General features: G+C 59.4%; 54 protein-coding genes, 4 tRNA genes and 1 riboswitch. Of the genes, 17 read left to right on the top strand and 41 right to left on the bottom strand.

Translation table 11 applies throughout. From position 1 onward, the window contains the following. The 6 genes from CKW38_RS24560 to CKW38_RS24585 all read right to left on the bottom strand — a co-directional run. Positions 1-1,618, bottom strand: a 1,618-nt coding sequence (locus CKW38_RS24560) for a DUF6531 domain-containing protein (protein WP_256588446.1), incomplete at its 3' end; no start/stop codon positions are given. Between the two features lie 238 nt (positions 1,619-1,856). Beyond that, entirely contained in the window at positions 1,857-2,264 is a 408-nt protein-coding gene (locus CKW38_RS24565; RefSeq protein WP_095114095.1) for an SEL1-like repeat protein, read from the bottom strand. Further along, positions 2,265-2,636, bottom strand: coding sequence for a hypothetical protein (locus tag CKW38_RS24570; protein ID WP_003223109.1), 372 nt, complete (start codon positions 2,634-2,636; stop codon positions 2,265-2,267). Then, positions 2,633-2,974 carry a helix-turn-helix transcriptional regulator gene (locus CKW38_RS24575; RefSeq protein ID WP_007919748.1) on the bottom strand — a complete coding sequence of 114 codons (342 nt, stop codon included), beginning with the start codon at positions 2,972-2,974 and terminating at the stop codon, positions 2,633-2,635. The genes CKW38_RS24570 and CKW38_RS24575 overlap by 4 nt, the downstream gene beginning before the upstream one ends. Positions 2,975-3,087: 113 nt before the next feature. Beyond that, positions 3,088-3,543, bottom strand: a complete 456-nt coding sequence (locus tag CKW38_RS24580; protein ID WP_007919749.1) for a YkvA family protein — start codon at positions 3,541-3,543, stop codon at positions 3,088-3,090. Positions 3,544-3,837: 294 nt separating this feature from the next. Then, complete coding sequence (locus CKW38_RS24585) at positions 3,838-4,554, bottom strand: FKBP-type peptidyl-prolyl cis-trans isomerase (RefSeq protein WP_007919751.1); 717 nt, start codon at positions 4,552-4,554, stop codon at positions 3,838-3,840. A gap of 270 nt (positions 4,555-4,824) precedes the next feature. On the opposite strand from CKW38_RS24585, the gene CKW38_RS24590 reads away from it, so the two are divergent. Further along, complete coding sequence (locus CKW38_RS24590) at positions 4,825-6,633, top strand: di-heme-cytochrome C peroxidase (protein ID WP_095114096.1); 1,809 nt, start codon at positions 4,825-4,827, stop codon at positions 6,631-6,633. Continuing rightward, entirely contained in the window at positions 6,630-7,796 is a 1,167-nt protein-coding gene (locus CKW38_RS24595; RefSeq protein WP_095114097.1) for a catalase family protein, read from the top strand. The genes CKW38_RS24590 and CKW38_RS24595 overlap by 4 nt, the downstream gene beginning before the upstream one ends. Positions 7,797-7,909: 113 nt before the next feature. On the opposite strand, the gene CKW38_RS24600 is transcribed toward CKW38_RS24595, so the two are convergent. From CKW38_RS24600 to CKW38_RS24615, 4 genes are all read right to left on the bottom strand, one after another. Further along, positions 7,910-7,986, bottom strand: a tRNA-Asp gene (locus CKW38_RS24600). Between the two features lie 19 nt (positions 7,987-8,005). Next, a tRNA-Val gene (locus tag CKW38_RS24605) sits at positions 8,006-8,081 on the bottom strand. A 191-nt stretch (positions 8,082-8,272) separates the two neighbouring features. Further along, positions 8,273-8,349, bottom strand: a tRNA-Asp gene (locus CKW38_RS24610). Between the two features lie 19 nt (positions 8,350-8,368). Beyond that, positions 8,369-8,444: transfer RNA gene (locus CKW38_RS24615), tRNA-Val, on the bottom strand. Positions 8,445-8,603: 159 nt separating this feature from the next. Here CKW38_RS24615 and rdgC point away from each other — a divergent pair. From rdgC to sugE, 3 genes are all read left to right on the top strand, one after another. Beyond that, on the top strand, positions 8,604-9,524 hold the full coding sequence (gene rdgC, locus CKW38_RS24620; protein ID WP_007919763.1) for a recombination-associated protein RdgC: 921 nt from the start codon (positions 8,604-8,606) through the stop codon (positions 9,522-9,524). 151 nt (positions 9,525-9,675) lie between these two features. Next, entirely contained in the window at positions 9,676-10,641 is a 966-nt protein-coding gene (locus CKW38_RS24625) for a bile acid:sodium symporter family protein (protein ID WP_095114098.1), read from the top strand. Positions 10,642-10,760: 119 nt separating this feature from the next. Next, positions 10,761-11,075: a quaternary ammonium compound efflux SMR transporter SugE gene (gene sugE, locus CKW38_RS24630; protein ID WP_003223093.1), complete on the top strand. Its 315-nt coding sequence runs from the start codon at positions 10,761-10,763 to the stop codon at positions 11,073-11,075. Between the two features lie 112 nt (positions 11,076-11,187). Here the strand turns inward: sugE and CKW38_RS24635 are convergent, their stop codons facing one another. The 4 genes from CKW38_RS24635 to CKW38_RS24650 form a co-directional block, all read right to left on the bottom strand. Then, on the bottom strand, positions 11,188-13,062 hold the full coding sequence (locus CKW38_RS24635) for an MFS transporter (RefSeq protein WP_095114099.1): 1,875 nt from the start codon (positions 13,060-13,062) through the stop codon (positions 11,188-11,190). A 99-nt stretch (positions 13,063-13,161) separates the two neighbouring features. Continuing rightward, complete coding sequence (locus CKW38_RS24640; protein WP_095114100.1) at positions 13,162-14,313, bottom strand: TDT family transporter; 1,152 nt, start codon at positions 14,311-14,313, stop codon at positions 13,162-13,164. Positions 14,314-14,418: 105 nt separating this feature from the next. Then, on the bottom strand, positions 14,419-14,730 hold the full coding sequence (locus CKW38_RS24645; protein ID WP_095114101.1) for a cupin domain-containing protein: 312 nt from the start codon (positions 14,728-14,730) through the stop codon (positions 14,419-14,421). Between the two features lie 51 nt (positions 14,731-14,781). Beyond that, positions 14,782-15,969, bottom strand: a complete 1,188-nt coding sequence (locus CKW38_RS24650; RefSeq protein WP_095114102.1) for an MFS transporter — start codon at positions 15,967-15,969, stop codon at positions 14,782-14,784. A gap of 91 nt (positions 15,970-16,060) precedes the next feature. Between CKW38_RS24650 and CKW38_RS24655 the strand changes: the two genes are divergently transcribed. Then, positions 16,061-16,603 (top strand): TetR/AcrR family transcriptional regulator, encoded by a 543-nt coding sequence (locus CKW38_RS24655; protein ID WP_095114103.1) that lies wholly within the window; start codon positions 16,061-16,063, stop codon positions 16,601-16,603. Between the two features lie 258 nt (positions 16,604-16,861). Further along, positions 16,862-20,332, top strand: a complete 3,471-nt coding sequence (locus CKW38_RS24660; RefSeq protein WP_007919776.1) for a PAS domain-containing hybrid sensor histidine kinase/response regulator — start codon at positions 16,862-16,864, stop codon at positions 20,330-20,332. 88 nt (positions 20,333-20,420) lie between these two features. On the opposite strand, the gene rmuC is transcribed toward CKW38_RS24660, so the two are convergent. Together rmuC and CKW38_RS24670 are read right to left on the bottom strand one after the other, a co-directional pair. Beyond that, on the bottom strand, positions 20,421-21,785 hold the full coding sequence (gene rmuC / locus CKW38_RS24665; RefSeq protein WP_176472368.1) for a DNA recombination protein RmuC: 1,365 nt from the start codon (positions 21,783-21,785) through the stop codon (positions 20,421-20,423). 175 nt (positions 21,786-21,960) lie between these two features. Beyond that, positions 21,961-22,284: a hypothetical protein gene (locus CKW38_RS24670; protein ID WP_095114105.1), complete on the bottom strand. Its 324-nt coding sequence runs from the start codon at positions 22,282-22,284 to the stop codon at positions 21,961-21,963. Between the two features lie 962 nt (positions 22,285-23,246). Here CKW38_RS24670 and CKW38_RS24680 point away from each other — a divergent pair. The 3 genes from CKW38_RS24680 to CKW38_RS24690 all read left to right on the top strand — a co-directional run bounded on the left by CKW38_RS24680 (position 23,247) and on the right by CKW38_RS24690 (position 25,645). Beyond that, on the top strand, positions 23,247-23,471 hold the full coding sequence (locus CKW38_RS24680) for a hypothetical protein (protein ID WP_003214941.1): 225 nt from the start codon (positions 23,247-23,249) through the stop codon (positions 23,469-23,471). Between the two features lie 273 nt (positions 23,472-23,744). Next, positions 23,745-24,227 (top strand): hypothetical protein, encoded by a 483-nt coding sequence (locus CKW38_RS24685; RefSeq protein ID WP_095114106.1) that lies wholly within the window; start codon positions 23,745-23,747, stop codon positions 24,225-24,227. A 146-nt stretch (positions 24,228-24,373) separates the two neighbouring features. Next, positions 24,374-25,645 carry an OmpP1/FadL family transporter gene (locus CKW38_RS24690; RefSeq protein WP_095114107.1) on the top strand — a complete coding sequence of 424 codons (1,272 nt, stop codon included), beginning with the start codon at positions 24,374-24,376 and terminating at the stop codon, positions 25,643-25,645. Between the two features lie 180 nt (positions 25,646-25,825). Here the strand turns inward: CKW38_RS24690 and CKW38_RS24695 are convergent, their stop codons facing one another. The 14 genes from CKW38_RS24695 to cobO all read right to left on the bottom strand — a co-directional run bounded on the left by CKW38_RS24695 (position 25,826) and on the right by cobO (position 37,426). Continuing rightward, positions 25,826-26,386, bottom strand: a complete 561-nt coding sequence (locus CKW38_RS24695; protein ID WP_007919788.1) for a glutathione peroxidase — start codon at positions 26,384-26,386, stop codon at positions 25,826-25,828. A gap of 54 nt (positions 26,387-26,440) precedes the next feature. Next, positions 26,441-26,563 (bottom strand): hypothetical protein, encoded by a 123-nt coding sequence (locus CKW38_RS30465; RefSeq protein ID WP_256588447.1) that lies wholly within the window; start codon positions 26,561-26,563, stop codon positions 26,441-26,443. Next, positions 26,560-27,768, bottom strand: coding sequence for an MFS transporter (locus CKW38_RS24700; protein WP_095114108.1), 1,209 nt, complete (start codon positions 27,766-27,768; stop codon positions 26,560-26,562). Before CKW38_RS24700 ends, CKW38_RS30465 begins: the two co-directional genes overlap by 4 nt. Positions 27,769-27,821: 53 nt before the next feature. Next, positions 27,822-28,226 carry a MarR family winged helix-turn-helix transcriptional regulator gene (locus tag CKW38_RS24705; protein WP_007919794.1) on the bottom strand — a complete coding sequence of 135 codons (405 nt, stop codon included), beginning with the start codon at positions 28,224-28,226 and terminating at the stop codon, positions 27,822-27,824. Positions 28,227-28,402: 176 nt separating this feature from the next. Continuing rightward, positions 28,403-29,134 carry an adenosylcobinamide-GDP ribazoletransferase gene (locus tag CKW38_RS24710; RefSeq protein ID WP_095114109.1) on the bottom strand — a complete coding sequence of 244 codons (732 nt, stop codon included), beginning with the start codon at positions 29,132-29,134 and terminating at the stop codon, positions 28,403-28,405. Position 29,135: 1 nt separating this feature from the next. Beyond that, positions 29,136-29,711 carry an alpha-ribazole phosphatase family protein gene (gene cobC / locus CKW38_RS24715; RefSeq protein WP_095114110.1) on the bottom strand — a complete coding sequence of 192 codons (576 nt, stop codon included), beginning with the start codon at positions 29,709-29,711 and terminating at the stop codon, positions 29,136-29,138. Continuing rightward, positions 29,708-30,763 (bottom strand): nicotinate-nucleotide--dimethylbenzimidazole phosphoribosyltransferase, encoded by a 1,056-nt coding sequence (gene cobT / locus CKW38_RS24720; protein WP_095114111.1) that lies wholly within the window; start codon positions 30,761-30,763, stop codon positions 29,708-29,710. The genes cobC and cobT overlap by 4 nt, the downstream gene beginning before the upstream one ends. Then, complete coding sequence (gene cobU, locus CKW38_RS24725; protein WP_007919802.1) at positions 30,760-31,281, bottom strand: bifunctional adenosylcobinamide kinase/adenosylcobinamide-phosphate guanylyltransferase; 522 nt, start codon at positions 31,279-31,281, stop codon at positions 30,760-30,762. The genes cobT and cobU overlap by 4 nt, the downstream gene beginning before the upstream one ends. Before the next feature lie 151 nt (positions 31,282-31,432). Continuing rightward, a complete protein-coding gene (locus tag CKW38_RS24730) occupies positions 31,433-32,884 on the bottom strand; it encodes a cobyric acid synthase (protein WP_095114112.1) in 1,452 nt (483 codons plus the stop codon). Further along, the gene (cobD, locus tag CKW38_RS24735; RefSeq protein WP_007919813.1) at positions 32,881-33,873 is read right to left on the bottom strand and encodes a threonine-phosphate decarboxylase CobD; all 993 of its coding nucleotides are present in this window, start codon (positions 33,871-33,873) and stop codon (positions 32,881-32,883) included. The genes CKW38_RS24730 and cobD overlap by 4 nt, the downstream gene beginning before the upstream one ends. After that, positions 33,866-34,774, bottom strand: coding sequence for an adenosylcobinamide-phosphate synthase CbiB (gene cbiB / locus CKW38_RS24740; protein WP_095114113.1), 909 nt, complete (start codon positions 34,772-34,774; stop codon positions 33,866-33,868). Before cbiB ends, cobD begins: the two co-directional genes overlap by 8 nt. Then, positions 34,771-35,421, bottom strand: a complete 651-nt coding sequence (gene bluB, locus CKW38_RS24745) for a 5,6-dimethylbenzimidazole synthase (RefSeq protein WP_095114114.1) — start codon at positions 35,419-35,421, stop codon at positions 34,771-34,773. The genes cbiB and bluB overlap by 4 nt, the downstream gene beginning before the upstream one ends. Continuing rightward, on the bottom strand, positions 35,418-36,818 hold the full coding sequence (locus tag CKW38_RS24750) for a cobyrinate a,c-diamide synthase (protein ID WP_095114115.1): 1,401 nt from the start codon (positions 36,816-36,818) through the stop codon (positions 35,418-35,420). The genes bluB and CKW38_RS24750 overlap by 4 nt, the downstream gene beginning before the upstream one ends. Continuing rightward, on the bottom strand, positions 36,815-37,426 hold the full coding sequence (cobO, locus tag CKW38_RS24755) for a cob(I)yrinic acid a,c-diamide adenosyltransferase (RefSeq protein WP_003223053.1): 612 nt from the start codon (positions 37,424-37,426) through the stop codon (positions 36,815-36,817). The genes CKW38_RS24750 and cobO overlap by 4 nt, the downstream gene beginning before the upstream one ends. A gap of 81 nt (positions 37,427-37,507) precedes the next feature. Next, a riboswitch (cobalamin riboswitch) is annotated at positions 37,508-37,739 on the bottom strand. A gap of 163 nt (positions 37,740-37,902) precedes the next feature. On the opposite strand from cobO, the gene CKW38_RS24760 reads away from it, so the two are divergent. Together CKW38_RS24760 and CKW38_RS24765 are read left to right on the top strand one after the other, a co-directional pair. Next, positions 37,903-38,487 carry a hypothetical protein gene (locus tag CKW38_RS24760; protein ID WP_095114116.1) on the top strand — a complete coding sequence of 195 codons (585 nt, stop codon included), beginning with the start codon at positions 37,903-37,905 and terminating at the stop codon, positions 38,485-38,487. 66 nt (positions 38,488-38,553) lie between these two features. Next, positions 38,554-39,867, top strand: coding sequence for a sorbosone dehydrogenase family protein (locus tag CKW38_RS24765; RefSeq protein WP_007919824.1), 1,314 nt, complete (start codon positions 38,554-38,556; stop codon positions 39,865-39,867). A gap of 131 nt (positions 39,868-39,998) precedes the next feature. On the opposite strand, the gene CKW38_RS24770 is transcribed toward CKW38_RS24765, so the two are convergent. The 5 genes from CKW38_RS24770 to CKW38_RS24790 all read right to left on the bottom strand — a co-directional run bounded on the left by CKW38_RS24770 (position 39,999) and on the right by CKW38_RS24790 (position 44,665). Further along, positions 39,999-40,535 carry a C40 family peptidase gene (locus CKW38_RS24770; protein ID WP_007919825.1) on the bottom strand — a complete coding sequence of 179 codons (537 nt, stop codon included), beginning with the start codon at positions 40,533-40,535 and terminating at the stop codon, positions 39,999-40,001. A gap of 219 nt (positions 40,536-40,754) precedes the next feature. Continuing rightward, positions 40,755-41,372, bottom strand: a complete 618-nt coding sequence (locus CKW38_RS24775) for a C40 family peptidase (RefSeq protein ID WP_007919826.1) — start codon at positions 41,370-41,372, stop codon at positions 40,755-40,757. Between the two features lie 214 nt (positions 41,373-41,586). After that, positions 41,587-42,291, bottom strand: a complete 705-nt coding sequence (gene hda, locus CKW38_RS24780) for a DnaA regulatory inactivator Hda (protein WP_007919828.1) — start codon at positions 42,289-42,291, stop codon at positions 41,587-41,589. Positions 42,292-42,498: 207 nt separating this feature from the next. Further along, entirely contained in the window at positions 42,499-43,572 is a 1,074-nt protein-coding gene (locus CKW38_RS24785) for an AI-2E family transporter (RefSeq protein WP_007919830.1), read from the bottom strand. 34 nt (positions 43,573-43,606) lie between these two features. After that, positions 43,607-44,665 carry a DUF2066 domain-containing protein gene (locus CKW38_RS24790; protein ID WP_007919832.1) on the bottom strand — a complete coding sequence of 353 codons (1,059 nt, stop codon included), beginning with the start codon at positions 44,663-44,665 and terminating at the stop codon, positions 43,607-43,609. A gap of 373 nt (positions 44,666-45,038) precedes the next feature. Here CKW38_RS24790 and purM point away from each other — a divergent pair, with 373 nt between their 5' ends. The 3 genes from purM to CKW38_RS24805 are packed head-to-tail and all read left to right on the top strand — an operon-like array spanning position 45,039 to position 47,469. Next, positions 45,039-46,097 carry a phosphoribosylformylglycinamidine cyclo-ligase gene (gene purM, locus CKW38_RS24795; RefSeq protein ID WP_095114117.1) on the top strand — a complete coding sequence of 353 codons (1,059 nt, stop codon included), beginning with the start codon at positions 45,039-45,041 and terminating at the stop codon, positions 46,095-46,097. After that, positions 46,097-46,747 carry a phosphoribosylglycinamide formyltransferase gene (gene purN, locus CKW38_RS24800; protein WP_007919841.1) on the top strand — a complete coding sequence of 217 codons (651 nt, stop codon included), beginning with the start codon at positions 46,097-46,099 and terminating at the stop codon, positions 46,745-46,747. Before purM ends, purN begins: the two co-directional genes overlap by 1 nt. Positions 46,748-46,755: 8 nt before the next feature. Then, positions 46,756-47,469 (top strand): DUF3108 domain-containing protein, encoded by a 714-nt coding sequence (locus CKW38_RS24805; RefSeq protein ID WP_095114118.1) that lies wholly within the window; start codon positions 46,756-46,758, stop codon positions 47,467-47,469. Positions 47,470-47,755: 286 nt separating this feature from the next. Here CKW38_RS24805 and CKW38_RS24810 read toward each other — a convergent pair whose 3' ends face one another. Together CKW38_RS24810 and CKW38_RS24815 are read right to left on the bottom strand one after the other, a co-directional pair. Then, complete coding sequence (locus CKW38_RS24810; RefSeq protein WP_095114119.1) at positions 47,756-49,381, bottom strand: methyl-accepting chemotaxis protein; 1,626 nt, start codon at positions 49,379-49,381, stop codon at positions 47,756-47,758. A 130-nt stretch (positions 49,382-49,511) separates the two neighbouring features. Then, positions 49,512-50,567 carry an amidohydrolase family protein gene (locus CKW38_RS24815; RefSeq protein ID WP_095114120.1) on the bottom strand — a complete coding sequence of 352 codons (1,056 nt, stop codon included), beginning with the start codon at positions 50,565-50,567 and terminating at the stop codon, positions 49,512-49,514. Between the two features lie 128 nt (positions 50,568-50,695). Here CKW38_RS24815 and CKW38_RS24820 point away from each other — a divergent pair, with 128 nt between their 5' ends. After that, positions 50,696-51,112 carry an OsmC family protein gene (locus CKW38_RS24820; RefSeq protein WP_007919858.1) on the top strand — a complete coding sequence of 139 codons (417 nt, stop codon included), beginning with the start codon at positions 50,696-50,698 and terminating at the stop codon, positions 51,110-51,112. A 61-nt stretch (positions 51,113-51,173) separates the two neighbouring features. Then, the gene (locus CKW38_RS24825; protein ID WP_095114121.1) at positions 51,174-52,040 is read left to right on the top strand and encodes a pirin family protein; all 867 of its coding nucleotides are present in this window, start codon (positions 51,174-51,176) and stop codon (positions 52,038-52,040) included. 246 nt (positions 52,041-52,286) lie between these two features. Here CKW38_RS24825 and CKW38_RS24830 read toward each other — a convergent pair whose 3' ends face one another. The 4 genes from CKW38_RS24830 to CKW38_RS24845 all read right to left on the bottom strand — a co-directional run bounded on the left by CKW38_RS24830 (position 52,287) and on the right by CKW38_RS24845 (position 55,995). Then, complete coding sequence (locus CKW38_RS24830) at positions 52,287-53,015, bottom strand: dienelactone hydrolase family protein (RefSeq protein WP_095114122.1); 729 nt, start codon at positions 53,013-53,015, stop codon at positions 52,287-52,289. A gap of 67 nt (positions 53,016-53,082) precedes the next feature. Continuing rightward, positions 53,083-54,987 (bottom strand): molecular chaperone HtpG, encoded by a 1,905-nt coding sequence (gene htpG, locus CKW38_RS24835; protein ID WP_095114169.1) that lies wholly within the window; start codon positions 54,985-54,987, stop codon positions 53,083-53,085. Between the two features lie 82 nt (positions 54,988-55,069). Further along, positions 55,070-55,522 carry a PaaI family thioesterase gene (locus CKW38_RS24840; protein WP_095114123.1) on the bottom strand — a complete coding sequence of 151 codons (453 nt, stop codon included), beginning with the start codon at positions 55,520-55,522 and terminating at the stop codon, positions 55,070-55,072. Beyond that, positions 55,519-55,995 (bottom strand): PaaI family thioesterase, encoded by a 477-nt coding sequence (locus CKW38_RS24845; RefSeq protein ID WP_007919865.1) that lies wholly within the window; start codon positions 55,993-55,995, stop codon positions 55,519-55,521. The genes CKW38_RS24840 and CKW38_RS24845 overlap by 4 nt, the downstream gene beginning before the upstream one ends. Positions 55,996-56,130: the final 135 nt, after the last annotated feature.

The raw sequence follows: 56,130 nt of genomic DNA on the forward strand, positions 1-56,130 counted from the left end.
GGTCAGAGCGATCGCGCTGCACCGTCAGACGGTTGCCATAGCCATCGCTGATCGCCGTCAGCCGTCCTGCACGAAAGTGATAAAAGCGCGCTGTTTCCCCGGCCAGCGCGAGGATCAGCTCCTCCGGTTCATCCCCCAGAAAGATCGCCGCCCGCGACAGACTGTTGTGAATCGCCGGTCTTTCAACGCTCGGCAACGGAAACCGCGTACGACGGTTTTCGTGATCGACCCAAACAACCTCATCAGCGAAAAACTCCAGCCGATGCGCCAGCGAATGACTCCAGCCAAACCCCAACCCGACATCGATTTCGGCGGCACTGCTGCGATACAACCGCGTGAACTCAAACGGCAACACGCCATCGAGCACCGCATCGCTCAGGGTCAGCAGTTCTTCACCGGTGACCATCGACACCGGGCAGCCGTTGGTGCAGGTGCGCGGCACGCAATCGGCGCTGTCGCCGTTGGGGTTTTTCGCCTGATCCGGCGAGTCGTCGTGAGGCTCGTCTTTCTTCAACAAGGTGTTGCGCTGCGCATTCCAGCGCAATTGCATCCGGCCCTTTTTCACCCCGGTGGCGATGCCTCGGGCGGCAACGCTTTTGTATTGATCGACGTATTTGATGAACCCTTCGACGATGCCGAACATCGCCTTCACCAAACGCTTCACCGCCGACAGCAATTGCACGGCGCGATCCGCCAGACGCAGCGTCAGATAAGCGATGCCTGCGCCACCACTGACAAACGTCAAGACAACGCTGATCAGCACATCGATGAGCATCTGCACCATCATCATCGACGCCGCTTCCGCCGTTTTGCCGGCAACTTCACTGGGCGGCAGCATCTCCAGCCAAAGGCTGGCAGTGCGCAGCAATAAGCACAGTGCAGCTTCGTCACTGACCAGCAGTTGCAGCTTCTCCATGACCTCGGGCGCAGTTTTCGCCAGCTCGATCAGATCTGCCGCGCCACTGCCCAAGCGCTCAGCAAACTGGCCGGGATCCTTGAGAATGTCCGAGAGCAAACCAATGCTGTCCCACACCCCCTCGATGGCCGCCCAGCTCCCGGCGAGCATGCCGTTGCCTGCCGCCGTCGCCACCGACTGCGACCACTGCGGCTTGAAACTCTTCCATTCACTGCGTAGCCAGCCATCCAGCTCAGCGGTCAGGCCGTCATAAGCTTTGAAAAGGTCCTCGACCTGATCCGGAGTGACATCGCTGTGCACCTGCACCCGGTAGAACCTGCCAGGTATTCCTTTGAAAGAGCCCTTGCCTTGCTCATCAAGGGTGATAGGGGTGGTTACGCCACCGTCCATGGCGATCACATCGACCACGATGTTGCCCAGCGGAATGTCGTAGACCGACTCGAACTTGCTCTCGATTTGCATCAACCCGCCCTTCGGGCACTGGACGACACCTGAGAAAAATTCGTTGTCGGTGCTGCTGACGGCAGTGCTATCGGAGCCGAAGCGAATGATCCGCTCCATGCCCATCAGCGACGGCAGATCCGCAGCGTGGCTGACCTTGTCCGCCGCGTGACTGGCCCAATGCTTGAGCTGTTCGCGGTAAATACTGAGGGTGGCGGGAAAGCTGTCGAGTGCTTGCTCGATGCGGGTGACGGCGTCCATCAGCGCACGCGGGTGTGCGAAGTGGACTGAATAAGCGGATCAAACATGAGCGTTCCCTCGCGCAAAAATTAGGCGCGGGAACTGTGCGGGGGATCAATCAGGAAAGAAGTCAGGCAAGTAGGCGATGACTGTAGGACTTATCTGTAAAGCATCACCAGCAGCTAAACAGGTGCACAGAAACGCAAACGCGGCGTGAGGAAAACCTCACGCCGCGTTTATCGTGCGGACACAAATGGATTTACTGCGTTGAATCCCGAGCGCTCAGCTCTTTCAATTTGAGCTCAGCCAACGGATGCCCGGCTTTGGCAGCCATCCCCCACCAGCGTGCGGCTTCGACAGGGTCCGGGAGTTTACCCAGCGTCCCGGCCAGACTGATCACACCGACCTGATAAGCCGCTTTGCCATCGCCTGCGAGCGCCGCCAAGCGCAACAGGCGCACACCTTCTTCACGCGCGCCCCAGCCGACACCGCGAAAGGTCAGGATGTGCCCATAGAAGCTCTGCGCACCGACATCGCCAAGGTTGGCCATGCGCGCAAACTGCCCTTCGAGCCAGCGCCAGCCACGCGGTTGTCGAACGAACCATGACCAGTGAAACAGCCGACGGGCCAGCCAGTAACTGGCCCGCGCCTTGAGTCGTAAAAACACTCAGGCCTCCGCCGATTCCGGGTACTCGTATTCAAAAACACGGACAACTTCCGAAGCATGCCAAGAGGCCGCAGCAACACCATCGGACGGCCCGGAAAAACGCCCCAGACGTTCAACACACTCAAAGAAACCGGTACGCGGCAGGCGACTGGCACCTTGGCTGATCACCAGTGAACTGCGCAACGGTTGTTCGGCCTTGGCATCCAGCGCGGCCAGATGCTCAAGCGCGGCGGTCAAGGTTTGCATGGCCGGTGTCGGCAATTGCAAACGCTCGAGCAAGGCCCGATAAGTCAGTAGATGGCGCTGACGGCGCGCTTGATCCAGTTCTCCGAGCAATCCGTCCCAATGTTGACGACTGATGCGTACGCTCACGATTCATCCCTCCACCCTGGCACCGTCAATTCCCAGGCCAGGCTGCGGCGAATCGCGGCGTCGGGCTGACGCTCGCCACTTTCGATCATGGCCAGATAAGACGGGCTGATGCCTACCGTGCGGGCCAACGCCTCAATGGCGATGCCCTTCCCTTCGCGCAAACTGCGTAGTTGATCCAGACCTGGAAGAATCGTGTCTGGTGAGGCCGCGAGCGGCGTAGGTGCCGGACGCGACGGTGTTTCATTAATGCCTGCTGCTTTTAGTAGAGCCTGATACTGAGCCCACGGCAGAACCGCGTATTCGGGTTCGCCATCGCGTGCAATTATCTGAATATCCATGACTACCCCGTAGGACAACAACACTTAGCGAGTCGGCACTTTTCCCTAGAAGTGTAATCCTAACAGCGGCCAAGGTCGCGGGGGGTATCTATCTGTAGGCGGGTGTTGAGGAATCAGGTTTTTTTCGGCCCCTGAAGTTGCAGTTGCTCGGGGGTATCCGGCAGGCGTTCGACGACTGCGAGCTTTTCCGGTTGCTGACGATTGCGCCACAGGCGAAAGGCATTGAGCTCATCGTCGAGGGTTTTCATCAGCCAGGCGAGGACGGCGATGTCGTCGAGCATGCCGAATACGGGAATGAAATCCGGAATCGCATCCACCGGACTGAGGAAATACATCAAACCCGCCACCACCGACACCAGCGCTTTGCCACTGATGGCCCGGTACTCGCCGCGCCAATAGGCCAGGCACAAAGCCTGGAGTAAACGTAAATCGTCCTTGAGTTTACCGAGGCGATTGCCCTGCGCAGCGCCTTTGCTGGCAACCGCAAACAATAAGGTCGGCAAACGGCCGCGTGCGAGCAGGCGGCCGGCCAAGGGCAGGAATCGAGCAAAATTCCACGGAGCTTTCATCTATTCCTCCCGTTGAAATGTTATCCACACAAATTGTGGATAACCTTGTGAACAGAGCTGCATTTCAGCGCTGAAAGCCCCGTTTCATAAGGGCTGCGCTCAGATCGGGCGTTTTTTACTCACATAAAAAACCCCAATATTTCATTGACTTGGCTGCTCAGGGCGGCTAGCGATGGCAGTCTCATTGGCTATGACTCTCCCGACCGCCATCGGTTCGCTCTGTTTACCCTTGCCAGGGTCCAGATGCAACAACGCCCCGCATAAGCGAGGCGTTGTTGTTGAAGCCTTTACCAATTACTTGGCAGCAGCGGCTTCTTTGGCTGGATCCTTGATGGCCAGCAGTTCCAGGTCGAAGACCAGAACCGAGTTGGCCGGGATTGCCGGGCTTGGCGACTGAGCGCCATAAGCCAGATCGCTAGGGATGTACAGTTTGTACTTCTCGCCAACGTGCATCAGTTGCAGACCTTCAACCCAACCCGGAATCACGCCGCTTACCGGCAGATCGATCGGGCTGCCGCGCTCGACGGAGCTGTCGAATACGGTGCCGTTGGTCAGCTTGCCGGTGTAGTGAACAGTCACTACGTCAGTCGGCTTGGGCTGTGGGCCGTCGGCTTTCTTGACCACTTCGTATTGCAGGCCGGAAGCAGTGGTGGTTACACCCGCCTTCTTGCCGTTTTCTTCGAGGAACTTCTTGCCAGCCGCAGCCGACTCTTCGCTCATTTTGGCCATACGCTCTTCAGCACGCTTTTGCAGCGCGGCGAAGGCTTCGACCAGTTCTTCATCTTTCAGCTTCTGTTCTTTCTTGCCGACGGCATCTTCGATGCCCTGGGCTACCGCTTTGGAGTCCAGATCATCCATGCCTTCCTGAGCCAGGCTCTTGCCCATGTTCAGGCCGATACCGTAGGAAGCTTTTTGCGCCGGGGTTTTCAGCTCTACGCTGGTCTGCGAATCACAACCCGCGAGGACCAGGCTAACCAGGGCAACCGCCGCCGCCAACCGATGCTGTTTCATGCTATTTCCTTGTTCATGCGCCGAAAGGGCAATCGAGTAAAGCCGCGAGCTTATCAGGCCGCCACGACCAATGGCTACCGGCATGAGAGCAGGAAACTTCCGATAAGTTCAGGGATTAAAACGCATCGAGGCGAAGCGACGATGAAGCTTCTGTAATCTTGTCCCGACAATCAGCGTCGTTCCTTCTTGCATCATCTGGCGTAATGGCCACTTGCCGCATGGGGGCGTGCTCAGGCATAACAGCGGAACAAATCGACAAGGATGTTTATCTTGCGCCTCTTATTCCGTGTGCTGACCCTGATCGTCGTGCTGCTGGGACTGGTTCTTGCTGTGGTCCTGTATTACGTCGCCAACCCGAAATTGCCCTTCTACACCCCCGCCGAGCAGGTGCATTACCTCGATCAGTGGAGTGACGAAGACCGGCAAACCTACTATTTCACGCCTCAGGGTACGCAGGTCAAAGGCCTTCGCTACGAGTGGTTCCAGGCCTTGGAGCTGCCTTTTTCTGAACAGCGTTTCGCGTCCTCCGATTACCTCGCGCGCTTCGGTTTTCTGATTGATCCGCAGCACAAAGCCACGGCGAACAACCCCGGCAACCTCCCCGTCGGTTTTGCCCGCCATCAGAATCCCGGCAGCTCTGAGCAATATCTGGACATTACTTGCGCCGCTTGCCACACCGGCGAATTGCGCATCAACGGCCAGGCCGTGCGAATTGACGGGGGTACCGCGCAACATGTGTTGCCTTCCAGTGTTCCTACTTTGCGTGGTGGCAGTTTCGGACAGGCATTGGTGGCAAGTCTGACCGCGACTTACTACAACCCATGGAAATTCGAACGTTTTGCCAGAACCGTGCTGGGCGACGAATACGACACGCGTCACGAGCAATTGCGCAAAGACTTCAAAACCTCACTGAATACTTTCCTCAAAGTCGCCTGGAACGATACCCATCGCGGCCTCTACCCGACCGAAGAAGGTCCCGGCCGCGCCGATGCTTTCGGACGCATTGCCAATGCGACGTTTGGCGATGCGATTTCCCCCGTCAACTACCGCGTGGCCAATGCTCCGGTGGATTACCCGCAGCTCTGGGACATGTGGACGTTCGATTGGGTGCAGTGGAACGGCTCGGCGCAGCAACCAATGGCGCGCAATATCGGTGAAGCGTTAGGCGTCGGCGCCACCCTGAATTTTTTCGATGCCAACGGCCAGCCGCTGCAAGGCGAAGCACGCTATGCCTCCAGCGTGCGCGTGCGTGATCTGCACAAAATCGAAGAAACCCTGCAAAGACTCAAGCCGCCAGCCTGGCCAGAGGATCTGTTTGGCGCCATCGACAAACCCTTGGCAGCCAAGGGCCGCACGCTATTTGTCGAGAACTGCGCCGGTTGTCACGTACCGCGCCAGACTCAGGAAGGTGAGCGCTGGGTGCAGCATTTGCACATGCTGCCGGTCAATGTCATCGGCACCGACCCGACCGCTGCCGACAATATCGCCAACCACCGTTTCGACCTGACAGCCCTGCAGTGGGATCTGAAAGAACTGGAAAAAATGGACGTCAAACTGCATCCGACACCCAAGGAGCCACTGGATTTGAGCCAGTTATCGGTGGCCAAGGGCTTGGCTTACGTCACCGCTTTCGTCGAAGACCGCGGCTATCGCGAAGCCAACGTCACGCCACAGGAAAAACCACGCATGGACGGCTTTGGCCTGCCGATCGGCGTTCGCGAAAAAGTCGCTTACAAGGCCCGCCCGCTGGCCGGTATCTGGGCCACCGCTCCGTTCCTGCACAACGGTTCGGTACCGAACATCTATCAGTTGCTGTCGCCGCAGGATGAGCGCGCCACAACCTTCTTCAAAGGCACCTTTGAATACGATCCGCGACATCTGGGGTATCGCACCGAAGCGTTTACCAATGGCTTCCTGTTCGATACGCGGATCACCGGCAACCACAACAGCGGCCATGAGTTCCGCGCCGGCGAACGTGGCAACGGCGTGATTGGCCGGCTATTGCAGCCCGAAGAACGCTGGGCGCTTCTTGAGTACCTGAAAGTCCTCGGCGGCCCACTGGAGGCGCAACTGCCATGATCTCAACCTTCAAGAAAGAACAGTCGCTGCTGGCCAGAATCTGGTTGTGGCTGGGTCGTTTGCTGGGCAAGGTTCTGTTGATAGCGCTTGTCATCGGCTTGCTCGGCTGGGCCATCGCTACGGTCTGGTTTGCCTGGCAACACCGTGGCCCGGTGTCGGCGCAGGAGCAGATTCCCACCGGCGAAGCGGCGATGACCCAGGACGTGATCCAGACCGCCGTACGCATCGTCGATCAACACCGAGAAAGCACACGGTATCTGCGCGACGCCCATGCCAAGGCTCATGGTTGTGTAAAAGCTCAGGTGCAGGTGTTGCCGCAACTGGCGCAGTCGCTGCGACAAGGCGTATTCAGTGAGCCCGGCAAAACCTGGCAAGCGATGATTCGCCTGTCCAATGGCAATGCCTACCCACAGTTCGACAGCCTTCGCGACGCGCGGGGCATGGCGATCAAACTGCTGGACGTATCGGGAAAACAGCTGCTTGGCAATCGCCAGTCACAGCCTGAGCAGGATTTCGTGATGTTCAGCCACCCGAACTTTTTTGTCAGCGATGTCGCCGAGTACCGTCAGAATGTGGCGGCGCAGGCTGACGGCAAAAAGGTCATGGCGTTTTTCCCCGGCTGGGATCCGCGCAGCTGGCAGATCCGCCATTTGTTTATTGCCTTGGCAACGCTATCGCCGCCACCGGACAGCCCGACAGCGACGACATACTTTTCGGTTTCGCCCTACAAGTTCGGGGAAGCCAATGCAAAGTTTCGTGTTGCACCCGATCCGGACAGTTGCCCTGCCTATACACTGCCCAAACAGAACCACGACCTGCCGAATTTCCTGCGCAGCGCTTTGACTCAGCAGTTGTCGACGGACCGGATACCAGCCTGTTTCGTACTGCAGATCCAGCGCCAGGATGCCAACAAGTACATGCCGATCGAAGACACCAGCATCGAATGGCGCGAGCAGGACTCACCCTTTGAAACGGTCGCGCGAATTACCCTGCCGCCGCAGGATTTCGATACCCCGGCGCTAAATCTGGCGTGTGACAACCTTTCGTTTAATCCGTGGTTCGGGCTTGAGGCGCATCGGCCGATTGGCGGGATCAACCGCTTGCGTAAAGCGGTATATGAGGCAGTGAGCAACTATCGACACAGCCAAAATGCTGCGCAGTAGCACGGTGTCATGACACCGTGGAAACTTGAAATCAACAAATCCGGGACAGCAAAAAGCCCGCACTAGGCGGGCTTTCTGTGGAATCTGGCGTTCAGTGTTCCAGATTCCGAATATGGCGCAGCGGACGGGACTCGAACCCGCGACCCCCGGCGTGACAGGCCGGTATTCTAACCGACTGAACTACCGCTGCGCGAAACGCTTGAAACGAATGGTGGGTGATGACGGGATCGAACCGCCGACATTCTGCTTGTAAGGCAGACGCTCTCCCAGCTGAGCTAATCACCCTTCGCTTCGTTACGGGACGCATTATGCCACAAGTTTTCGTAAAGTGTTGATTTAATTGAAGTTTTTTTCAAATAAATCCGAAAACCGGTAAAACGACACATCCCGCGGGTACAACCTTGGAGCAGAAAAAAACCCGCCTTGGCGGGTTTTTCCGTGGTGACCTGGCGTTCAGTGGTCCAGGTTACCGAATATGGCGCAGCGGACGGGACTCGAACCCGCGACCCCCGGCGTGACAGGCCGGTATTCTAACCGACTGAACTACCGCTGCGCTAAACACTTGAAACGAATGGTGGGTGATGACGGGATCGAACCGCCGACATTCTGCTTGTAAGGCAGACGCTCTCCCAGCTGAGCTAATCACCCTTCGCTTCGGTGTGGCGCGCATTCTACGGAGCGACCCAACCTCTGGCAAGCACTTTTTTAAATAATTTTCTCAGGCCTTCCAAAGGCTTAGAGAAGGGTTGGCCTATGAGACGGCGAAGACAATAATGCCCCCCTTTGTATAAAGGAGAGACTCACCCCATGTGGTTCAAAAACCTGCTTATCTATCGCCTGACCCAAGACCTGCCTGTCGATGCCGAGGCGCTGGAAACTGCACTGGCCACCAAACTGGCGCGTCCATGTGCAAGCCAGGAGTTGACCACCTACGGTTTCGTCGCGCCGTTCGGCAAAGGCGAAGATGCTCCATTGGTGCACGTCAGCGGTGACTTCCTGCTGATTTCCGCGCGTAAAGAAGAACGCATTCTGCCGGGCAGCGTCGTGCGTGACGCGGTCAAGGAAAAGGTCGAAGAGATCGAAGCCGAGCAGATGCGCAAGGTCTATAAGAAGGAACGCGATCAGATCAAGGATGAAATCATCCAGGCGTTCCTGCCGCGCGCCTTTATTCGTCGCTCGTCGACCTTCGCCGCCATCGCGCCGAAACAGGGCCTGATTCTGGTCAACTCGGCCAGCCCGAAACGCGCTGAAGACCTGCTGTCGACCCTGCGTGAAGTGATCGGCACCCTGCCCGTCCGTCCGCTGACGGTAAAAATGTCGCCTACCGCGACCATGACCGAATGGGTCACCACGCAGAAAGCTGCCGACGACTTCTATGTGCTGGACGAATGCGAGCTGCGCGACACCCACGAAGACGGCGGCATCGTCCGTTGCAAGCGTCAGGACCTGACCAGCGAAGAAATCCAGCTGCACCTGAGCACTGGCAAAGTGGTTACGCAACTGTCGCTGGCCTGGCAGGACAAGCTGTCGTTCATGCTCGATGACAAGATGACTGTTAAACGTCTGAAGTTCGAAGATCTGTTGCAGGATCAGGCGGAGCAGGACGGTGGCGATGAAGCGCTGGGGCAACTGGATGCCAGCTTCACGCTGATGATGCTGACCTTTGGCGATTTCCTGCCGGCGCTGGTGGAAGCGTTGGGTGGGGAAGAGACTCCGCAGGGGATCTGATCGGTTTTTTGTGTGAACGCTTAAAAGATCGCAGCCTTCGGCAGCTCCTACAAAGGACGTGTTTTTCTGTAGGAGCTGCCGGAGGCTGCGATCTTTTTGCTGGCGACGTATGCTTAGCTTCCTAACGCTTTCACATAATAAGGATCAAGCCATGCGCGCACTGGCTGCACTCAGCCGCTTTGTCGGCAATACCTTCGCTTACTGGGTTCTGATTTTCGCGGTGATTGCGTTCCTGCAACCGGCGTGGTTCCTCGGCCTCAAAGGCGCGATCGTACCGTTGCTGGGCCTGGTGATGTTCGGCATGGGCCTGACCCTCAAACTTGACGACTTCGCTGCCGTCGCCCGCCATCCGTGGCGCGTGGCGCTGGGCGTAGTCGCGCATTTCGTGATCATGCCCGGTGTGGCGTGGTTGCTCTGCCAAGTGTTCCACCTGCCGCCGGAAATTGCCGTCGGAGTAATTCTGGTCGGTTGCTGCCCGAGCGGCACTTCGTCCAACGTCATGACTTGGCTGGCTCGCGGCGATCTGGCGTTATCGGTGGCCATTGCCGCCGTCACCACCCTCCTCGCCCCACTGCTGACCCCGGCGCTGATCTGGCTGCTGGCTTCGGCGTGGTTGCCGGTGTCGTTCATGGAGCTGTTCTGGTCGATCCTGCAAGTGGTGTTGCTACCGATCATTCTTGGCGTGGTTGCCCAGCGTTTGCTTGGCGACAAGGTTCGTCACGCCGTCGATGTGTTGCCGCTGGTGTCGGTGGTCAGCATCGTCATTATCGTGACCGCCGTGGTGGCGGCCAGTCAGGCAAAGATCGCCGAGTCCGGCCTGTTGATCATGGCCGTGGTCATGCTGCACAACAGCTTCGGTTATTTGCTGGGCTACTTCACCGGGCGCCTGTTCAAGCTGCCGCTGGCCCAACGCAAGTCGCTGGCACTGGAGGTGGGTATGCAGAATTCGGGATTGGGCGCTGCATTGGCCAGTGCGCATTTTTCGCCATTGGCGGCGGTGCCGAGCGCGTTGTTCAGCGTTTGGCACAATATTTCCGGCGCGCTGCTGTCGACTTACTTCCGGCGCATGAGTGAAAAGGAAGATCGCGAGACCCTGGCGCAGCAAGCGGCTGACTGACCTCGAAACTTGATCCCCGGGTTAATGCTGGTCAAACTAGCGCGCAACGCGGGGACGACCCTGCGGCTCGATCGAGTTATTAATCTGGGGACGACCCCGTCTATCGATGGAGGTCTTGCATGTCCTGGATCATTCTGTTTTTCGCCGGCCTGTTCGAAGTCGGCTGGGCCGTCGGCCTGAAATACACCGACGGCTTCACCCGCCCGCTGCCCACCGTTCTGACCGTTGCGGCCATGGCCATCAGCCTTGGCCTGCTTGGCCTTGCGATGAAGGAATTGCCGCTGGGCACGGCCTATGCGATCTGGACCGGTGTCGGTGCCGTGGGCACGGTGATTGCCGGGATCATTCTGTTTGGCGAGTCGATGGCGTTGATTCGGCTGGCCAGCGTAGCGTTGATCATTACCGGGTTGATTGGCCTCAAGGTCAGCGCTTAAGCCACTAGCGCTTTCGAGCAGGCTCGCTCCCACACTCAACCGCGTTCCGTCAGAGGAATACGATCAACTGTGGGAGCGAGCCTGCTCGCGAAGAGGCCCTTAAAATCGCCGACTATCTGACGGCCCCGCGCAACTCCCCCACCAACACTTGCAACTGCGCCGGCTCAGCAGCATCCACGCCCACCGGCGCACCCGCCACCAACGTCACCCGCGACCACAACCGCCGAAACACACCTTTATTCGGATCGCGACTGAAGAAACTCCCCCACAACCCCTGCAACGCCAACGGAATCACCGGCACCGGCGTCTCCTCGATAATCCGCGTCAGCCCACCGCGGAATTCGTTCATCTCGCCATCGGCAGTCAACTTGCCTTCCGGGAAGATGCACACCAACTCACCCTCCTTCAGATATTGAGCAATGCGCGTGAAGGCCTTTTCGTAAATCTGGATGTCTTCATTACGTCCGGCAATCGGAATTGTTCCCGCTGTGCGGAAGATAAAGTTCAGCACCGGCAAGTTGTAGATCTTGTAGTACATGACAAAGCGAATCGGCCGACGCACCGCGCCGCCAATCAGCAACGCATCAACGAACGAAACGTGGTTGCACACCAGCAATGCCGCGCCTTCATCGGGAATTGCTTCAAGGTTGCGGTGCTCGACGCGGTACATGGAATGGCTGAGTAGCCAGATCATGAAACGCATGCTGAACTCGGGGACGATCTTGAAGATGTAGGCGTTGACGCCGATATTCAGCAGCGACACCACGAGGAACAACTGCGGGATCGACAGCTTGGCCACGCTCAGCAGCACGATCGAGACGATGGCTGATACCACCATAAACAACGCGTTGAGAATGTTGTTGGCGGCAATCACCCGCGCCCGCTCATTCTCGGCAGTGCGCGACTGGATCAAGGCATACAGCGGCACGATGTAGAAACCACCGAAGATGCCGAGGCCGAGAATATCGACCAACACCGCCCAGGTGTGCACGAAGCCCAGCACCTCAATCCAGCTATGGCCAGTGACACTGTCGGGAATTCCGCCGGAGTGCCACCAGAGCAGCAGGCCGAACACAGTCAGACCAAATGAGCCGAACGGCACCAGACCGATCTCGACCTTGCGCCCGGACAGCTTCTCGCAAAGCATCGAACCCAGCGCAATACCGACCGAGAACACCGTGAGAATCAGCGTTACAACGGTTTCATCGCCGTGCATCCATTCCTTGGCGTAAGCCGGAATCTGCGTCAGATAAATCGCCCCGACAAACCAGAACCACGAGTTGCCGACAATCGAGCGTGACACCGCCGGAGTCTGGCCCAGGCCGAGTTTCAACGTCGCCCACGACTGGCTGAAGATGTTCCAGTTCAGGCGCATTTCCGGGGAGGACGCCGCTGCACGGGGAATGCTGCGGCTGGCCAGATAGCCCAGCACGGCAATCCCGACGATCGCGCAGGACACCAACGGCGCATAGTGACTCGAAGACATGATGACCCCGGCGCCAATCGTCCCGGCGAGAATCGCCAGAAACGTGCCCATCTCCACCAGGCCGTTGCCGCCCACCAGTTCATCCTCGCGCAGCGCTTGCGGCAGGATCGAATATTTCACCGGCCCGAACAGCGCCGAATGCGTGCCCATGGCGAATAGCGCCACCAGCATCAGCGACAAATGATCGAAGAGGAAACCGACCGATCCTACGGCCATGATCGCGATTTCCGCGAGTTTGATCAGACGAATCAGCGCGTCCTTGGCGAACTTTTCGCCAAACTGCCCGGCCAGTGCCGAGAACAGGAAAAACGGCAGGATAAACAGCAACGCACACAGGTTGACCCAGATCGAACGGTCACCCTCGATGGTCAGCCGATAGAGAATGGCGAGGATCAGCGACTGTTTGAACACGTTGTCGTTGAAGGCGCCGAGCGACTGCGTGATGAAGAACGGCAAGAAGCGCCGGGTGCGCAGCAGGTTGAACTGTGAGGGGTGACTCATCTTCCGTGTTTCCCTGATGTTTAAGGTAGAGAGGCCTGGGTACTGCTTATTGGATTCTCGAAGCGCGATCCAGGCCACACCTTACCTAAACTTTTCAGGTTATTTCTTCAAACCTGCAATGCACGGCGAGACAAACAGCTCGCCACGCCAGGCGCCCTGCACGGTGCGTTTACCGACGATCAGCCACATCACCGCCAGCAACATCACCAACAGCGTGCCGACGACGCTGAAAAACGTCAGGTTCAAGGTGCTCGCCAGTTTCAGGGTTGCCAGCGAATACACGCCCAACGGAAAGGTGAATCCCCACCAGCCAAGGTTGAACGGGATGCCGTCACGCAAATACCGCACGGTGATCAGCAGCGCCATCAGCATCCACCACAGCCCAAAGCCCCACAGGGTAATGCCGGCAATGAGTCCCAGACCCGAGGCGATCTCGCCGATGCCCGGCAGACCGTTGGCCGCGAAGATCGCTGGCGCATCACCGCCGAGCAGCAACATGCCCAGCGCACCGGTACCGATCGGACCGAGGGCCAACCAGCTCGAAGCGGCCATGTTTTCGTGGGGCAGTTTATGCAGGGCCATGCGCAGCAGCAGGATCGTCAGAATGCTGAACGCTACCGGCAGGGAAAAAGCCCAGAGCACGTAGCTTGTCGTCAGTACCACCAGTTGCGAGTGGGCATCGTTGAGATGCGGCGCGAGCAAACCACCGCTGGCCGCTGCCACTTCGGCTGCGACGACCGGCAACAGCCAAACGGCGGTCATCTGGTCGATGCTGTGTTCCTGACGGGTAAACATCATGTACGGAATCAACACGCCGCAAGCCAGTGACATGGCCACATCAATCCACCACAGCACTTCGGCAAGATGAATCACACCGTCGCCCCAGCGCGGCAGGCCGAACAGCAGAAATCCGTTGATGATCGTCGCGAGACCCATGGGAATCGTGCCGAAGAACATCGACACGGTGGAGTGGCCGAAAATCCGCCGCGCTTCATCGAAGAACAAGATCCAGCGTGCGGCATAGGCAGCGGCAAACACGCTGAACAACAGAATGTTGAACAACCACAAACCTTCAGCGATGGCGTGCAGGCCTGAAATGGCCAAAGGCAATTGCGCCAGCGCCAACGCCAGCACACCGGTGCCCATGGTGGCAGCGAACCAGTTCGGGGTGAACTGACGGATGACTTCGCGTGGATGCTGAAGCTGGCTGAACGGCTTGATGCCGGGTTTGGCGCTATTGGGGCAAATCATCATGAACTCCTGTCCTCTGGTGAGGTTGAGTCCATGGTAGAACCGAATCGAATATCTATATAACGGGTAATATCTCTAACTGTTATCTGTTTTACCAATAAGCATTCAGACGCTACCCTCGCTCTCGATCACCAGAATCCGCGCAGAGCCTTGCGGATGGGCGACGTGCTCGGTGCCGACGCTCGCATAGAAGATGTCACCGACATCCAGCTGCACCTGTTTTTCTTCGCCCAGTTCGCGGTAATGCATCAGCACTTGCCCATCCAGCACCACAAACACTTCCTCGCCGTCGTTGATGTGCCATTTGTACGGCTGATCGGTCCAGTGCAGGCGCGTGGTGATGCCGTTCATGTTGGCGATGTCCAGCGCACCCCAGGCGCGCTCGGCGGTGAAGGTTTTGCTGCGAATAATCTTCATGAGTCGATCCGTGAGAAGAAGGCGCGCCAAGGCTAACCGAAACCGCAGTGATTATGGAGCGCGGCACACTTTGGCTGGCGCAGGACGCAGGCTGAGCAACAACGCGGCGACAGCCAACACGATCAAAATCGCCCCGTAACCATCGGTGGTCGCCAGCAATCCGTAGCTGCGCGACAAGTGCCCGGCGAGCAACGCCGGCAGGCAGAACGCCAGATAACTGAGCACGTAATACGCGGCCATCAACCCCGCGCGCTTATGGGCCAAGGCCAGCGGCACGAGGCTGCGCACCGCACCGAGAAATCCTGCACCGAAGCCCCAACCGGCCACCAGCGTGCCAAGGAAAAACAGCGACAGACTGGCGCTGTGCACACCCAGCAGAATCAACACCAGACCAATCGGCAGCAGGCTCGCGCCTAGCTGCAATGCCCGTGCGGCGGGACGATTGCGCAGGGTGAAAATCATCAATGCACCGGTCACTGTCAGGGCGGCCACGGTTTCGCCGCCGATCAGATTGGACGTCGAACCGGTGGCGGTGCGCACCAATGACGGTGCCAACGAGGCGTAGAAACCGCCCAGCGCCCACGTTGCCGTATTCAGCGGCAACACGCGCCACAAGGTGGCCCGCGCTTGAATCGGCACGTGCAATGTCGGCCGCAACGAGGCCCACGCCCCCGCTTGCGGAGTGACGCTTTCCGGTAAGCGCCAGACATAAATGCCCTGCAATACAAACAGTGCGAGCAGCAGCCAATAGCTCAGTTGCAACGGCGCCGGCGCAAATTCGGCCAGCAAACCGCAGCCCATACCGCCCAATGCCATGCCAAGCAACGGCGCCACACTGTTGATCAACGGTCCTTGCTGACGGTCGGTGTCGAGCAACGTCGCGCTTAAAACGGCGGTGGCCATGCCGGTCGCAAAACCTTGGAGTACACGCGCACTGATCAGCCAAGTCACACTGTCGGCGTAGATAAACAGCAGCATCGCCAACGCGTTGAGCACCACAGCGGTGAAGATCACCGGTTTGCGCCCGAGGTGATCAGACAGCGAGCCGACTGTTAATAGCGCCGCCAACAGACTGAGTGCATACACGCCAAAGATCAGCGTCAGCACCGCGGCCGAGAACTGCAGTTGATCCTGATAGAGGTGATACAACGGCGTCGGCGCCGTGGAGGCGGCGAGAAAACTCAGTAAAGTCATCGCCAGAAACCACAGGCGGGATCGGTTGTTAGCAAGGCTGGTCATGGGCACACTCCGCAAAAGCTAATTTTTTGCTTTTGCGGAGTGTGCTACTGCCTCGCGCTTAAAGCAAATTCTTTGTGTTAAGATCTGCCGCATGGCTATTAAAGAAGGTTTACGCCCCGGCGGCCGCAGTGCCCGGGTGCAAGATGCAATTCATTCGGCAGTTCGAGCACTCCTGCAAGAACAGGAGCGCTCGACCGTGACCGTCCCGCAAATTGCCGCGCGCGCCGGGGTGACGCCGTCGACGATTTACCGGCGTTGGGGTGATCTGTCGGCGTTGCTGGCAGACGTCGCCCTCGCCCGCATGCGCCCGGACAGCGAGCCGGCGCAAACCGGCAGCTTGCGCAGCGATATCCGCGCGTGGGCCGAGCAGTATCTCGACGAGATGAGCTCCGAGCCTGGGCGCAACATGATGCGTGACGTGCAAGCGAGCGCGACGCCGGGGTATTGCGTGACGATCATCGGCGCGCAGTTGCAGACGATCATCGAGCGGCATCCGGATGAAGTGGCACCGAGTGTCGATCGGCTGATCAATCTGGTGGTGGCGCCGGTGGTGTTCCGGATTCTGTTTTCGGCGGCAGCGCTGGAGGTGGATGAGCTTCATCGGCTGATTGATATCGCGCTGCGTCAGGACTGACACCGATATTCATGTAGGAGCTGCGGCACGCTGCGATCTTTTGATCTTGATTTTGAAAGATCAAAAGATCGCAGCCTCGTTTCACTCGACAGCTCCTACAGGATTCGATGCCTGGCAATGTCAACGCACAACGCCTCCATTCAAACCTGCGACACCCCGCCACGCCACGACCTTGGTCGACACTGACTAACCGCCCCGCGCATGCGAGACTGTCCGCCCGGGCAGGAGTGCCGGGGAGTCATTTGTCGGGAGTGTTGCATGTCGCTGTCCACCGGGCTGATCGCCGCCGTCGCCCTGGCCTATATGGCCATCATGTTCGCCATCGCCTTCTACGGCGACCGCCGCAGCGCGCCGTTGCCGCCGCGCATGCGTGCCTGGGTGTACAGCCTGTCGCTGGCGGTTTACTGCACCAGTTGGACGTTCTTCGGCGCAGTCGGTCAGGCGGCGGAACAACTGTGGTCATTCCTGCCGATTTACCTCGGGCCGATCCTGCTGTTGGTGGGCGCGCCGTGGGTCCTGCAAAAAATGGTGATGATCAGCAAACAGGAGAACATCACCTCCATCGCTGACTTTATCGCCGCGCGTTACGGCAAATCGCAATCGCTGGCGGTGGTCGTTGCGCTGATCTGCCTGGTCGGCGTCCTTCCTTATATCGCCCTGCAACTCAAAGGCATTGTCCTCGGCGTGAACCTGCTGATCGGCGCCGGTGCCGACGCCATGGGTACCCGCGCCCAGGACACCGCGCTGATCGTGTCGCTGGTACTGGCGCTGTTCACCATAGTCTTCGGCACGCGCAACCTCGATGCCACCGAACACCACCGTGGCATGGTGCTGGCGATTGCCTTCGAATCGCTGGTCAAACTGTTCGCGTTTCTCGCCGTCGGCGCCTTCGTCACTTATGGCCTGTATGACGGTTTCGAAGACCTGTTCAACCAAGCCATGCTCGCCCCACGCCTCGAGGAATACTGGAAAGAAACCATCAACTGGCCATCGATGGTGGTGCAAACCGGCGTGGCGATGATGGCAATCATCTGCCTGCCCCGGCAGTTCCACGTCACGGTGGTGGAGAACATTGATCCGCAGGATCTGCGCCTGGCCAAATGGGTGTTTCCAGCGTACCTCGCATTGGCTGCTTTGTTTGTAGTCCCGATCGCTTTAGCCGGTCAGATGATGCTGCCAAGTGACGTCTTGCCCGACTCCTTCGTGATTAGCCTGCCACTGGCTCAGGCGCACCCGGCGCTGGCGATGCTGGCGTTTATCGGCGGCGCGTCAGCGGCGACCGGCATGGTGATTGTCGCCAGTGTGGCGCTGTCGACCATGGTCTCCAACGACATGCTGTTGCCGTGGTTGCTGCGCAGAAATAACGCCGAGCGCCCGTTCGAAGTATTCCGCCAGTGGATGCTCTCGGTACGCCGCGTGAGCATCGTAGTGATTCTGCTGCTGGCGTACGTCAGCTATCGCTTGCTCGGTTCGACCGCGAGCCTGGCGACCATCGGCCAGATTGCCTTTGCCGCGGTGACCCAACTGGCACCCGCGATGCTCGGCGCGCTGTACTGGAAACAGGCCAACCGCCGTGGTGTTTTCGCAGGCCTGGCCGCCGGTACTTTCCTGTGGTTCTACACGTTGATCCTGCCGATTGCCGCGCACAGTCTCGGTTGGTCACTGAGCAGTTTTCCGGGGCTGGCTTGGCTGCACAGCAATCCGCTGAACCTGCCGATTACCCCGCTGACCCAAGGCGTCGTGCTGTCACTGGCCGGTAACTTCACCTTGTTTGCCTGGGTTTCGGTGTTATCTCGCACGCGCGTGTCGGAGCACTGGCAGGCCGGGCGTTTCATCGGACAGGAGATCAGTGCACGGCCGAGTGCACGCTCGATGCTGGCGGTGCAGATTGACGATTTGCTGCAATTGGCCGCGCGTTTCGTCGGTGAGGAACGTGCGCGGCAGAGCTTTATTCGTTTCGCTTACCGTCAAGGCAAAGGCTTCAACCCGAACCAAAATGCCGACGGCGAGTGGATCGCCCATACCGAGCGTTTGCTGGCCGGTGTGCTTGGCGCGTCCTCGACCCGCGCGGTGGTAAAAGCTGCCATCGAAGGTCGGGAAATGCAACTGGAGGATGTAGTCCGAATCGCCGATGAAGCTTCGGAGGTCCTACAGTTCAACCGCGCCCTGTTGCAGGGTGCAATCGAGAACATTACCCAGGGCATCAGCGTCGTCGATCAGTCGCTGAAACTGGTGGCGTGGAACCGGCGTTATCTGGAGCTGTTCAACTACCCGGACGGCTTGATCAGTGTCGGCCGACCGATTGCCGACATTATTCGCTACAACGCCGAGCGCGGTTTGTGCGGCCCCGGTGAAGCGGAAGTCCACGTTGCTCGTCGTTTGCACTGGATGCGCCAGGGCCGCGCGCATACGTCTGAGCGGCTGTTCCCCAACGGCCGGGTGATCGAGTTGATCGGCAACCCGATGCCGGGCGGCGGCTTCGTCATGAGTTTCACTGACATCACCGCATTCCGCGAAGCCGAACAGGCGCTGACCGAAGCCAATGAAGGATTGGAGCAACGGGTCAGCGAACGTACCCAGGAACTGTCGCAACTCAACGTCGCGCTGACCGAAGCCAAGGGCACCGCCGAAGCCGCCAATCAGTCGAAAACCCGTTTTCTCGCGGCAGTCAGCCATGACTTGATGCAACCGCTGAACGCTGCCCGGCTGTTCTCCGCCGCCCTCTCCCATCAGGACGACGGCTTGAGCGGCGAGGCACAGAAACTGGTGCAGCACCTCGACAGTTCGCTGCGCTCGGCCGAGGATCTGATCAGCGATCTACTGGATATTTCCCGACTGGAAAACGGCAAGATCAACCCGGATCGCAAGCCGTTCGCCGTCAATGAGCTGTTCGACACTCTCGGTGCCGAATTCAAGGCACTGGCACAGGAACAAGGTCTGACCTTCCGTGTGCGCGGCAGTCATCTGCGCATCGACAGCGACATCAAATTGCTGCGCAGGATTCTGCAGAATTTCCTCACCAACGCTTTCCGCTATGCCAAGGGCCCGGTGCTGCTCGGGGTGCGTCGACGCGGCGGCGAACTGTGCCTGGAAGTGTGGGATCGCGGGCCGGGGATTCCGGAAGATAAACAGCAGGTGATTTTCGAGGAATTCAAACGCCTCGACAGTCATCAGACCCGCGCTGAAAAAGGCCTCGGGCTGGGTTTGGCAATTGCCGATGGCTTGTGCCGTGTACTCGGCCACACCTTGCGTGTGCGCTCGTGGCCGGGGCGCGGCAGTGTGTTCAGTGTCCGCGTGCCGCTGGCCCGCTCCCAAGCCGTGCCGGTCAGCGCCGTCGCTGAATTGAATGGCAAGTTGCTGAGCGGCGCGCAGGTACTGTGCATCGACAATGAAGACAGCATTCTGATCGGCATGAACAGCTTATTGAGCCGCTGGGGCTGTCAGGTGTGGACGGCGCGCAATCGTGAGGAGTGTGCGGCGCTGCTGAGTGACGGCGTGCGACCGCAACTGGCGTTGGTCGACTATCACCTCGATCACGGGGATACCGGTACGGAGTTGATGGCGTGGTTGCGCACACGCCTGGGCGAACCGGTGCCGGGGGTGGTGATCAGTGCTGACGGGCGACCGGAGATGATCGCGCAGGTGCACGCGGCGGGCCTGGATTATCTGCCGAAACCGGTGAAGCCGGCGGCGTTGCGGGCGTTGTTGAGTCGGTATTTGCCGCTATAGAAGCAAAAAGATCGCAGCCTTCGGCAGCTCCTACAGGATGTACGCCGTACCAATGTAGGAGCTGCCGGAGGCTGCGATCTTTTGATCTTTATTCAGGGAGTTCGACGAGACCATCGACGTCGGTCATCGCCCGCTCCAGCAAATCCGCCGGCAAACTCTTGCTCGCCCGTGCACCGAGCAACTTGAGCTGTTCACTGCGACTGACCAGATTGCCGCGCCCTTCTGTCAGCTTGTTACGCGCTGAGCTGTAGGCTTTATCCAGCTGTTGCAGTCGATTGCCGACCTCATCGAGATCCTGAATAAATAGGACGAACTTGTCGTACAGCCACCCGGCGCGCTCGGCGATTTCCCGAGCGTTCTGACTTTGGCGCTCCTGCTTCCACAGACTGTCGATCACGCGCAACGTTGCCAGCAACGTGGTCGGACTGACGATGACAATGTTGCGGTCGAAGGCTTCCTGAAACAGTGATGGCTCAGCCTGCAACGCCGCCGAAAACGCAGCTTCGATCGGCACGAAGAGCAAGACGAAATCCAGGCTGTGCAGCCCTTCCAGACGCTTGTAATCCTTGCCGGCCAGGCCTTTGACGTGATTGCGCAACGACAGGACGTGCTGCTTGATCGCGATCTGCCCGAGGCTGTCGTCGTCGGCAGCCACGTATTGCTGATACGCGGTGAGGCTCACCTTGGAGTCCACCACCACTTGCTTGTCGCCCGGCAGGTAAATGATCACGTCAGGCTGGAAGCGCTCGCCGTCCGGGCCTTTGAGGTTGACCTGGGTCTGGTACTCGCGGCCCTTTTCCAGACCGGCGTGTTCGAGCACACGCTCAAGAATCAGCTCGCCCCAGTTGCCTTGGGTTTTCTGGCCTTTGAGGGCACGGGTCAGGTTGGTGGCTTCGTCGCTCAGACGCAGATTGAGCGCCTGCAAGCGCTCCAGTTCCTTGGCCAGCGAGAAGCGCTCGCGGGCCTCGGCCTGATAGCTTTCTTCCACACGTTTTTCGAAGGATTGAATGCGTTCCTTGAGCGGATCGAGCAACTGTCCGAGCCGTTGCTGACTGGTCTCGGCAAAACGCTGCTCGCGCTCATCGAAGATCTTCCCGGCCAGTTCGGCAAACTGCGCCCGCAGTTCATCGCGCGAACCTTGCAGGTCGCTGAGGCGTTGCTGATGACTTTCCTGCTGTTCGCGCAGTTCGGCGTTCAGTGAGGCGGCCTGTGCGTCGAGGCGGCGCAGTTCTGCTTCCTTGTTCGCACGTTCGAGGTTCCAGGCGTGGGAGGCATCGCGAGCGTCGTCGCGTTCGATCTGCAGCAGTTCGACTTCCCGGCGCAGAGCCGCCAGTTCAGCTTGCTTGGCGGCATTGGCCTGACCGAGATCGGCGATCTCATCGCGACTGGCGTCGAGCTGCGCGTTGAGCCCGTCCTGTGCCAGTTGCGCCATGGCCAGACGTTCTTCGAGCAGAGCCACCTCGGCCTGCCCATTGCTCGCCCGGCGTTGCAGTTGCCAGGCCAGCGCCAGCAGTGGCAATCCCGCTGCTGCAAGCCCCAGCAATACGCTGGTCAAGTCCATAGCCATAGCCACTCCCGCCGATCTTATAAAGCCTGAAGGTTAACCAAGGTGTCAGGTCTTGGACAGCTCAGTCTTCGAGCAGACCGAGTTCCTGCTGCGCACGACGGTCGCCGGCGCGAGCAGCCTGGCGCAACAGATCCTGACCGATGCGACGGTCCCGTGCGTTACCGCATTCGCGGCACATCAATTGGCCGAGACGGCTTTGCGCAACCACCACGCCATCACGCGCCGGTTGTTTGAGCAGGCGGCCAGCGAGGTGTTTTGCATTGTGACTGTCGCTCAGGCGCGGGCTGTCGAGCAGCCATTCGGCAACGCGAACGGAAAATCGCTTGGGCGGGGTAACAGGAGAAGGCTGTGAGATAACAGAGTCTGATACTGAGCGAAACTTCATAAAGCACTGTGGGACGAATCGGAAGGCGCGCCACTCTACTCTCTTTTTCTTACAGGTAAAGTCGAAAAACAACCCGGCACGCCCGTCCTAGAGCAAGCGCTCGGGACAATCCACAGAAGCTGTGGATAACTCAGTGGACAACCGCCCTCCAACCCTCGCAAAGCCTTATGGAATGGGGCTCGCAGTCAAACTGACGATTTTTTCACCAACAAAAAAAAGCGATGTTTTTCATTGACTTAAACTTTCGTTGCAGGCAGCCATCGGGGTCAGGATTGGTATGACAGCGCCGTTACAGCCTGCGCAACTAATGTGCACAAGTACCTGTTACCTGGTTATATCGCTGCGCTTTTTCGGGTCGTTTTGGCGATCGGTGGGGGAATAAACCAGTCTGGCGCGCGCCTCGATGAAAATATCTTCACCGACCGACGGTCAATCAATGCGCCAATTCCGGGCATTTGAGCAAACACGCCAAGCAGCCTCAAGCTGTGGCTGCGATGTTTTTCTACACGAAGTTTGCTTTACCCGTTTCGATCCGTTAGTATCCGCGGCGTTAGTACCAAGCTGAAAGTCAATTCCGGTCGAACACATCCCCACGGTCAGCCTTCTACCAAGAAGCCCTACCGAAAAAGCGGGAACGACCCCTCGATGGTTTCCAGGTAAATCTTGCGACGACACTGCCTTCGAATGATGCGAAGGGTGTTGCGAAGAACACTTACTCTGACCGAACCAACCTGCAAATTGATCAGGATCTTCACCCCGGGCCCAGAACCTTTGCCCTCGTTGTGATGCCTGCCCTCCTAAGTACCTACCTGCCAGCCCAAGCGCGCCAACTTATCAGCGCTTCAAACTGGCTGCTTTGTTCCAGTCGGGTTCTTCGTTTGACCAATGGTGGTCGACGTTACTGGAACGTTTTAACGTTGCACGGTTCTTATCCGTGTCATTTGTAGGAACACCTAATAACTATGTCTACTCAAATCCATACTCAGGATGCCATTCGCACCCTAACCAACGCTTTTGCACCAATGAACTGCCTGATCATGGCCGCTCGCAAAGGCTGCTTCAGCTTCACACTGGTCAACGAACACGGTATCGCCCGCCACAGCGAGCGTCTGTACCCCGATCAGTACTCCAGCGCTGAACCGCTGCAGGCCGTGATCGATCGTACCCGTCAGGCACTGGTTGCCTGAAAGCCGAAAAGGCTGCAAAAGCAAAAGCCCCGCACAAAATGCGGGGCTTTTTATTGCCCGATGTTTCGCTTTTACCCCTCAGCGGCTAAGCACCATCGGATATAACGAATATTCCCCGCAGCGGGAAATATTTTAAAAACAGGCCTTTACGTCGCGAATATGACACTACACTTCAACTCAAGCGGCGTGATCCGCTTGCGGCGAGCCTGAACCGATCCACAGCTGCCAAGCCCCCTTCAGGACTCGCCATTAATAACAAGAACCGAGGGTTTTATGGGTATCGCTGCCAGCGAACTGTGCCGCTACGTGATCCGTCCTACGCTGATCTACCTGGGACGTCACAGCGCGACTGCCGAATCTCTGCTGCTGGGCATCGCCGCCAGCCAGTCAGCCCTGGGTTCCGCCCTGCATGACCGCCGCGGCCACGGGCTTTACCGCATCGCCGAGCACCGCCATCAAGCCCTTTGGGATGATTACCTGGCACTCGATCCGGAACGCGCCAGCCTGGTTCGCGGCCTCGCCAGCCAGCATGCCTTCCTGACCGGCCCGCACCTGGAATTGACGGTAAACCTGCGTTACGCCACGGCCATTGCCTGGCTGCTGGTTGAAGAACAAAACCCCACCCTCCCCGATTCCAACGATTTGCTGGGAATGGCACGTATCTGGCGTCAGACCTTTCAACCCCAAGGTCGCCTGCGCGACTTCACTTACGCCTGGCACACCTGTGTTTCAACGGTGAATCAGGTCGCCTGCTGACCGACCGGTTTCAAAAGATCGCACAACAGGTCGCGATTTTGGTCGGATTGTCCTACAAAACCGCTCTAACTCAAGGCATACGGACTATAGCGCTGGGACGAAAATGTTGGTAATTTTCGCCCCGGTGATCATCAGGAGTTCTAATAATGAAAAAAGTCATGCTCAAAACCACCCTTAGCCTCGCCGTTACCCTTGCCTCCACTCAAATTTTCGCGGCCGGCTTTGCCCTCAACGAACAAAGCATCAGTGGGATGGGGACTGGTTTTGCCGGGCGATCTTCTTCTGCTGACGACGCAAGTACTGTTTATGGCAACCCTGCCGGCATGTCGCGCATCAAGCGTGAACAAGTTACCGGTGGTGTAGCCGTTGTCGATGCTCATACCGATATCAGCAATGCCAGCTCCAGCCCTAACGGCGGCAGCAACAAAGGCGACATGGTGCCTTTCACCGCTGTACCTATGGGCTTCTACGTGAAACCGATCGATGAGCATTGGGCATTCGGCCTCGGTGTTTATGTGCCGTTCGGCCTGATCACTGATTATGAAAACGGCTTTGCCGGCCGTTACTTTGGCAGCAAGTCCGAAGTGCAAGTCATCACTTTCCAACCGACCATCAGCTACGCCTTCAACGATAAGGTATCGATCGGTTTCGGTCCAACCATCAACCGCATTGACGGCTCGCTGGAGTCCAACCTGTCGATCACTCAAGCCCTGCCGGACGGCAAGGTCAAGATCAAGGGTGACGACACCGCACTGGGCTACAACGTCGGCCTGCTGGTACAAGCCACCGACAGCACTCGCGTCGGTCTGACGTACCACTCGAAAGTCGACTACAAGCTCGAAGGCGACACCAAGGTCAACTACGGCGCACTGGCCCTGGTCGGTGTGGGCGCCAACCAGAAGTACGACGCTTCGCTGAAGATCACTACCCCTGAATCGGTCGACCTCTCGGTAACCCAGGCGATCAACGATCGCTGGAACGTTTATGCCGGTACTACCTGGACCCGCTGGAGCCAGCTGGAGAAAATCACCGTCAAGAACTCCGGTGTGCAGCCGCTGCTGGCCGGTCAGTTCGGCGAGATCACCGAAGACCAGAACTGGCACGACTCCTGGGCTTACGCCGTGGGTACGTCGTACCAGCTGAACAAGGAATGGGTACTGCGTACCGGTCTGACTTTCGACCAGTCGCCGACCAACAACGTCGACCGCTCGCCACGCATTCCTACCGGCGACCGGACGATCTTCAGCATCGGTGCCGGCTGGAGCCCGACCGAAGATCTGACCATCGACGTGGCCTACTCGTACCTGAAGGAAGAGTCGGTCAACATCCGCAACCAGAACGATCGTGGCCAGAGCTACAACTCGAAGTATGAAAACTCGGCAAACGGTTTCGGTGTCGGCGCGACCTACCGCTTCTGATGCTGCGCGGCGAGGCTAATCCCTCGCCCACAAAAAGCCCCGCTCTCTTTACAGAAAGCGGGGCTTTTTAATGCCTGAATTTTGTGCGACCCGTAGGAGCTGTCGAGTGCAACGAGGCTGCGATCTTTTGATCTGTTTTTTTAAAATCAAAAGATCGCAGCGTGCCGCAGCTCCTACAGATCAGGGCTTCAAGGGTTTCGAGGCAATCGCCTTTTCGATCGCGGCGATAAACTCCGGATCATCGGGTTTGGTCAGGCTGGAGAAATTGGCGATCACCTTGCCCTGGCGATCAACCACATATTTGTAGAAATTCCACTTCGGTGCGCTGCTCTGTGCCGCCAGCACCTGGAACAGATGCGTAGCGTCATCGCCACGAACCTTCTGCGGCTCGGTCATCGCGAACGTCACGCCATAGTTGGCATAGCAGACCTTGGCGGTCTCGGCGCTATCCTTCGATTCCTGCTTGAAGTCGTTGGAGGGCACACCGAGCATTTCCAGCCCTTGCCCTTCGTAGCGCTTATGCAGCGCCTCAAGGCCTTCGAACTGCGGCGCGAAACCGCAGAAGCTTGCGGTGTTGACCACCACCAACGGTTTGTCGGCGTACTGCTTGCACAGATCGATGGATTCCTTGGCTCGCAGTTTGGGCAGCGAGCCTTGCAGCAATTCGGGACAGTCGGCGGCCTGGGCCAGACCAGTCAACGCCATCAGCAACGCGGGAACAGCACACCAGCGCATCAGCATGTCGAGCATCCTTGAGCAGTCGTCAGAGTTTGACGTTACTCGTCATGCCTGTTTCTAGCAAATGCTCATGCCCAACTGCATCAACGCCAGACCACCCTGATGCCAGCCCCACCACACCAGCGCCAGCAATGCGGCGCCGAGTGCGGTGATGACGATACGCGACCAGAGTCGACTCATGCGCCACTCGCAGCGGCTTGCAGACGTGCGACCGGACGCTCGCGCACCGGCCAGTTCAGCGCCGCCGCCAGCAGACTCAAGAGAATCGCCACTTGCCAGATCAAGTCATAACTCCCGGTTCGGTCATACACCACCCCGCCCAGCCAGCCGCCGAGAAACGAGCCGAGCTGATGGAACAGGAACACGATGCCGCCGAGCATGGACAGGTTTCGCACACCAAACAAGGTCGCCACCGTACCGTTGGTCAACGGCACCGTCGACAGCCACAGGAAACCCATCGCCATGCCAAACAGGTAGGCCGACGTGGTCGTCACCGGCAGCCACAGAAACAGCACAATCACCACCGCGCGCAACAGGTACAACGCTGTCAGCAGACGCGGTTTGGACATGCGCCCGCCCAGCCAGCCGGCAGTGTAAGTGCCGAAAATATTGAACAGCCCGATCAGCGCCAGCACCGTGGTGCCGACACTGGCGGGCAGATGCTGATCGACCAGATACGCAGGCAAGTGCACACCGATGAACACCACCTGAAAACCGCAGACAAAAAAGCCGAACGCCAACAACCAGAAACCCGAATGCGAACAGGCTTCGCGCAGGGCCTCGGACAAGGTTTGCTCATGGCCAAGCACCGGCAGCGGCTTGTCCTTGAGCATGCTCACCAGCGGCACGATCAGCGCCACCAGCAGGCCCAGCACCAGCAGCGCGGCCGACCAGCCGAGCCAGCCGATCAGGCCCAGCGTGCCCGGCAACATGGCGAACTGGCCGAAAGAACCGGCGGCGCTGGCGATACCCATGCCCATGCTGCGTTTCTCTGGCGGCACAGCACGACCCACGACACCAAGAATGACCGAAAACGAAGTGCCCGAAAGACCGATACCGATCAGCAGACCGGCACTCAGTGACAGCGTTACCGCCGAATCAGACAGGCCCATGCACACCAGGCCCGCCGCGTAGAGGATCCCACCGACCAGCACCACTTTTGCCGCGCCGAAACGGTCAGCCAGTGCGCCGGTAAACGGTTGTGCCAGGCCCCAGATCAGATTCTGCAAGGCAATGGCAAAGGCGAACACTTCACGCCCCCAACCGAACTGCGCACTCATCGGTGACAGGAACAAGCCGAAACCATGCCGCACGCCCAATGACAACGCCAGGATCAGCGCACTCCCGACCAACACCCAACCGCACGTACGCCACATCGATGTCATTATTGTTCTCCGCTTGCGGGTATATACCCGCTTGAGTTTGGAAAAAACCGGCCTCAGGCCAGTTCATCCAGCAATCTGAGCAAGGTTTCGCGCTTCTCGGCGCCCAGTCTGTCGATCAATCGCTGCTGCGCCGCTTCCCAGGCCGGCAGTGCCGCTGCCAGGCGTTGTACGCCGGTTTCGGTGAGCTTGACGATGCGGTTGCGCATGTCCTCGCCTTCGGCCAGCGCCACCAGCCCCTCGCCTTCCAGCACCCGCAGATTGCGCCCGAGGGTGCTGCGGTCCAGACCCATCGCCTCGGCGAGTTCCGAGATGCTCGGTTGATCCAGACGCTGCAGGTTGCACAGCAAAGAATACTGGGCAACGTTGATCCCGAAGCCGTCGAGAGCGCCGTCGTAATGCCTGCTGACGCCACGAGCGGCGCGACGCAGGTTGGTGCACAAACACTGAGAAGGAAGCATGATGCGTGTATATACCCGCGACTGTGTTAAATCAAGTTACAGATGAGTTTACCCATAACATTTGTGGCGCCTGACACACCGCTATCGCGAGCAGGCTCACTCCTACAGGGGAATGCATTTCAAATTGTAGGAGTGAGCCTGCTCGCGATGGGGCCAGCCCATCCAGCAATAATCTCTTAGACCAAAACCAATCCCACCAGCACCACCATCTCCAGCAATTCCAGCAACGCCCCCGCCGTATCGCCTGTCGTCCCGCCCAACCGCCGCATCATCACCTGCCGTAGCCAGACAAACACAACGACAGCAATTACCAGCGCAACGACCGCACTGAATCCGGCAATCAGCACGCAGACCAATGCACTGACGCCCAACCCCCACCACCCGGCCTTGCGCGGCAAATGATCAGCCAGCGCCTGCCCCAACCCGCCAGCCCGCACGTACGGCGTGGTCAGAAACAACCCGAGCAACGCCGCACGCCCGAGCAACGGCACGATGATCAGTGCCAGACCTTGCTGCTGTTCGATCAGCGCCAGCAGCGCAGCAAACTTGAGCAACAACACCAACACCAGCGTGACCACCGCAATCGGCCCGCTACGCGGGTCTTTCATGATCGTCAGCGTACGCTCGCGATCACCAAAACCGCCGAGCCAGGCATCGGCGCTGTCGGCCAGACCATCCAGGTGAAGTGCGCCGCTGAGCACCACCCACGCCGTCAGCAGCAACGCCGCATGCAGCAGCAACGGCGCGCCGCTCAAGGCAAGATTCAGCGCCCACAGGATCAGCCCGAACAACAGCCCCACCAGCGGATAAAACAGCAGCGATCGCCCAAGCTGTTCCGGCTCAGGCATCCCCGGCAAACGAATCGGCAGGCTACTGAGAAATTGCAGGGCGATCCACAGCGGCAACATGTCAGTGACCTTCCTTGAGCGAACCACCGGGTTCAACCTTCAGTGCAAACAACGCGCCGTGAGCGACTTCAACATTGAGCAGTTGTTCGCGTGGCAGCCCTCGCGCTTGCGCCAACAGCAGACGCATCACGCCGCCATGACTGATCAGCAAAATCCGCTCACCGGCGTATGCAGTGTGCAGGCGCGCAACCGCTGCCAATACTCGCGAGGAAAACTCGCTGACCGGCTCACCCTGCGGCGGCGTAAAGGAATACGGATCAGCCCAGAACAGCCCCAAGGCCTCGGCATCCGTCTCCATCAACGCCGCTGCGCTCTGCCCTTCCCATGCGCCGAAATGCAGCTCTTGCAGATCCTTGTCCAATTGCACTGGCAGATCCAACTGCTCACCCAGTTCGGCGGCAAAGCGAGCGCAACGCTGCAACGGCGAACTGACCAGACGATCCCATGGCCCGCTGTCGACCACCGCCGCACGCATCTGCGCCCAGCCCTTTTCGGTCAGTGCATCATCGAGACTGCCACGCAGGCCACCGCCCAGTTCAGTCTCACCATGGCGCAGCAGATCCAGATTTAATGTCATGCCGGACGATCCGCCACCGCCGCTTCAGCGAACGTCGCCATCTGCCCGTGCAGATCACAGGCCAGACGTAACAAGGGCACCGCCAGCGCCGCGCCACTGCCCTCGCCCAGACGCAGGCCGAGTTCCAGCAACGGCTCGGCCTGTAGGGTTTCCAGCACATGGCGATGGCCCGGCTCGGCACCGCGATGGCCGAACAGCAACCACTCGCGGCAGGCCGGATTCAAGCGCACCGCGACCAGCGCCGCGACCGTGCAGATAAAGCCGTCGACCAGCACCGCAACACCTTCTTGAGCCGCGGCCAGATAGGCACCGACCAGCGCGGCGATTTCAAAACCACCCAGATTGAACAGGGTCTGCAACGCATCGCTACGCTGTGCGGCGTGCAATGCCAGCGCCCGCTCGATCACTTGCGCCTTGTGGCTGACACCTTCGGCATTCAGTCCGGTGCCGGGACCGGTCAGATGCGCCACCGGGCAATCGAGCAAGGCACAGGCCAAGGCACTCGCTGCCGTGGTGTTGCCAATGCCCATTTCGCCACCAATGAACAACTGCGCGCCCGCCACTTTTGCGCGCAGCAGACTGTCGCGACCCGCCTGCAATGCCTGCCCGCCCTGGGCCTGAGTCATCGCCGCGCCCTGCACGAAGTTCGCCGTGCCCGCGCCGATGTTCAAATGGCGCACACCCGGCAGGTTCAGCGCTGGATTCACCGTGCCCAGATCGACCACTTCCAGCTGCGCGCCGAGCTGACGCGCCAGCACGCTGATCGCCGCGCCACCGCTGACAAAGTTGAGCAGCATCTGCCCGGTGACTTCTTGCGGGAACGCCGAAACACCTTCAGCCACCACGCCGTGATCACCGGCAAAAATCGCGATCCACACCTGCGCCAGCGTCGGTTTGATCTGGCCTTGCAGGCCGGCCAACTGCACCGCTACCGATTCCAGTCGACCGAGCGAACCGGCCGGTTTGGTCAGTTGCTGCTGCCGCGCCGCCGCTTGTTCAACGACATTGATGTCGACTGGTTTGCACGGGTTCAGCCACCAGGATTGAGTCATAACGCAGGTCCTTTCAGAGTCAGGGGCAGGCCGGCGACTGTCAGGACAACACGCTGACAGCGCTCGGCCAGAGCTTGATGCAGCCAACCGGCTTCATCGACGTAACGGCGAGTCAATTCGCCCAGCGGCACGACACCCATTCCGGTCTCGTTGCTGACAAAAATGATTTCACCCGGCAAGGACGCCAGGCAGTCGAGCAAGGCTTGGCGCTCGGCGGTGAGGCGTTCGGCGTCATCGAGCATCAGCAGATTGGTCAGCCACAGGGTCAGGCAATCGACCAGCAGGCAACGCTCGGCGCTGGCGGATTCGCGCAGGACGCGAGCCAGTTCCAGCGGCTCTTCGATGAGCGCCCACTCGGCAGGTCGGCGCGCGCGGTGATGGGCGACGCGGTCGCTCATCTCGCCATCAAGAGGTTGGCTGGTAGCGATGTAGGTGACCGATAGATGGCTGTCGCTGGCGAGTTTTTCGGCCAGACGACTTTTGCCGGAGCGGGCGCCGCCGAGGATCAGTTGGAGCATGGGGGACATCCTGAAAATTATGTGTTGAAGCCATAGGCGCTATCGCGAGCAGGCTCACTCCTACAAGGGATCTCGAGCAACCCAGAGTTTTGTGTAAAACACATAACCCTGTAGGCCTTCGCCTGCTCGCGATGAGGCCATTAAATTCACCTCAAATCCCACAGAGCTGTCGCAACAACTCGGTATCCAGATGCTTCTCCACCAGATCCGCCAGCCGCTCGATATCGCGTTCGCGCAAGCCGTGATAATCCACCGCCTGCACATCGCTCAACCCGGCCCAGCGCAGCAACGCCGCACTCGCCGTCGGCGATTCGAACAAGCCATGCAAGTAGGTGCCGAACACTTGCCCGTCAGCACTCTGCGCACCGTCGCAACGGCCGTCATCCAGATGCACCGCAGCGTTTTCCAACGCCGGTCCGCTGGTCACGCCGGCATGAATTTCATAGCCGCTGACGTCGGCATCTTCCAGCACCAATCGTCCGCGCACATTGCGCAACTGCTTCTCGGCCTCAAGCGTGGTTTCGAACGTCAGCAAGCCCAAACCGGCACTCGTGCCCGGCGCGCCTTCGAGGCCGAGTGGGTCATGCACCTGCTCGCCAAGCATCTGCAGACCGCCGCAAATCCCCAGCACCTTGCCGCCGTAACGCAAGTGCCGAGAGATCGCCGCATCCCAGCCACTGGCGCGCAGGTAGGCCAGATCGCTACGCACGCTCTTCGAGCCCGGCAGAATGATCAGGTCAGCCGCCGGAATCGCCTGCCCTGGCCCGACAAATTGCAGATCGACCTGGGGATGCAGACGCAGTGGATCGAAGTCAGTGTGATTGCTGATGCGCGGCAGCACCGGCACCACCACTTTCAGCACTTGTTCGGCCTTGTCGGTCTGGCGTTGATCAATGCCGTCCTCGGCCTCAAGGTGCAGATCCATCACATAAGGCAACACGCCCACCACCGGTTTGCCGGTGCGTTGCTCGAGCCAGTCGAGACCCGGTTGCAGCAAGGCGATGTCACCGCGAAAACGGTTGATGATGAAGCCCTTGACCCGCGCCTGTTCGCTCGGCGAAAGCAATTCCAGGGTGCCGACCAGATGCGCGAAAACCCCGCCGCGATTGATGTCGGCAATCAGCAGCACCGGGCAATCCACCGCCTCGGCAAAGCCCATGTTGGCGATGTCACCGGCGCGCAGATTGATCTCCGCCGGCGAACCCGCGCCTTCGACCATCACCAGCGGATACGCAGCGCTGAGCCGCTCGTGGGACGCGAGCACCGCTTTCATCGCGATGGCTTTGTAATCGTGATACGCCACGGCGTTCATCGACGTCACCGCGCGACCGTGGATGATCACTTGCGCGCCGGTGTCGCTGTTGGGCTTGAGCAGTACCGGGTTCATGTCGGTGTGCGGATCGAGGAATGCCGCTTGCGCCTGCACCGCTTGCGCGCGACCGATCTCACCGCCGTCGGCGGTCACAGCACTGTTGAGCGCCATGTTCTGTGGCTTGAACGGTACGACCGCCACGCCTTGACGCGTCGCCCAGCGGCACAGCGCCGTCACCAGTGTGCTTTTACCGGCATCGGAGGTGGTGCCTTGCACCATCAGGGTGGTCATGCGTGATCCTTGGCGAAAGCGATTAAAGCGTGTTCCAGACGCGCCTCTTCAGCCGCGTCGGCAGGCAGGCCAAAACGCAAACTGCTGTTGTGAGTAAAGATGCGCAGGAGGATGCCGCGACGGGCCATGAACGCGTGCAACGCCTCGGCGTGTTCGGTGATCAGCCACTGGAACAGCGCGCAACCGCCCTGCGGCTTGAAGCCGTAGCGTTCAAGCAGCGCTGCCAGTCGTTCACTGGCTTCATCGCTGCGAATCCGTTGGCGTGTGTGCCCTTCGGTGTCTTGCAGACAGGCTTGCCCGAGCACCCGCGTCGGCCCGCTCACCGCCCAAGGCCCGACCTGTTCGGCGAGCAGCTTGAGCAACTTGCGCTCGGCCAGCACAAAGCCCAGACGCACCCCGGCCAGACCGAAAAACTTGCCGAACGAACGCAACACAATCAGCCCGACTTGATGGGCATGCGGTGCCAGACTCAACTGCGGCGTGTTGTCCATGAAGGCTTCATCGACCACCAGCCAGCCGCCACGCCGGGCAAGCCGCGCGTGCCAGTCGAGCAATCGTGCCGGGGTCAGGCTCAGGCCGGTCGGGTTGTTCGGGTTGACCACCACCAGCACGTCGAGGCTGTCGAGAAAGAACTCGACTTCCTGCTCCAGCACTTCGCGCACGATGTAACCGCTGCGGCGCCAGGCTTCGGCATGCTCGGCATAACACGGCGACAACACACCGACCTTGCCGGCACGACGCAAACGCGGCAACAACTGGATGGCCATCTGCGAACCCGCCACCGGCAGCACTTGCGCAGCACCGTAGTAATCACACGCAGCTTGCTCCAGACCGTCATCGGTTTCCGGCAAGCGTGCCCAGGCGCGCAGCGGGATCTCCGGGATCGGAAACGGCCACGGCGCCAGACCGCTGGACAGGTCGAGCCAGTCAGCTTCAGCGATGCCGTAATCGAGTGCAGCCTTGCGCAGCCGGCCACCGTGCTCAAGCATAGAATTCAGCCCCCACGCAGAGAATCAGCAGCCATAACCATACGCCGCGCTGAACCAATTGCCAGCCACGGTCGATGGAATCTGCGTCAGCCGCTGTGCCCTCGCCAAGTTGCGGACGGTCGTGAAGTTCGCCGTGATAAATCGCCGGCCCGCCCAGCTCCACGCCCAAGGCGCCGGCCCCGGTGGCCATCACCGGGCCGGCGTTGGGGCTGTCCCACTTCGGCGCCTGTGTGCGCCAGCACTTCAACGCGAGTCGGGTTTTACCCAGCAGCGCGTAGGTCAATGCCACCAGACGCGCAGGAATGTAGTTCAACACGTCGTCGATTTTCGCCGCAGCCCAACCAAAGCGCTCGAAGCGTTCGTTGCGATAACCCCACATCGCATCGAGCGTGTTGCTCAAGCGATAGAGGACCACGCCCGGCGCACCCGCCACGACAAACCAGAACAGCGCGGCAAACACCGCATCGCTGCCGTTTTCCAGCACCGACTCGGTGGCGGCGCGGGCGACGGCGGTGCTGTCGAGTTCATCGGTCTGACGGCTGACCAGATAGCCGACACGCTTGCGCGCCTCGTCCAGATCATCTGCGCGCAAAGCAGCGGCCACCGGCGCGACATGCTCGCCGAGGCTGCGCATGCCGAGGGCGCAATACAGCGCGAGAATCTCGACGACCCAGCCCACGTATGGCGCCCAGGAAAACGCCGTGGCGAGCAAGGTCAGCGGCAGCACCGCGATCACCCACGCTGTGACGCCATGACTGCGCCAGCCACGACCACCGGCGTTGAAACGTTGTTCGATGCGCCCGGCGAAATTGCCGAACGCCACCAGCGGATGCCAGCGTTTCGGTTCACCGAGCAGCGCATCCAGCGCCACCGCGGCGACACTCAACAACGCCACACTCATTGACTCACTCCCCAATAATTTTCATACAGCAACTCATTGAGCGGCCGCGTCTGCGCCCACCCTTCGAGTACCAGCATCGGCGCCGGATAGAATTCCTTGACCGGGCCCAGACACAAAACGGCGAGAGGTTTGGCGCCTGCGGGCAATTTCAGCAAATCCGCCAGTGCCTGCGGCTCGAACAGCGAAACCCAGCCCATGCCCAGACCTTCGACGCGCGAGGCCAGCCACAGATTCTGAATCGCGCAGGACAGCGAGGCCATGTCCATTTCCGGCAGCGTGCGGCGACCGAAGATGTGTTTTTCGCGATCGTCCATCAGCGCGGCGACCAGCACTTCGGCGCAGTCATGGATGCCTTCGACCTTGAGTTTCATGAACTCGTCACTGCGCTCGCCGAGGGCTTCTGCGGTGCGGATGCGTTCTTCTTCCACGAGGTTCTGGATCTGGCCACGCAAGGTTCTATCGCTGATGCGGATGAAACGCCACGGCTGCATGAGGCCGACGCTCGGGGCCTGGTGAGCGGCTTCCAGTAGTCGGCGCAGCAATTCCGGCTCGACGGTGCCGCCGGTGAAGTGGCGCATGTCGCGGCGTTCGGCGATGGCTTTATAGACGGCTTGGCGCTCGGTTTCGGAGAATGCGTTGTCTGTCATGGCCCCATCGCTGGCAAGCCAGCTCCCACAGGGGATTGCATTTCTTCAGGAAGCTCACCGTCCACTGTGGGAGCTGGCTTGCCAGCGATGGCGGCCTGGAGGTCGGGTGCAAACAATGCTGCGATAGCCGCGGGACTCGACGGGAAGTAGAAGTGCACATAAGAGGCCGTCATCCGCCCGTCCCGATAAACCGCCTCGGCGCCGCGACCGCCATTCGGACTCAAGCCACGCGCAATCGGCGTCAGCTCAGTCGTCGTCAACGAATGATGATAAGTGTGCCCACGCAACGATCCTTCCGGCAAATCCACTGCTTGCAGCGCCAGTGCAGCCAGACGCTTCTGCATCACCGCGTCGCCCTTAAGCAGCCCAACCAACTCAGCGCGAGTGCCTTCAACGTCAGTCAAAGAATCCAGCAAATACAGCATCCCGCCACATTCGGCGAGCAACGGTTTGCCCGCTGCGTGATGCGCACGAATCGCCTCCAGCATCGCGGTGTTCTGCGACAACGCAACGTGGTGCAATTCCGGATAACCACCGGGCAGATACAGACTGTCAGCGTCAGGCAATTGCGTGTCGCGGATCGGCGAGAAGAAAGTCAACTCGGCGCCCATCGCCCGCAGCAGATCGAGACTCGCGCCGTAGGTGAAGGCAAACGCCTCATCACGGGCAACGGCGATTCGCACATTCTTCAGCAGCGGCTCTACAGCGATCACATCAGGCGCGGCGAATTCCACGGCCGGTGGCAGCGCTACCTCGCAACTGCTGGCCAATGCATCGGCGGCGGCATCGAGACGCACATCGAGGTCATTCAGTTCGCTGGCCTGCACCAGGCCGAGATGACGACTCGGCAGTTCGATACCGGTCTCACGGGACAACGCGCCATACCAACGCAAACCTTCCGTGAGGCTGCCTTCGAGCAATTGCGCATGGCGCAAGGTGCCGACACGATTGGCGAGCACACCGGCAAACGGCAGATCCGGCTGATACTTCGCCAGGCCCAACGCCAGCGCACCAAAGGTCTGCGCCATGGCCGTCCCATCAATCACGCCAAGCACCGGCACGCCGAAGTGCCGCGCCAGATCGGCGCTGGACGGCGTGCCATCGAACAGGCCCATCACGCCTTCGATCAGAATCAGATCCGCCTCATTGGCGGCTTCCCACAACAGACGACGACTTTCCTGCTCGCCGACCATCCACATGTCCAGTTGATACACCGGCGCACCGCTGGCGCGTTCGAGAATCATCGGATCGAGAAAGTCCGGGCCGCATTTGAACACGCGCACCTTGCGCCCCTGATTGCGATGCAAACGGGCCAGTGCGGCGGTGACGGTGGTCTTGCCCTGACCGGAAGCCGGCGCGGCGATGAGCACCGCCGGGCAGTGACGTGGCTGATTCAAAGTTCGACGCCTTTCTGCGCTTTGATGCCAGCCTGGAAGGCGTGTTTGAGCATGCCCATTTCAGTCACGGTGTCGCCCATTTCGATCATTTCCGGCTTGGCTGCGCGACCGGTGACGATCACATGCTGCATCGGCGGACGCGCCTGCAAATCGCTGAGCACCTGATCGAGATCGAGGTAACCATGTTTGAGGGCGATGTTGAGTTCGTCGAGCACCACCAGACCGATCGACGGATCGCGCAGCAGTTCGCGGGACACGGCCCACGCGGCTTCGGCGGCGGCGATGTCGCGCTGACGATCCTGGGTTTCCCAGGTGAAGCCCTCGCCCATCACATGAAAGCGCACCTGCTCAGGGAAGCGGCGGAAAAACAACTCTTCGCCGGTGCTGTTGCGGCCCTTGATGAACTGCACCACGCCGCACTGCATGCCGTGGCCCATGGCGCGGGCGAGCATGCCGAACGCCGAGCTGCTTTTGCCTTTGCCATTGCCGGTCAGCACCAGCACCAGGCCACACTCGTCAGGCGAGTTGGCGATGCGTTCGTCGATCACGGCTTTTTTGCGCTGCATACGCGCCAGATGGCGTTCGTCGCGCTCGGGGGAATCGGTCATGGGGGGAGCTCTCCGTTGAGGCTGGATAACGGCGGGCAGGCACAAGAATAGACGGCAAAAAGCCTGGCATCGCCCACCGTGATGCCGCTGGATGGATCAGGCCGGTCTCCGGGCTCATGAGCGGCGTTTCGCCTGACTGCGCGCCTTCCCGCTTCTTTCGAGGCAGTGGCTCAAGGCGCAGTTTTCACTCATTTACCGTTGCGGGGGCAGCGCCGGGATCGTGGTGGTTCTTCGCTTGAAGACAACCCTCACCGGCTTCCCTGTTTCACTCTGTCGACGCAGGTCACAGAGCACCTGAAACAAGCCGCGAAGGTTAGAGGGTTGGGGGTGGAGCGTCAATTAAAGAGGCGGTCATCGGGCGAATAACTGCCGCCGATCAATTATCTGACGCCAATCTTGTGCCACACTGATACAAATGATATCAAAGAGCCATGCTTTTCCCGAAAAGCCCACTACAACAATAAAGGATGATGACGATGCAAGGCATGATCATCAGCAACCCGCGCCTGGAATTCCTGCGCCCGGTGCTTGAACGCTGGTTTGACTGTATCGACCGTTACAACGCCGTGCGCGGCGACAGCGACACCCCTTACTGGCATGACGAGAAAGCCAATCTCGGATTGCTCTCGGCCGCAGCCTGGATGGCTGAGCTGGTGACTTTGAACGGCACTGCCACGCGCAAGCAGAATGAAGAAGGCGAGCGCAATGCCCGCGCCGATCTGTTTCTGGCCGGCGCCGAAGACCGCGCCTTTATCCAGGCCACCCAGCGCTGGCCAAAGGTTACCAACCTCAATCTGACCCAAGCCCTGCTGGACATCACCAACGACGCCAAACGCATCAGCTACGCCAGCGACCTCAAGCTCGGCTGCCTGTTTGTCGCGCCGCAAAAAGCCCAGCACAGCGCCAGCCCCGAAGAGCTGCAGGACATGGTCGACGACCTGCAAAAGGAACACACTTGCGCGGTCGCCTGGTATTTCCCCTACGCCTACCGCAAGTTACGCAGCGAAGCCGGCAATTATCACCCGGGCATCGCCGTGCTGTTCAAGGAAGCGCGCGGTTGAGCAGTTGAACCATCGGGCTTGCGCCCTCCTCTATGATTAGGAATGCATTCATAGGGAAGATCAGCAATGCGCAAGCCCCAGCTCGTTTTTGTCATCGCCTTCGCCGGAGGACTCGCCGCCTGCGGTGAAACCTCCAGCCTGCAAGTCTCCGACGGCACCGGCCCGTCACCGAAGCTGCCCGAACCGAACAAGACCCTGATCCCGACGGTGAATATCGCCCCGGCGATCGGCTGGCCCGACGGCGGCAAACCGACAGCGGCGGCTGGCACCCAGGTCGCGGCATTCGCCGAAGGCCTCGATCATCCGCGCTGGCTCTATGTGCTGCCCAATGGCGATGTGTTGGTAGCGGAAACCAATGCCCCACCAAAACCGGATGACAGCAGCGGGATTCGCGGCTGGGTGATGAAGAAGGTCATGGGCAAGGCTGGCGCTGGCGTGCCAAGCCCAAACCGCATCACCCTGCTGCGTGACGCCGATCACGATGGCGTCGCCGAGACCCGCACGGTGTTTCTGCAAAACCTCAACTCGCCGTTCGGCATGACCCTGGTTGGCAATGACCTGTACGTCGCCGATACCGATCGCCTGCTGCGTTTCAACTACGAACCCGGCGCGACCGAGATCAAATCGCAGCCGATCAAGGTCGTCGATCTGCCCGGCGGCACGCTGAATCACCACTGGACCAAAAACGTCATCGCCAGCAAGGACGGCAGCAAACTGTACGTCACGGTCGGCTCGAACAGTAATGTCGGCGAAAATGGTCTGGATAAAGAAGAAGGCCGCGCGGCGATCTGGGAAGTCGATCGGGCGACCGGCAATCACCGCATCTTTGCCTCGGGCATCCGCAACCCCAATGGCCTGGCCTGGGAGCCTGTCAGTGGCGCGCTGTGGACAGCGGTCAACGAACGCGACGAGATCGGCAGTGATCTGGTGCCGGACTACATCACTTCCGTGAAGGACGGTGGTTTTTATGGCTGGCCGTTCAGCTACTACGGCCAGCACGTCGATGTGCGTGTGTCGCCGCAAAATCCGGACCTGGTGGCCAAAGCCATCGCCCCGGATTACGCAGTCGGCCCGCACACCGCCTCACTGGGTCTGAGCTTCGCCGAGGGCAACACGCTGCCGGCGCAGTTCAAGGAAGGCGCGTTCATCGGCCAGCATGGTTCGTGGAACCGTAAACCGCACAGTGGCTACAAAGTGATTTTCGTGCCGTTTACCGGTGGCAAGCCGAGTGGCAAACCGGTGGATGTGCTGACCGGTTTCCTCGACAAAGACGAGAATGCACTCGGTCGCCCGGTGGGCGTGGTGATCGATCAGCAAGGTGGCTTGCTGGTGGCGGATGATGTCGGCAACAAGGTGTGGCGAGTGTCGGCCAGCAAATAATTTTCGCCATGCACAAACAACTGTAGGAGTGAGCCTGCTCGCGATAACTTCGTATCAGTCGACATCATCATTGACTGAACGACCGCTATCGCGAGCAGGCTCACTCCTACATGGGATGTGGGCTGCTTGAATTACGGGTTATGCGCCAGATGCTCCGGCTGCAACACCCGCTTGGCACTCAGATAAGCTTTCTGCCAGTACGCCTTCGACAGGCTGTCCAGCTTCACCGTGCCGCCCGTGGCCGGCGCATGCACGAAGCGCCCTTCCCCGACGTAAATCCCCGCATGACTGACCTGCGAGCCGCCATTGGTGGCGAAGAAGATCAGATCGCCAGTCTGCAAGCCTTCTTTACCGACATTCGGTGCCTGCATGACGATCAGCTCACGCGTCGAACGCGGCAAAGAGATGCCCGCCGCATCACGGTAGACAAAACCGATCAGCCCGCTGCAATCAAACCCTGAATCCGGCGTGTTGCCGCCCCAACGATAGGGCGTGCCGACCAGACCGAGCGCGCGAAACAGCACGTCTTCAGCAGCAGGCGAAAAAGCTTGGGAGGGGCCGAACACGACCGGTGCGCGAACCACCGGCGCAGGAGGCGGTGTGCGACTGGCGCAGGCGCTGAGCAGCGCTGCGAAGAAGATCAAAGTGAGGCGGGCCGACATCGTCATAAGCAGAACATCCTGATCTGGCTGCGGCTTTTTCTGCCGATGGACAGAAAACAAAACCGCCTGCGTGAGCACGCAGGCGGTTTGCCATCAATATAGATACAGGATTCTAGCGGCTACGCGGCAAACTTCAAGTAAGACTTTAACTTCACCTTGTAAAGTCTAAGTCTACTCCGTTACCGCAAGCCTGATTGTCGCCGCGAACGCAGCGACAACAAGGGATTACTTGCGAGCAGTGACTACAGTTGGAGCGTTGGCCAGAGCGCGTTTCGCTTCGATGAAGGTCTTGCTCCAGTAGCTGTCACCCAGGCTGTCGATGCGAACACCGCCGCTGCGACGACTGCTGGAGTGGATGAACTGGTTGTCACCGAGGTAGATCCCGGCGTGACTGACACGACCGCGACGACCGTTGGTGGCGAAGAACAGCAGATCGCCCGGCTCAAGGTTGCTGCGCGAGACCAGCGGCGCATCAACGTTGATCATTTCGCGGGTCGAGCGTGGCAGGTTCATGCCGGCTTCTTCGCGGAACAGGTAGCCGATGAAACCGCTGCAATCGAAACCGGCTTCAGAGGTACCGCCGAAACGGTAACGGGTACCGATCAGGGACATGCCGCGTTCGAGGATGCTGTCGGCCAGAACAGGAAGCTGATAAGGCTTCTTGCCATTGAATTCGTTGAGTTCTTTTTCGGTGTCCAGCTCTTCCTGATAAATAACGGAAGATTGGGCCGTGGCAGAATTTTTAACCTGTTGAGGCTGCTCTTGAACTGGAGAATGAGCAGCGCAACCGTACAACAGGGTGACGAGTGCGAGAGGCACGAGGGGTGCGAAGCGCTTTAGCATGGGCACGACCGTGGCTGATAGTTGTAAAGAAGCCGAGACTATGCCCGCTATCAGCCTCATTTGCAAATTCAATCGATCTTTTTGTGACTTCTCGGTTTCTCGTTTACATCTAAGCGCTTAAGCCCATTTGAACCGAGACGCGGCCTGCACAGCTTGCAGGAAAGCGGATTTTCTGGCGCCTGAATTATGCCGAAACACGCAGAAAGCCGCGCCGTTACCAGCCTAGGGTTTCTTTGAGGAAGGGAATGGTCAGCTTGCGTTGAGCCTGCAACGAGGCCTGATCGAGCTGCTCAAGCAAGTCGAACAGCGCACTCATGCTGCGGGTGCCGCGCGTCAAAATAAAATGCCCGACTTCATCGGTGAGGTGCAGACCGCGACGCGACGCGCGCAATTGCAGGGCGCGCAATTTGTCTTCATCGGAGAGCGGGCGCATCTGGAAAATCAACGCCAGGGTCAGGCGCGATTTCAAGTCAGCCAGTTTGACCGGCAGTTCACGCGGAGAGGTTGACGCGGCGATCAGCAGACGCCGACCGCTGTCACGCAGACGGTTGAACAGATGAAACATCGCCTCTTCCCAGTCAGCCTTGCCGGCAATCACCTGCAAGTCGTCCAGGCAAACCAGCTCGTACTGCTCAAGGTTGTCGAGGATTTCGACGCCGCGATCCATCAACTCGGCCAACGGCAAATACACCGCCGGCTCGCCCATTTGCTCAAAACGCAGACACGCTGCCTGCAACAGATGCGTACGCCCTACGCCGTGTTTGCCCCACAGGTAGATCAGGCTTTCTGTCCAGCCGGCGTCGGCTTCGCATAGACGCTCGACATAGCCGAGTGCAGCGGCATTGGCGCCTGGGTAGTAGTTGATGAAGGTGGCGTCGTCACGCAGACGCACACCTAGGGGCAGCTGAATCGGTTTCATGCTGACTGAACAGTTCTCAAGGAACCGTTAGTGGCCTCTGTGTAAAGTTTGCGAAGTTTATACCCGTGAAGCTGAGCGCACAATGCGACAGAGTCCAAGCAAAATCAAAGGTTTGCGTTAACGCACCGGTTTTATGACAGATTCCTTGGCGCCAGCGCCTGCAGGACACGGGCCAACCCGGCGATTTGCCGGGCCGCCCCTGCGCCATTACAACTGCGGATCGTCAACACCACTATAGATGTCGGAATCCTTGTACAAGTCGTGCACATGGCGCACCAGCACCATGATCACCGCCGCCACCGGCAACGCCAGCAGCACACCGGTAAAACCGAACAGCTCGCCACCGGCCAGAATCGCGAAGATCACCGCCACCGGATGCAGACCGATGCGATCGCCCACCAGCAGCGGGGTCAGCACCATGCCTTCCAGCGCCTGACCGACCATGAACACCGCGACGATCCCGACCATCGGGTACAGATCGCCACCGAACTGGAACAAACCGGCAATCAACGCCGCGCCAATACCGATCACAAAGCCCATGTACGGCACGATCGCCGCCAGGCCCGCGATCAGACCGATCAACAGCCCCAGCTCCAGCCCGATAATCATCAGGCCCGCCGCGTAAATCACGCCCAGCGCCACCATCACCAACAACTGCCCGCGAACAAACGCGCCCAGCACCTCATGACATTCACCGGCCAGCGATACGATAGTCTCCTCCCGATCGCGCGGCAGCAGACTGCGGATCTTGGCCATCATCACGTCCCAGTCACGCAGCAGGTAGAAACTCACCACCGGAATCAGCACCAGATTCGCCAGCCAGCCAATCAGCGCCAGACTCGACGCCGTCGCCTGACTGAGTACCACACTGACGATGTCGGTGGTCTGGCCCATGTGTTCGCTGATCGCCGCTTTGACCTTGTCGAACTTCCAGAAACCATCCGACAGACCCAGCTTCGCCTGCGCCCACGGTAACGCCGTGTGTTGCAGCCAGTCGAGCATTTGCGGCGCCAGTTCGTACAACCGCAGCAACTGCTTGGCGAGCATCGGCACCAGCACCAGTAACAGCGCGGTGACGATCAGGGTGAACAAGGCAAATACCGCGATTACCCCCCACGTACGCGACAGCCCGAGTCTTTCCAGGCGATCCACCAGCGGATCGAACAGATAAGCCAGCAGCAGCGCCACCAGAAACGGCGTGAGGATCGGATGCAGCAACCACACAAACGCGCAAAGCAGGATTACCCCACCGAGCCAGAACCAACGCCGCGTATCGGCCATGTACCACTCCTGTAGCTTCTATATAAGGAAAGACTTACCAGCGAAACCGCAACGAAGGTGCTGCTGGTGCCGGGGCCGGAGCCACGACAGGTGCTGCGCCCGCAACCGCAGGTTGTGGTGCTGCGACCGGCACCGGGGCTTCAGCCGGCAACTCCTGCAACTTCGCCAGCGACAATTGCGCGCGCATTTGATCTGCACTGCCGTTGACCCGATAGACGATGCGATCGCCATCAACACTTTGCAGACGCACGCCAAACGGCTCAAGTAACCGCAACAGCGCCGCGTAGTGTTCAAGATTCATCCCCTGCACTTCCAGAGTCTGCTGCCCCGAAGCGCCCGGCTTGGCAACAAACCGAGGCGCCAGCCGCTCAGCCACCGCCAGCATCACCGCGTCAGCGACCGCAGCCTGATCGGCGCCCTGCACACTGCCAGCCTCTTTCTGATCGCCCAGCCACAGGTGCCACTTGGCCTGCCACTGCCCGCCCTCTTCACGGGCATGCACCGCGAGCAAGGCATCAGCGTTGTAGCGTTCGGACGCGCCGCGCAACGGCGCCGGATCGGTGCCTTCCAGCGCTGGCGCCGTGGCAACCAATTGCTCACTCAAGTCCGCCAGCGGCAAACGCAATGGCAAGCCGCGATGTTGAGCTGCCGTACGCAACGGCGCCGCAGCGGCCTGACCATCACCGACCAGACTGGAACCCTCAGCCGAATCGTTGAGCCACCAGCTCAGAATCGACGGGCGACTCGCACCCCACACCGACAACCCGGCACGCCGCAGCGCCTGCTCGGTGGTCGCCGGATCGAAATCGACTTTCAGCACCTCCGGCGGCCCGGCATCAAAACCGAATTGACTGATGATCTGCTGCGGATCCTTGCGAATCGCCGCCAGCCCCGGGTTTTGCGCAGCCTTCGGATCGCCAGTCAAACGCAAGACCAACGTGTCGAGCGCCGCCTGCGTGGCGCGATCACGCTCTTCCGGTGCCTGGCCATTGACCGGCTCACGTACTTGATAGAGGCCTTTGAGGTTTTCGGCGTGACTCGCCAGGCTGATCAGCGACAAGCAACCCACAAACAACAATTTACAAAAACGCATGGAAAATTCCCGTCGACAGGAGCGGCTGGAACAGGCCGCGTGAATCGGTTGAGCATGGCTGTGACAATCTGCCAGCACCAAACATTCACACGACAGCGGTAAGTTTTTGCACAGTGATAACGATAGACGGTTAATCGCCACACCTTATACAGGCACCCGCAGGCCTTAATTGCAAAAAATTTCCCGAGATATGGCCCTGCCCGTCGGTGCGAGGATGGCCGCTGCCCCTCAAGCCTGATAAAATCGCGCGCCTTCGCAGACCGGCAACAGCCGGGCACCTCGAAACTCGCGTGAGGCCATCGCCCCGTCGATTTCGAAGTTCCCGCTGAACTCGGTCGTTACCCCTGAATCCCCTCCCCTAAAGGCCTGGATCATGAGCAAGCAACCCTCCCTGAGCTACAAGGACGCCGGTGTAGACATCGACGCCGGTGAAGCATTGGTCGAACGCATCAAGAGCGTCGCCAAGCGCACTGCGCGCCCGGAAGTCATGGGCGGCCTGGGCGGTTTCGGCGCCCTCTGCGAAATCCCGGCCGGCTACAAGCAGCCCGTACTGGTTTCCGGTACCGACGGCGTCGGCACCAAACTGCGTCTGGCGCTGAACCTGAACAAGCACGACAGCATCGGTATCGACCTGGTTGCCATGTGCGTCAACGACCTCGTGGTTTGCGGCGCTGAGCCACTGTTCTTCCTCGACTACTACGCCACCGGCAAACTCAATGTCGACACCGCTGCCCAGGTAGTGACCGGCATCGGCGCTGGCTGCGAACTGTCGGGTTGCTCGCTGGTTGGCGGCGAAACCGCTGAAATGCCTGGCATGTACGAAGGCGAAGACTACGACCTGGCCGGCTTCTGCGTCGGCGTCGTGGAAAAATCGGAAATCATCGACGGCTCGAAAGTCGCCACCGGTGACGCCCTGATCGCGCTGCCATCCTCCGGCCCGCACTCCAACGGCTACTCGCTGATCCGCAAGATCATCGAAGTCTCCGACGCCGACATCGAAAACATCCAGCTCGACGGCAAACCGCTGACCGACCTGCTGATGGCCCCGACCCGCATCTACGTGAAGCCGCTGCTCAAGCTGATCAAAGACACCGGCGCCGTCAAAGCCATGGCCCACATCACCGGTGGTGGCCTGCTCGACAACATCCCGCGCGTTCTGCCAAAAGGCGCTCAGGCGGTGGTTGACGTGGCTAGCTGGACTCGCCCGGCCGTGTTCGACTGGCTGCAAGAAAAAGGCAATGTTGACGAAACCGAGATGCACCGCGTGCTGAACTGCGGCGTTGGCATGGTTATCTGCGTGGCTCAGGAACACGTAGAAGTTGCCCTGAACACCCTGCGTGACGCCGGCGAACAGCCTTGGGTCATCGGTCAGATCGCTGCCGCTGCCGAAGGCGCTGCCCAGGTTGATCTGCAGAACCTTAAGGCTCATTAATGTCCGCAACCTGTGATGTCGTGGTGCTGTTGTCCGGCACCGGCAGTAACTTGCAGGCTTTGATCGACAGCACGCGGACCGGCGACAGCCCGGTCCGCATCGCTGCAGTGATTTCCAATCGCGCCGACGCCTACGGCCTGCAACGCGCCAGTGACGCGGGTATCGCCACCCGCTCGCTGGATCACAAGGCATTTGAAGGCCGCGAGGCCTTCGATGCTGCTCTGATCGAACTGATCGACGAATTCCAACCGAAACTCGTGGTGCTGGCCGGTTTCATGCGCATTCTCAGCGCTGATTTCGTTCGCCACTACCAGGGGCGCCTGCTCAACATCCACCCGTCGCTGCTACCCAAATACAAAGGGTTACACACTCATCAGCGCGCGCTGGAAGCCGGCGACACGGAGCACGGCTGCTCCGTGCACTTCGTCACCGAGGAACTCGATGGCGGACCACTGGTCGTACAGGCAGTATTACCGGTAGAGTTGCACGATACGCCGCAGAGTCTCGCGCAGCGAGTACACGTTCAGGAACACCTGATCTACCCGATGGCAGTACGCTGGTTTGCCGAAGGCAGGCTGGCACTCGGTGAACACGGTGCTTTACTGGATGGCCAGTTACTCGCGGCCAGCGGCCACTTGATTCGAAACTAGGAGATATTATGCGTCGCGCCCTGCTCTTCGCTTGCGCTCTGCTCGCCCTGCCCTTCGCGCAGGCAGCCGAACTTCAACCGTTCTCCGCCAGCTACACCGCCGACTGGAAGCAACTGCCCATGAGCGGCACCGCCGAGCGCAGTCTGGTCAAGGAAGCCAACGGCGTCTGGAAGCTCAGCTTCAAGGCCTCGATGATGATCGCCAGCCTGACTGAAGAAAGCACCCTGACCCTGGACAAGGACACCCTGCTGCCGCAGTCCTACCACTTCGAACGTGGCGGCCTGGGCAAAGCGAAAAAGGCTGATCTGGATTTTGACTGGAACAGCAAAATGGTCACTGGCACCGACCGTGGCGACGCGGTGAAAATCCCGCTGAACCGTGGCATGGTCGACAAGTCCACCTATCAACTGGCGCTGCAGCATGATGTCGCTGCCGGCAAGAAAACCATGAGCTATCAAGTGGTCGATGACGGCGAAGTCGATACCTATGACTTCCGCGTGCTGGGTTCGGAAAAAGTCGAGACCAAGGCTGGTCAGATCGATGCAATCAAGGTCGAGCGCGTACGCGACCCGACACAAAGCAAGCGCATCACCGTCCTGTGGTTCGCCAAGGACTGGGATTACCTGCTGGTTCGTCTGCAACAGGTTGAAACCGACGGCAAGGAGTACAACATCATGCTCCAGGACGGCACGGTCAACGGCAAAACCGTTAAAGGCAGCTGATCCGCCGCTACATCAAAGAGCCCCGCGAAATGCGGGGCTTTTTTTTGCGTGCTGGATTGGAGATTTGTACCTGGCTCGCCCCTCACCCCAGCCCTCTCCCGAGGGAGAGGGAGCTGACCGAGATGTCTGGCGCCATGCATCGACCTGAAAAGTCGAGTCGATTATGGATTCCCCAAAGCAAGATCAGGTCGGCGTAACTCGCTAATCCTCCACGGTCAGTCCCCTCTCCCTCTGGGCGGTCCGACGTTTCGGGAGGGTTAGGGTGAGGGGCTTTTGAAGGCGAACCTCAAACCGAAAACTTCGCCACCATGCTGTTCAGATCCACCGCCAACCGCGACAGCTCCTGACTCGCCGCACTCGTCTGATTAGCCCCCGCCGAGGTCTGCATCGCCAGATCACGAATGTTCATCAGATTGCGATCCACCTCCCGCGCCACCGCTGCCTGCTCTTCCGAGGCACTGGCGATCACCAGATTACGCTCGTTGATCAGTGTGAATGCCGAGGCGATCTCTTCAAGTGCAGTCCCGGCAGCCTTGGCCAATTCCAGCGTCGAACGCGCCCGCACATTGCTTTGCTGCATCGAACCGACCGCTGAATCAGTGCCCTGCTGAATGCCGCCAATCATCTGTTCAATCTCTTGCGTCGACTGCTGGGTGCGATGCGCCAAGGCCCGCACCTCATCCGCCACCACGGCAAACCCGCGCCCGGCATCACCGGCCCGTGCAGCCTCGATCGCAGCGTTCAACGCGAGCAGATTGGTTTGTTCGGCAATCGAACGAATCACATCCAATACTTTGCTGATGCCATGAACCTTCTGCGCCAGATCTTCGACCTGCGACGCATTGTTGGTCACGTCTTCGGCGAGCAACTCTATCGACGAAACGGTTTGGCGCACTTGTTCACGGCCATGCTGAGCAATGCGATCGGACTCACGCGAAGCTTGCGAGGTGGCCACCGCATTGCTGGCCACCTCCTCCACCGCAGCGGTCATCTGATTGACCGCAGTAGCGGCCTGCTCGATTTCCAGACTCTGCTGATGCAGCCCGCGCGTGGCGTCTTCCGTGACGCAGCTCAGCTCTTCCGAGGCCGAGGCCAATTGGCTGGAAGACTCGGATATTTGCCGGATAGTGTCGCGCAGGTTGTGCTGCATGCTCTTGAGCGCATGAAGCAGTCGCGCCGGTTCGTCCTTGCCGCTGATGCTGATATCACCGGTCAGGTCCCCACCCGCCACCACCTCGGCGACACCCAACGACTGCGCCAGCGGCAGCACAATGCTGCGCGTCAGCAGCAGGGCGAGGCCGATGGTGATCAGCGCGGTCACGCCGATCATCACCCCGACCCACACCCGCGAATTGATAAACACCAGTCGCGCCGCTTCAGTGGCGAGATTGGCATTGTGTTTATTCAGTTCGACCAGCTCGCGCAGCAGCACCGCGATTTCGTCGGCCAGCGGACTCATCTGGCCATTGAGAATGGTCGCGGCTTCTTCCACGCGATTCTGCGCAGATAACTGCATGACCTGCGCCTGAAACTCCAGGTACTGATGCTCGGCAACCTTGAAGCGATCAAACAGCTTGCGCTCTTCGGGCAGCACGATCAGCACGTCGTAACGCTGCTGAGCCTCACTCAGCACCCCACGCAGCTCATTGAGTTTGACGACATTCTGCTCCAGCGCCTGCGGATCGCGATTGAGCAACAGGCGCATGGTCAATGCGCGCAGGCGCAGCATGTCCTGACTCATCTCACCGACCGCCATGACGCTGGGCAGCCAATTGTTATCGACCTCGTCAGATTGGGCGCGCATGTTCGACATTTGCAGCAAAGCGAACGCCCCGAGGGCAAACACCATCAGCGCCAACAGCCCAAAACCGAGGCCGGCGCGCGGGGCAATATTGAGACTACGGATACTCATTGCTCTGGTTCCTTCCAAAAGCGCTGCATCAACCCTGCAGCTGGTTGCTTTAGAAGGTATCGGCCCGGCGAAAATTTGCGTAAGACCAAAACGTGATATCAAAAGGCCTTAATACTCCGAACCGTGGGCATTAACGATTCAGCGCGGTTTTGCCGGACTTGAGCACCGTTCGCGGCAAGATCGCCAGGAAATTATCCCGAGCGACTTTTTTCGCAACGTCCTCGGGCAAGGCATCAAGGAACGGCTTGAAGCTATGCATTTCCTCACCGAGCTTGTTGAAACGCCCTACCACGTCCGAGCCAAGCATGAAGCGGTCCGGGTACTTCTCGACCAGCGCCAGCCATTCCGGGCGCGGCTTGCCCTGCTCGTCCAGCAGATACGGCGTGAGCATGCTCCACGACAAATCAATGAACAAATTGGGGTAAGCCTCGAGCATGCGCGTCAGGGTCGGCAGCAAGAACGGCAACTGTGTCTGATGCCGATGAATTTCAGCACTGGTGCCTGCGTGCGCCCAGATAAATCGCGTGTGTGGGTGATTACGCAGCGGCTCTTCGACTTCCTTCAGATACAGCGGATTCTTCTCACGCTTGGAGGTGATATTGGAATGCAGCATCACCGGCAGATCGTTCTCGGCGGCGAGATGATAGATCTTGGTCATCGCCTCGTTGTTGGCCCGCGGCGTGTCGCCGGACGTCAGCGCCGTGAGGTCGTCATGCCGGGTGAACACCTCGCCGATGCCCTGCCACAGCCCCGGATACAGATCGAGCATGCGCTGGATGTGTGCGGCAGAGTTCTTGTCGTTGGGGTTGAAGCCCGACAGAAACGGATGAAAGTACGGCCGCTGCTCGGCGCTCAGCTTTTGCACGGCGTCGGCGACAATCACGTCGGTCGCACTGTACCAATAGGCATCAGCGTCATCGCCAGCGTAGTAGCGCGGACGCTTGGGTTCGTCCTCATGCCATTTTTTCGCCACCGGAATGCCAGAAATCATCACATGCTCGACGGAACCGTTCTTCATCGCCGTCAGCAGTTTCGCCATGCCTGCGCTTTCCTGGAAAAAATCCACGTAATGCAGGTGCGCATCGCTGTAGGTGTAATCGCGGGCGCTGACGTTGCCGGCAAGCAGCAGAAGACAGGCAAGACTCAAACGATACAGGGACACAAGTAATCTCCGGCAAGTAGGCATAGCCTAGACCCCGCCCTGACGACAAGGGTTCATCCCGCAGGAAAGTGGAACGCGTGCCGGTGGGAATGCTCTATAACTGCAAGGTCTTTTTTGATCGAACGACTTTTCCTACTGCCAGTGAGGTTCCCATGACCGTTACCGTCAATACCGTCTCCGCTGAAGGTTTTCGTCACACCGTACAGATTGATGACCACGAACTGTTTGCCGACGTGCCGAAATCCGCCGGCGGCGAAGGCTCGGCGCCTGAGCCGCACGACTATTTCGATGCCGCCCTCGGCGCCTGCAAAGCGCTGACCCTGAAGATGTACGCGAAGAAGAAAGACATCCCGCTGACCGGCGTCGGGGTCGACGTCAAACGCGATAACAGCGAAGAACAAAAAGGCAAATACGTCCTGCACGTCACCCTCACTCTCAAAGGCGTACTCACCGATGCCCAGCGTGAGGAACTGCTGCGCGTCGCCGACCGCTGCCCGATTCATAAACTGATGACCACAACCGACGTCAGCATCGAAACCCACGCCCCGCAAGGCTTCGACAGCCAGTAATCCTCCTCATGCCAGCGGCGGGTTATGCTTCTGGCATCACCCGCTCAGCCTGGAATGCACCATGGACACGCAACCTCTGATCATCCGCCCGCGCGCCGAAGACGTCGAAGGCCAGCCGATTCTGCGCCCGCTGCCGTCAGCCAAATGCCGCAGCGTCGGGCCTTTCGTGTTTTTTGATCACATGCTCGAGACGGTTTATCCGACGGGCAAAGGCATGAACATCCGACAGCACCCGCACATTGGTCTGTCGACGCTCACGTATCTGTTCGAAGGACAGATCCAGCACAAGGACAGCCTTGGCTCGGATCAGGTGGTCAGCGCTGGCGATGTCAGCTGGATGACTGCCGGTAGCGCGATTGCTCACGTTGAACGCACGCCTGAGCCGTTGTGGGACAAAAGCTTCACCATGCACGGTTTGCAGATCTGGCTGGCGTCGCCCAAGGATCACGAGCAAGGCCCGGGGCATTACAGCCATCACCCGGCAGCGACGTTGCCGGTCAGCGATAACCTCGGTGTACAGATCCGGATGATTGCCGGGTCAGGCTTTTGCCTGGAATCGCCGGTGCCGGTGCTTTCTCCTACGTTGTATGCGGAAGTGCAGATGCAAACGGCGACCACGTTGCTGATTCCGACCGAGCATGAAGAGCGGGCGGTTTATGTGCTGAGTGGGGATGCGCAACTGAACGGTGAAGCGCTTGAACCGCATGCGCTGGCGGTATTGCCGGCCGGGGAAGAGATGAGTCTGTTTGCCGAGAGTGATGTTCACGCCGTGGTGTTTGGCGGCGCGCCGCTGGACGGGCCTCGGCGGATCAACTGGAATTTTGTGGCGAGCGATCCGGCGGCGATCGATGAAGCGCGGCGCAAGTGGGCGACCGGGGACTGGCCGACGGTGCCAGGGGAAGTTGAGCGGATCGAGTTGCCGCGCTGAAAAGCCACCCTCACCCCAGCCCTCCCGAAACGTCGGACCGCCCGGAGGGTGAGGGAGCCGACCGAGGTGTCTTCAGTCATCCATCGACCTGATATATAGCGTCGATTATAGGTTCAGCTAAACACAGCAGACGATTTCGGATTCACATAAGCATTTTCAGGTCGGCGGACCTCTGAAATACCCCCCAATCAGTCCCCTCTCCCTTTGGGAGAGGGTTAGGGTGAGGGGCTTTTGCTTTTCAGGCTTTTAGCCCTTGAACACTTCATCCAGCAAATCATGCATCGACTTGAATGCGCGCTTGGCGGTCTTCGCGTCGTACATCATCTTGCCCGGCACATTGGCATGCGGATCGGTAAAGGAGTGCACCGCACCGCCGTAGCTCAGCAGTTGCCAGTCCACTTTCGCCGCGTTCATCTCGTCTTCAAACGCCGGCAACTGTTCTTTCGGCACCAACGGGTCAGAAGCACCGTGCATCACCAATACCGAACCCTTGATATTCTGCGCATCGGCAGGATTCGGCGAATCCAGCGTACCGTGGAACGACACCGCAGCCTTCACCGCCGCGCCAGTGCGCGCCAGATCCAGCGCACAGCAACCGCCAAAGCAGAAACCGAACACCGCCAGTTTCGACGTATCGACCGCTGCTTCGCCCTGCTTCTGCAATTGCTCGAACGCCGCTTGCATACGTTTGCGCAGCAGCGCGCGATCATCCTTCAACGGCATCATCGCCGCACCAGCCTGATCAGCGTTTTGCGGGCGCACCGCCTGACCATAGACGTCAGCGATCAGCACCACGTAGCCCTTGGCCGCCACCGATTTGGCTATCTCTTCGGCACCGGCGCTGACACCCATCCAGTTCGGCGCCATCAACAAACCCGGAAGCGCGCCGTTGTGCTCGGCGTCGAATGCCAAACGACCTTCATAAGGCTGGCCGTCGATCTGATAGACCACGGAACGTACAGTGACTTGGCTCATTTCTGACTCCTGATTGGTTAAACACCAGAATGAAAAACCCGCCGAAGCGGGTTTTTCTACGACTTGGTTAAACCGACAGCTCAACCAGCAGCTTGTTCAGACGGCGCACATAGGCGGCCGGATCCTTCAAGCTGTCGCCGGCAGCCAGGGCTGCCTGATCAAAGAGGATGTGCGACAGGTCGCCAAAACGCTCTTCGCTCTGCTCGCCATCGAGTTTCTCGATCAGCGGGTGGCTTGGGTTGAATTCGAAGATCGGCTTCGAATCCGGCACTTTCTGTCCGCTGGCTTCGAGGATCTGACGCATTTGCAGACCCAGATCCTGTTCGCCGATGGCCAGAATGGCCGGCGAATCGGTCAGACGATGCGAAACCCGTACTTCAGCCACGCAATCGCCCAGCGCAGTTTTCAGACGCTCGACCAGACCTTCTTTGGACTTGGCGACTTCTTCTGCGGCTTTCTTGTCCTCTTCCGAGTCCAGGTTGCCCAGATCGAGGTCACCACGTGCCACGTCGACGAAAGTCTTGCCGTCGAACTCGCTGAGGTAGCTCATCAGCCACTCGTCGATACGGTCGGTCAGCAGCAGCACTTCGATGCCTTTCTTGCGGAAGACTTCCAGGTGCGGGCTGTTTTTAACCTGCGCGTAGGTTTCGCCGGTGAGGTAGTAGATCTTGTCCTGACCTTCCTTGGCGCGGGCCAGGTAGTCGGCCAGACCGACGATCTGCTCGCCGTCGTCGCCATTGGTCGATGCGAAACGCAGCAGACCGGCAATTTTCTCTTTGTTGGCGAAGTCTTCTGCCGGGCCTTCTTTCATGACCTGACCGAAGTTCTTCCAGAAGCCCTTGTATTGCTCAGGCTCGTTCTTCGCCAGTTTTTCCAGCATGTCGAGCACGCGCTTGGTCAGCGCGGTCTTCATCGAATCGATAATCGGGTCTTTCTGCAGAATTTCCCGCGACACGTTCAGCGAAAGGTCGTTGGAGTCGACCACGCCTTTGATGAAGCGCAGGTACAGCGGCAGGAACGACTCGGCCTGATCCATGACGAACACGCGTTGCACGTACAGCTTCAGGCCTTTCGGCGCTTCACGCTGGTACAGGTCGAACGGTGCGCGGGCCGGCACGTACAGCAGCGAGCTGTATTCGAGCTTGCCTTCGACTTTGTTGTGGCTCCAGGCCAGCGGGTTTTCAAAGTCGTGCGCGATGTGCTTGTAGAACTCCTGGTATTCCTCGTCCTTCACTTCAGTGCGCGGACGGGTCCACAGAGCGCTGGCGCGGTTGACGGTTTCCCATTCAACGGCCGGAGCCTCTTCGCCTTCGGCAGCTGCCGCTTCTTTCGGCAGTTCGATCGGCAAAGCGATGTGGTCGGAATACTTCTTGATGATGTTGCGCAGACGCCAGCCATCGGCGAATTCGTCTTCGGCGGCTTTCAGGTGCAGGACGATACGGGTGCCGCGCTCTGGCTTGTCGATGGTGGCGACTTCGAACTCGCCCTCGCCTTTCGACGACCAGTGCACGCCTTCGCTGGCCGGGGTGCCGGCGCGACGGCTGTACACGTCAACCTGGTCGGCAACGATGAAGGCAGAGTAGAAGCCCACACCGAACTGGCCGATCAAGTGCGAATCTTTCTTCTGATCGCCAGAAAGATTCTTCATGAAATCGGCAGTGCCGGATTTAGCGATGGTCCCCAGGTGGGTGATCACATCGTCACGGTTCATGCCGATACCGTTGTCTTCGAGGGTGACGGTCTTGGCGTCCTTGTCGAAACTCACACGGATTTTCAGGTCAGCGCCGCCTTCAAGCAGCTCTGGCTTGGCCAGGGCTTCGAAGCGCAGTTTGTCGACAGCGTCAGAGGCGTTCGAGATCAATTCGCGAAGGAAAATTTCCTTGTTGGAATACAGCGAATGGATCATGAGGTGCAGCAGCTGCTTTACCTCGGTCTGGAAGCCCAGGGTTTCCTTTTGAGTTTCCACACTCATGGTCATCAAACTCCAATCAGATGGCAGTGGCCGCGACCCGAAATGGTCGGCGGCGGGTTGTCTTGTGAGTTTGGGGCGCTGTTCAGGATTTCAAGGGCTCATCGATTTTGAAGTGCGCGCGCGCGGTGGCAATCGGTTCGCTTTCGGTACTTTGCCAGGCGGTGATGGCGACGTTGGCTACACGCCGGCCCTGGCGACACACCTGACATTTGGCCCAAGTGTCGCGAAACTGCCCGGCGCGTAGGTAATCGAGAGAGAAGTCGATGATCTTCGGCACCCCGGGCGCACCGGTGAAGATCAACAGATGCAGGGTGGCGGCCAGCTCCATGAACCCGGCGATCACCCCGCCATGGATTGCCGGCAATAAAGGGTTACCAATGTTGTCCTTGTTCGCAGGAAGCTTGAACAGCAATTCATCGCCGACGCGTGAGCATTCGATGCCGATCAGCCCGGCGTAGGGAATCAACTGCAACAGCGGCGCGTAATCGCCCTGCGCGTGAGCCTTGAGCAATTGCTGCTTGAGGTCATCGCTCATTGCCCTTCTCCCTTGATTACACCGCCAAAGCCTTTTGTGCCTTTGAGGCCCTTGCCCATGCGCATGAACGTACCGACCACATGGGCGATCGGCTGCTCGGGATCGTCCTGATAGGCGAAACCGCGAGCGAAGATTACGTCGGTGGTCACCCGGTAGCACTGAGCGAAGCCATACACATCTTTATCGGGTTCGGCGGCATGCATGTAGTCGATGCGCAGGTCGAGCGTCGGGCAGACCTCGAATTCCGGCAAAACGCACAGCGTGGACATTCCGCAGGCGGTGTCCATCAACGAAGTGATTGCGCCGCCGTGGATCACGCCGGTCTGTGGATTACCTACGATTTTCGTGCTGTACGGAAGGATCACCGTAAGCCCTTCGCTGGACGCGCTGTGCACGCGCAATCCGAGTACCTGACAGTGTCGCAGCGCGGAGAGAAACCGCGTCGCGCGCTCAAAAACGGGGTTTCCGTCCATTTGATAATTACTCTCGTTAGAGCCTTTTGCCAGTAGTAAGCAATACAGCAAAAGTTCCGTGTAAAAACAAACTTATATATCTGAAAGAAATGAGGAACTTAACCTGTAGCGCCGAGTTCTTAAGGCCAGTAGTTA

The sequence above is a fragment of the Pseudomonas sp. Irchel 3H7 genome, assembly GCF_900187605.1.
In the GTDB taxonomy this organism is placed as follows: domain Bacteria; phylum Pseudomonadota; class Gammaproteobacteria; order Pseudomonadales; family Pseudomonadaceae; genus Aquipseudomonas.

Excerpts from the sequence above, each read along its gene's own strand:
- CKW38_RS24655 (WP_095114103.1), top strand. The coding sequence starts at position 16,061 with ATGGCTATTAAAGAAGGTTTACGCCCCGGCGGCCGCAGTGCCCGGGTG.
- CKW38_RS24845 (WP_007919865.1), bottom strand. The coding sequence starts at position 55,995 with ATGGACGGAAACCCCGTTTTTGAGCGCGCGACGCGGTTTCTCTCCGCG.
- CKW38_RS24730 (WP_095114112.1), bottom strand. The coding sequence starts at position 32,884 with ATGACCACCCTGATGGTGCAAGGCACCACCTCCGATGCCGGTAAAAGC.
- cobO (WP_003223053.1), bottom strand. The coding sequence starts at position 37,426 with ATGACCGATTCCCCCGAGCGCGACGAACGCCATCTGGCGCGTATGCAG.
- CKW38_RS24705 (WP_007919794.1), bottom strand. The coding sequence starts at position 28,226 with ATGCTTCCTTCTCAGTGTTTGTGCACCAACCTGCGTCGCGCCGCTCGT.
- CKW38_RS24575 (WP_007919748.1), bottom strand. The coding sequence starts at position 2,974 with ATGGATATTCAGATAATTGCACGCGATGGCGAACCCGAATACGCGGTT.
- CKW38_RS24840 (WP_095114123.1), bottom strand. The coding sequence starts at position 55,522 with ATGAGCGATGACCTCAAGCAGCAATTGCTCAAGGCTCACGCGCAGGGC.
- CKW38_RS24770 (WP_007919825.1), bottom strand. The coding sequence starts at position 40,535 with ATGACGATGTCGGCCCGCCTCACTTTGATCTTCTTCGCAGCGCTGCTC.
- CKW38_RS24660 (WP_007919776.1), top strand. The coding sequence starts at position 16,862 with ATGTCGCTGTCCACCGGGCTGATCGCCGCCGTCGCCCTGGCCTATATG.
- CKW38_RS24765 (WP_007919824.1), top strand. The coding sequence starts at position 38,554 with ATGCGCAAGCCCCAGCTCGTTTTTGTCATCGCCTTCGCCGGAGGACTC.
- CKW38_RS24645 (WP_095114101.1), bottom strand. The coding sequence starts at position 14,730 with ATGAAGATTATTCGCAGCAAAACCTTCACCGCCGAGCGCGCCTGGGGT.
- cobD (WP_007919813.1), bottom strand. The coding sequence starts at position 33,873 with ATGCTTGAGCACGGTGGCCGGCTGCGCAAGGCTGCACTCGATTACGGC.
- cobU (WP_007919802.1), bottom strand. The coding sequence starts at position 31,281 with ATGCTCCAACTGATCCTCGGCGGCGCCCGCTCCGGCAAAAGTCGTCTG.
- CKW38_RS24815 (WP_095114120.1), bottom strand. The coding sequence starts at position 50,567 with ATGCCTACTTGCCGGAGATTACTTGTGTCCCTGTATCGTTTGAGTCTT.
- CKW38_RS24810 (WP_095114119.1), bottom strand. The coding sequence starts at position 49,381 with ATGAGTATCCGTAGTCTCAATATTGCCCCGCGCGCCGGCCTCGGTTTT.
- CKW38_RS24580 (WP_007919749.1), bottom strand. The coding sequence starts at position 3,543 with ATGAAAGCTCCGTGGAATTTTGCTCGATTCCTGCCCTTGGCCGGCCGC.
- rdgC (WP_007919763.1), top strand. The coding sequence starts at position 8,604 with ATGTGGTTCAAAAACCTGCTTATCTATCGCCTGACCCAAGACCTGCCT.
- hda (WP_007919828.1), bottom strand. The coding sequence starts at position 42,291 with ATGAAACCGATTCAGCTGCCCCTAGGTGTGCGTCTGCGTGACGACGCC.
- CKW38_RS24640 (WP_095114100.1), bottom strand. The coding sequence starts at position 14,313 with ATGATTTGCCCCAATAGCGCCAAACCCGGCATCAAGCCGTTCAGCCAG.
- CKW38_RS24585 (WP_007919751.1), bottom strand. The coding sequence starts at position 4,554 with ATGAAACAGCATCGGTTGGCGGCGGCGGTTGCCCTGGTTAGCCTGGTC.
- CKW38_RS24690 (WP_095114107.1), top strand. The coding sequence starts at position 24,374 with ATGAAAAAAGTCATGCTCAAAACCACCCTTAGCCTCGCCGTTACCCTT.
- CKW38_RS24695 (WP_007919788.1), bottom strand. The coding sequence starts at position 26,386 with ATGCTGATGCGCTGGTGTGCTGTTCCCGCGTTGCTGATGGCGTTGACT.
- CKW38_RS24595 (WP_095114097.1), top strand. The coding sequence starts at position 6,630 with ATGATCTCAACCTTCAAGAAAGAACAGTCGCTGCTGGCCAGAATCTGG.
- CKW38_RS24760 (WP_095114116.1), top strand. The coding sequence starts at position 37,903 with ATGCAAGGCATGATCATCAGCAACCCGCGCCTGGAATTCCTGCGCCCG.
- CKW38_RS24685 (WP_095114106.1), top strand. The coding sequence starts at position 23,745 with ATGGGTATCGCTGCCAGCGAACTGTGCCGCTACGTGATCCGTCCTACG.
- CKW38_RS24700 (WP_095114108.1), bottom strand. The coding sequence starts at position 27,768 with ATGACATCGATGTGGCGTACGTGCGGTTGGGTGTTGGTCGGGAGTGCG.
- cbiB (WP_095114113.1), bottom strand. The coding sequence starts at position 34,774 with ATGAGTGTGGCGTTGTTGAGTGTCGCCGCGGTGGCGCTGGATGCGCTG.
- CKW38_RS24805 (WP_095114118.1), top strand. The coding sequence starts at position 46,756 with ATGCGTCGCGCCCTGCTCTTCGCTTGCGCTCTGCTCGCCCTGCCCTTC.
- CKW38_RS24635 (WP_095114099.1), bottom strand. The coding sequence starts at position 13,062 with ATGAGTCACCCCTCACAGTTCAACCTGCTGCGCACCCGGCGCTTCTTG.
- CKW38_RS24830 (WP_095114122.1), bottom strand. The coding sequence starts at position 53,015 with ATGAGCCAAGTCACTGTACGTTCCGTGGTCTATCAGATCGACGGCCAG.
- CKW38_RS24710 (WP_095114109.1), bottom strand. The coding sequence starts at position 29,134 with ATGTTGCCGCTGTGGATCGCCCTGCAATTTCTCAGTAGCCTGCCGATT.
- CKW38_RS24680 (WP_003214941.1), top strand. The coding sequence starts at position 23,247 with ATGTCTACTCAAATCCATACTCAGGATGCCATTCGCACCCTAACCAAC.
- bluB (WP_095114114.1), bottom strand. The coding sequence starts at position 35,421 with ATGACAGACAACGCATTCTCCGAAACCGAGCGCCAAGCCGTCTATAAA.
- CKW38_RS24625 (WP_095114098.1), top strand. The coding sequence starts at position 9,676 with ATGCGCGCACTGGCTGCACTCAGCCGCTTTGTCGGCAATACCTTCGCT.
- purM (WP_095114117.1), top strand. The coding sequence starts at position 45,039 with ATGAGCAAGCAACCCTCCCTGAGCTACAAGGACGCCGGTGTAGACATC.
- CKW38_RS24650 (WP_095114102.1), bottom strand. The coding sequence starts at position 15,969 with ATGACCAGCCTTGCTAACAACCGATCCCGCCTGTGGTTTCTGGCGATG.
- CKW38_RS24820 (WP_007919858.1), top strand. The coding sequence starts at position 50,696 with ATGACCGTTACCGTCAATACCGTCTCCGCTGAAGGTTTTCGTCACACC.
- CKW38_RS24670 (WP_095114105.1), bottom strand. The coding sequence starts at position 22,284 with ATGAAGTTTCGCTCAGTATCAGACTCTGTTATCTCACAGCCTTCTCCT.
- purN (WP_007919841.1), top strand. The coding sequence starts at position 46,097 with ATGTCCGCAACCTGTGATGTCGTGGTGCTGTTGTCCGGCACCGGCAGT.
- CKW38_RS24775 (WP_007919826.1), bottom strand. The coding sequence starts at position 41,372 with ATGCTAAAGCGCTTCGCACCCCTCGTGCCTCTCGCACTCGTCACCCTG.
- CKW38_RS24785 (WP_007919830.1), bottom strand. The coding sequence starts at position 43,572 with ATGGCCGATACGCGGCGTTGGTTCTGGCTCGGTGGGGTAATCCTGCTT.
- cobC (WP_095114110.1), bottom strand. The coding sequence starts at position 29,711 with ATGACATTAAATCTGGATCTGCTGCGCCATGGTGAGACTGAACTGGGC.
- CKW38_RS24825 (WP_095114121.1), top strand. The coding sequence starts at position 51,174 with ATGGACACGCAACCTCTGATCATCCGCCCGCGCGCCGAAGACGTCGAA.
- CKW38_RS24790 (WP_007919832.1), bottom strand. The coding sequence starts at position 44,665 with ATGCGTTTTTGTAAATTGTTGTTTGTGGGTTGCTTGTCGCTGATCAGC.
- sugE (WP_003223093.1), top strand. The coding sequence starts at position 10,761 with ATGTCCTGGATCATTCTGTTTTTCGCCGGCCTGTTCGAAGTCGGCTGG.
- htpG (WP_095114169.1), bottom strand. The coding sequence starts at position 54,987 with ATGAGTGTGGAAACTCAAAAGGAAACCCTGGGCTTCCAGACCGAGGTA.
- CKW38_RS30465 (WP_256588447.1), bottom strand. The coding sequence starts at position 26,563 with ATGAGTCGACTCTGGTCGCGTATCGTCATCACCGCACTCGGCGCCGCA.
- cobT (WP_095114111.1), bottom strand. The coding sequence starts at position 30,763 with ATGACTCAATCCTGGTGGCTGAACCCGTGCAAACCAGTCGACATCAAT.